46 protein-coding genes, 1 tRNA gene, 4 pseudogenes and 1 riboswitch (1 of these 52 running past the window's edge) are annotated in these 57671 nt (G+C 60.4%); of the genes and pseudogenes, 31 read left to right on the top strand and 20 right to left on the bottom strand.

What is annotated here, in order from left to right; all coding sequences use genetic code 11:
• Positions 1-361: pseudogene (locus EIEH_RS08865) on the bottom strand (sugar glycosyltransferase); it reaches 554 nt to the left of the window's first position.
• A gap of 663 nt (positions 362-1024) precedes the next feature.
• Here EIEH_RS08865 and hybO point away from each other — a divergent pair.
• From hybO to hybE, 6 genes are read left to right on the top strand one after another with little or no spacing between them, the layout of a single operon-like run.
• Complete coding sequence (gene hybO / locus EIEH_RS08860) at positions 1025-2149, top strand: hydrogenase 2 small subunit (RefSeq protein WP_015871935.1); 1125 nt, start codon at positions 1025-1027, stop codon at positions 2147-2149.
• A 3-nt stretch (positions 2150-2152) separates the two neighbouring features.
• Complete coding sequence (hybA, locus tag EIEH_RS08855; protein WP_015871934.1) at positions 2153-3136, top strand: hydrogenase 2 operon protein HybA; 984 nt, start codon at positions 2153-2155, stop codon at positions 3134-3136.
• On the top strand, positions 3129-4319 hold the full coding sequence (gene hybB / locus EIEH_RS08850; RefSeq protein ID WP_015871933.1) for a Ni/Fe-hydrogenase cytochrome b subunit: 1191 nt from the start codon (positions 3129-3131) through the stop codon (positions 4317-4319). Before hybA ends, hybB begins: the two co-directional genes overlap by 8 nt.
• On the top strand, positions 4316-6019 hold the full coding sequence (gene hybC / locus EIEH_RS08845; protein ID WP_015871932.1) for a hydrogenase 2 large subunit: 1704 nt from the start codon (positions 4316-4318) through the stop codon (positions 6017-6019). Before hybB ends, hybC begins: the two co-directional genes overlap by 4 nt.
• On the top strand, positions 6019-6513 hold the full coding sequence (locus tag EIEH_RS08840) for a HyaD/HybD family hydrogenase maturation endopeptidase (protein ID WP_015871931.1): 495 nt from the start codon (positions 6019-6021) through the stop codon (positions 6511-6513). Before hybC ends, EIEH_RS08840 begins: the two co-directional genes overlap by 1 nt.
• Positions 6503-7015, top strand: a complete 513-nt coding sequence (gene hybE / locus EIEH_RS08835; protein WP_035609304.1) for a hydrogenase-2 assembly chaperone — start codon at positions 6503-6505, stop codon at positions 7013-7015. Before EIEH_RS08840 ends, hybE begins: the two co-directional genes overlap by 11 nt.
• Before the next feature lie 58 nt (positions 7016-7073).
• On the opposite strand, the gene EIEH_RS08830 is transcribed toward hybE, so the two are convergent.
• Positions 7074-8540: a C69 family dipeptidase gene (locus tag EIEH_RS08830; protein WP_015871929.1), complete on the bottom strand. Its 1467-nt coding sequence runs from the start codon at positions 8538-8540 to the stop codon at positions 7074-7076.
• 284 nt (positions 8541-8824) lie between these two features.
• On the opposite strand from EIEH_RS08830, the gene EIEH_RS08825 reads away from it, so the two are divergent.
• The 8 genes from EIEH_RS08825 (at position 8825) to EIEH_RS08790 (ending at position 17602) form a co-directional block, all read left to right on the top strand.
• Positions 8825-9328, top strand: coding sequence for a DUF1097 domain-containing protein (locus EIEH_RS08825; protein ID WP_015871928.1), 504 nt, complete (start codon positions 8825-8827; stop codon positions 9326-9328).
• Between the two features lie 140 nt (positions 9329-9468).
• Positions 9469-10797, top strand: a complete 1329-nt coding sequence (gene menF / locus EIEH_RS08820; protein ID WP_015871927.1) for an isochorismate synthase MenF — start codon at positions 9469-9471, stop codon at positions 10795-10797.
• Positions 10798-11035: 238 nt separating this feature from the next.
• Positions 11036-12715: a 2-succinyl-5-enolpyruvyl-6-hydroxy-3-cyclohexene-1-carboxylic-acid synthase gene (gene menD / locus EIEH_RS08815; RefSeq protein ID WP_015871926.1), complete on the top strand. Its 1680-nt coding sequence runs from the start codon at positions 11036-11038 to the stop codon at positions 12713-12715.
• A complete protein-coding gene (gene menH, locus EIEH_RS08810) occupies positions 12712-13485 on the top strand; it encodes a 2-succinyl-6-hydroxy-2,4-cyclohexadiene-1-carboxylate synthase (RefSeq protein WP_015871925.1) in 774 nt (257 codons plus the stop codon). Before menD ends, menH begins: the two co-directional genes overlap by 4 nt.
• A 50-nt stretch (positions 13486-13535) precedes the next feature.
• On the top strand, positions 13536-14393 hold the full coding sequence (menB, locus tag EIEH_RS08805; protein WP_015871924.1) for a 1,4-dihydroxy-2-naphthoyl-CoA synthase: 858 nt from the start codon (positions 13536-13538) through the stop codon (positions 14391-14393).
• Positions 14393-15364, top strand: coding sequence for an o-succinylbenzoate synthase (gene menC / locus EIEH_RS08800; protein WP_015871923.1), 972 nt, complete (start codon positions 14393-14395; stop codon positions 15362-15364). The genes menB and menC overlap by 1 nt, the downstream gene beginning before the upstream one ends.
• Entirely contained in the window at positions 15352-16752 is a 1401-nt protein-coding gene (menE, locus tag EIEH_RS08795) for an o-succinylbenzoate--CoA ligase (RefSeq protein ID WP_035609301.1), read from the top strand. The genes menC and menE overlap by 13 nt, the downstream gene beginning before the upstream one ends.
• Positions 16753-17047: 295 nt before the next feature.
• A complete protein-coding gene (locus EIEH_RS08790) occupies positions 17048-17602 on the top strand; it encodes a YfaZ family outer membrane protein (protein WP_015871921.1) in 555 nt (184 codons plus the stop codon).
• 82 nt (positions 17603-17684) lie between these two features.
• On the opposite strand, the gene trpS is transcribed toward EIEH_RS08790, so the two are convergent.
• Positions 17685-18716 (bottom strand): tryptophan--tRNA ligase, encoded by a 1032-nt coding sequence (trpS, locus tag EIEH_RS08785; protein WP_015871920.1) that lies wholly within the window; start codon positions 18714-18716, stop codon positions 17685-17687.
• Positions 18717-18898: 182 nt separating this feature from the next.
• Positions 18899-20116 (bottom strand): tyrosine transporter TyrP, encoded by a 1218-nt coding sequence (gene tyrP / locus EIEH_RS08780; RefSeq protein WP_015871919.1) that lies wholly within the window; start codon positions 20114-20116, stop codon positions 18899-18901.
• A gap of 214 nt (positions 20117-20330) precedes the next feature.
• On the opposite strand from tyrP, the gene EIEH_RS08775 reads away from it, so the two are divergent.
• The gene (locus tag EIEH_RS08775; protein ID WP_015871918.1) at positions 20331-21533 is read left to right on the top strand and encodes a nicotinamide mononucleotide deamidase-related protein YfaY; all 1203 of its coding nucleotides are present in this window, start codon (positions 20331-20333) and stop codon (positions 21531-21533) included.
• 18 nt (positions 21534-21551) lie between these two features.
• On the opposite strand, the gene EIEH_RS08770 is transcribed toward EIEH_RS08775, so the two are convergent.
• A complete protein-coding gene (locus EIEH_RS08770; protein WP_015871917.1) occupies positions 21552-22460 on the bottom strand; it encodes a gluconeogenesis factor YvcK family protein in 909 nt (302 codons plus the stop codon).
• 324 nt (positions 22461-22784) lie between these two features.
• Positions 22785-22928, top strand: a riboswitch (molybdenum cofactor riboswitch).
• On the opposite strand from EIEH_RS08770, the gene moaA reads away from it, so the two are divergent.
• From moaA to EIEH_RS17645, 7 genes and pseudogenes are all read left to right on the top strand, one after another.
• The gene (gene moaA, locus EIEH_RS08765; protein WP_015871916.1) at positions 22916-23905 is read left to right on the top strand and encodes a GTP 3',8-cyclase MoaA; all 990 of its coding nucleotides are present in this window, start codon (positions 22916-22918) and stop codon (positions 23903-23905) included. It overlaps the preceding riboswitch by 13 nt.
• A 38-nt stretch (positions 23906-23943) precedes the next feature.
• Positions 23944-24429, top strand: coding sequence for a cyclic pyranopterin monophosphate synthase MoaC (moaC, locus tag EIEH_RS08760; RefSeq protein ID WP_015871915.1), 486 nt, complete (start codon positions 23944-23946; stop codon positions 24427-24429).
• Positions 24426-24668, top strand: a complete 243-nt coding sequence (gene moaD / locus EIEH_RS08755; RefSeq protein ID WP_015871914.1) for a molybdopterin synthase sulfur carrier subunit — start codon at positions 24426-24428, stop codon at positions 24666-24668. The genes moaC and moaD overlap by 4 nt, the downstream gene beginning before the upstream one ends.
• Before the next feature lies 1 nt (position 24669).
• A complete protein-coding gene (gene moaE, locus EIEH_RS08750) occupies positions 24670-25122 on the top strand; it encodes a molybdopterin synthase catalytic subunit MoaE (protein ID WP_015871913.1) in 453 nt (150 codons plus the stop codon).
• 93 nt (positions 25123-25215) lie between these two features.
• A complete protein-coding gene (locus EIEH_RS08745; protein ID WP_015871912.1) occupies positions 25216-25791 on the top strand; it encodes a flavodoxin family protein in 576 nt (191 codons plus the stop codon).
• Between the two features lie 166 nt (positions 25792-25957).
• Positions 25958-26668 (top strand): Bax inhibitor-1/YccA family protein, encoded by a 711-nt coding sequence (locus EIEH_RS08740; RefSeq protein ID WP_015871911.1) that lies wholly within the window; start codon positions 25958-25960, stop codon positions 26666-26668.
• 256 nt (positions 26669-26924) lie between these two features.
• A pseudogene (locus tag EIEH_RS17645) lies at positions 26925-27313 on the top strand (acid resistance putative oxidoreductase YdeP); the annotation flags it as partial.
• Between the two features lie 39 nt (positions 27314-27352).
• On the opposite strand, the gene yfaE reads toward EIEH_RS17645, so the two are convergent.
• The 4 genes from yfaE to ubiG all read right to left on the bottom strand — a co-directional run bounded on the left by yfaE (position 27353) and on the right by ubiG (position 32268).
• Positions 27353-27676, bottom strand: a complete 324-nt coding sequence (yfaE, locus tag EIEH_RS08735; RefSeq protein WP_081490036.1) for a class I ribonucleotide reductase maintenance protein YfaE — start codon at positions 27674-27676, stop codon at positions 27353-27355.
• Complete coding sequence (nrdB, locus tag EIEH_RS08730; protein ID WP_015871909.1) at positions 27676-28806, bottom strand: class Ia ribonucleoside-diphosphate reductase subunit beta; 1131 nt, start codon at positions 28804-28806, stop codon at positions 27676-27678. Before nrdB ends, yfaE begins: the two co-directional genes overlap by 1 nt.
• Positions 28807-28899: 93 nt before the next feature.
• Positions 28900-31182 (bottom strand): class 1a ribonucleoside-diphosphate reductase subunit alpha, encoded by a 2283-nt coding sequence (gene nrdA / locus EIEH_RS08725; RefSeq protein WP_015871908.1) that lies wholly within the window; start codon positions 31180-31182, stop codon positions 28900-28902.
• A 378-nt stretch (positions 31183-31560) separates the two neighbouring features.
• Positions 31561-32268, bottom strand: a complete 708-nt coding sequence (gene ubiG, locus EIEH_RS08720; RefSeq protein WP_015871907.1) for a bifunctional 2-polyprenyl-6-hydroxyphenol methylase/3-demethylubiquinol 3-O-methyltransferase UbiG — start codon at positions 32266-32268, stop codon at positions 31561-31563.
• Positions 32269-32510: 242 nt separating this feature from the next.
• Here ubiG and gyrA point away from each other — a divergent pair, with 242 nt between their 5' ends.
• Together gyrA and rcsC are read left to right on the top strand one after the other, a co-directional pair.
• The gene (gene gyrA / locus EIEH_RS08715; protein WP_015871906.1) at positions 32511-35147 is read left to right on the top strand and encodes a DNA topoisomerase (ATP-hydrolyzing) subunit A; all 2637 of its coding nucleotides are present in this window, start codon (positions 32511-32513) and stop codon (positions 35145-35147) included.
• A 202-nt stretch (positions 35148-35349) separates the two neighbouring features.
• Positions 35350-38220: a two-component system sensor histidine kinase RcsC gene (gene rcsC, locus EIEH_RS08710; RefSeq protein ID WP_015871905.1), complete on the top strand. Its 2871-nt coding sequence runs from the start codon at positions 35350-35352 to the stop codon at positions 38218-38220.
• Positions 38221-38251: 31 nt separating this feature from the next.
• Here the strand turns inward: rcsC and rcsB are convergent, their stop codons facing one another.
• The 7 genes and pseudogenes from rcsB to EIEH_RS08675 all read right to left on the bottom strand — a co-directional run bounded on the left by rcsB (position 38252) and on the right by EIEH_RS08675 (position 47399).
• Complete coding sequence (rcsB, locus tag EIEH_RS08705) at positions 38252-38905, bottom strand: response regulator transcription factor RcsB (protein ID WP_015871904.1); 654 nt, start codon at positions 38903-38905, stop codon at positions 38252-38254.
• A complete protein-coding gene (rcsD, locus tag EIEH_RS08700) occupies positions 38898-41600 on the bottom strand; it encodes a phosphotransferase RcsD (RefSeq protein WP_015871903.1) in 2703 nt (900 codons plus the stop codon). The genes rcsB and rcsD overlap by 8 nt, the downstream gene beginning before the upstream one ends.
• An 87-nt stretch (positions 41601-41687) precedes the next feature.
• On the bottom strand, positions 41688-42800 hold the full coding sequence (locus tag EIEH_RS08695) for an ABC transporter permease (RefSeq protein WP_015871902.1): 1113 nt from the start codon (positions 42798-42800) through the stop codon (positions 41688-41690).
• Positions 42801-42813: 13 nt separating this feature from the next.
• Positions 42814-43953 carry an ABC transporter permease gene (locus EIEH_RS08690; RefSeq protein ID WP_015871901.1) on the bottom strand — a complete coding sequence of 380 codons (1140 nt, stop codon included), beginning with the start codon at positions 43951-43953 and terminating at the stop codon, positions 42814-42816.
• Positions 43946-45682: an ATP-binding cassette domain-containing protein gene (locus EIEH_RS08685; protein ID WP_015871900.1), complete on the bottom strand. Its 1737-nt coding sequence runs from the start codon at positions 45680-45682 to the stop codon at positions 43946-43948. The genes EIEH_RS08690 and EIEH_RS08685 overlap by 8 nt, the downstream gene beginning before the upstream one ends.
• Before the next feature lie 11 nt (positions 45683-45693).
• Entirely contained in the window at positions 45694-46683 is a 990-nt protein-coding gene (gene hlyD, locus EIEH_RS08680) for a secretion protein HlyD (protein ID WP_015871899.1), read from the bottom strand.
• Positions 46680-47399, bottom strand: a pseudogene (locus EIEH_RS08675) (CerR family C-terminal domain-containing protein). The gene hlyD and the pseudogene EIEH_RS08675 overlap by 4 nt, the downstream one beginning before the upstream one ends.
• Before the next feature lie 246 nt (positions 47400-47645).
• Between EIEH_RS08675 and rhlE the strand changes: the two are divergent.
• Entirely contained in the window at positions 47646-48968 is a 1323-nt protein-coding gene (gene rhlE, locus EIEH_RS08670; protein ID WP_015871897.1) for an ATP-dependent RNA helicase RhlE, read from the top strand.
• Positions 48969-49047: 79 nt separating this feature from the next.
• On the opposite strand, the gene EIEH_RS08665 is transcribed toward rhlE, so the two are convergent.
• Complete coding sequence (locus tag EIEH_RS08665) at positions 49048-49401, bottom strand: helix-turn-helix domain-containing protein (RefSeq protein WP_015871896.1); 354 nt, start codon at positions 49399-49401, stop codon at positions 49048-49050.
• A gap of 373 nt (positions 49402-49774) precedes the next feature.
• Here EIEH_RS08665 and corR point away from each other — a divergent pair, with 373 nt between their 5' ends.
• From corR to EIEH_RS08640, 5 genes and pseudogenes are all read left to right on the top strand, one after another.
• On the top strand, positions 49775-50446 hold the full coding sequence (corR, locus tag EIEH_RS08660; RefSeq protein WP_015871894.1) for a copper stress response transcriptional regulator CorR: 672 nt from the start codon (positions 49775-49777) through the stop codon (positions 50444-50446).
• A 204-nt stretch (positions 50447-50650) separates the two neighbouring features.
• Positions 50651-51541, top strand: a complete 891-nt coding sequence (locus EIEH_RS08655) for a DHHA2 domain-containing protein (RefSeq protein ID WP_015871893.1) — start codon at positions 50651-50653, stop codon at positions 51539-51541.
• A gap of 14 nt (positions 51542-51555) precedes the next feature.
• Entirely contained in the window at positions 51556-51975 is a 420-nt protein-coding gene (locus EIEH_RS08650; RefSeq protein ID WP_015871892.1) for a universal stress protein, read from the top strand.
• A 273-nt stretch (positions 51976-52248) separates the two neighbouring features.
• Positions 52249-52864 (top strand): annotated as a pseudogene (locus EIEH_RS08645) (phosphopyruvate hydratase family protein); the annotation flags it as partial.
• A gap of 273 nt (positions 52865-53137) precedes the next feature.
• Positions 53138-54046, top strand: a complete 909-nt coding sequence (locus EIEH_RS08640) for a GGDEF domain-containing protein (protein WP_015871889.1) — start codon at positions 53138-53140, stop codon at positions 54044-54046.
• A 169-nt stretch (positions 54047-54215) separates the two neighbouring features.
• On the opposite strand, the gene EIEH_RS08635 is transcribed toward EIEH_RS08640, so the two are convergent.
• From EIEH_RS08635 to EIEH_RS08625, 3 genes are all read right to left on the bottom strand, one after another.
• A tRNA-Pro gene (locus EIEH_RS08635) sits at positions 54216-54292 on the bottom strand.
• 132 nt (positions 54293-54424) lie between these two features.
• Positions 54425-56173: an LPS biosynthesis-modulating metalloenzyme YejM gene (yejM, locus tag EIEH_RS08630; protein WP_015871888.1), complete on the bottom strand. Its 1749-nt coding sequence runs from the start codon at positions 56171-56173 to the stop codon at positions 54425-54427.
• A gap of 40 nt (positions 56174-56213) precedes the next feature.
• Complete coding sequence (locus EIEH_RS08625) at positions 56214-56441, bottom strand: YejL family protein (RefSeq protein ID WP_015871887.1); 228 nt, start codon at positions 56439-56441, stop codon at positions 56214-56216.
• A gap of 170 nt (positions 56442-56611) precedes the next feature.
• Here EIEH_RS08625 and yejK point away from each other — a divergent pair, with 170 nt between their 5' ends.
• Positions 56612-57616 carry a nucleoid-associated protein YejK gene (yejK, locus tag EIEH_RS08620; RefSeq protein ID WP_015871886.1) on the top strand — a complete coding sequence of 335 codons (1005 nt, stop codon included), beginning with the start codon at positions 56612-56614 and terminating at the stop codon, positions 57614-57616.
• Positions 57617-57671: the final 55 nt, after the last annotated feature.

The raw sequence follows: 57671 nt of genomic DNA, 5'->3' as shown, positions 1-57671 counted from the left end.
TAAACAGGGTTAATCCGCGCTGTTTAATCACCTCCAGAACGACGTCCGGACGCCGATCGATAAACCCCATATTGACGATGACGTAAAAAGTAAAGTCAACCTTGTGATGTAAAAAGTAGGCGCCGTTCACCCCGACGGCGGGCATGGCGGGGAGCTGCTCAAAACAGAGCGTATTGACCAACGGGCCGCTCGCCGTCAGCAGCACCTTACCGTGACTGCTGCGCTGCAGCTGGCTCAGCGGGACGATGGAGATCGTGTAGTCTAACATTATAATTTCACCGCTGTCGCCGCGCGTGATTTTGACGTATGGCTAAAGATTTTCGTTGTGGCGGTAGGGGCGTGGGTGGGAGTAACGGTACAGCTGTTTAAAAAATAGTTAATAAGTCATCCAATTATCTTGATATGTGGCGCGAGGTGTAGTTAACAGTCGTCATAATCACCCTATTTTTTGCGATATTTTTAGCCTGACGTCTTGTCTGCTGATGCTTTGTTTAAAACCGTGGTGCTCAGCCGCATGCCGGAAGGGGAGCCTCTCGGCGGTATTGTTTGCCGCTGTCGGAAAAAGCAGCACGGTCGTTGGGGTTTGCGGGGAGGGTGGCGACGAGTCTGCACTCCGTTATCGTCAATATTTTTACTAAAAAATAAAAGCAATGATCAACATTAATTATTGTGGGTGATATCACATATGTTTGATCCGTCGGCCTGGATCTCGGTTAATCAAAAAGCGGGGTATCGGTGGTATGGAGATCATAACCGTCGATAAATAATATACTGACTGAATAAATAGGATGGTATTTATCAAATATCCAGCAACTGACGCTATCGTATAATGGCATGAACTAATTGAGTGCTTTTTGAACAGATGGCCAAGGCTGAATCGCTCTGTTTCACATAAATATCCTTATCGCGTAAAAAAAGCCAGTCAACTTGATGAAGATCAACCACAGCGGGGGGGGCAAATCCTTAGCATTGCGCCCCTGAAAGCATTCCACCAGACGAATGCGCATAAACAGGAAACTGCAGAATGGTTGAGGATTCTTTTTTATCCGCTCACGGCATCAATCGTCGTGACTTTATGAAACTGTGCGCGGGCATGGCCGCCACACTAGGGTTAAGCTCCAATGCGGCGGCGGAAATGGCGGCAGCGATCACCAGTCCGCAGCGTCCTCCGGTTATCTGGATTGGTGCCCAGGAGTGTACCGGCTGTACCGAGGCCCTGCTGCGTTCCACGCACCCGACGCTGGAAACGCTGCTGCTGAATACCATCTCATTGGAATATCATGAGGTACTGTCATCAGCCTTCGGTCATCAGGTTGAAGAAAACCTGCACGACGCCATGGCGCGCTACAAGGGCAAATATGTCCTGGTGGTGGATGGCTCCATTCCGCTGAAAGACGGCGGCGTGTATTGTATGGTGGCCGGTGAGCCTATCGTCGATCAGATCCGTAAGGCAGCCGCCGATGCGGCTGCGGTGATCGCTATCGGCTCCTGCTCCGCCTGGGGCGGCGTTCCGGCCACCGGCGGTAACCCGACCGGCGCCGTCAGCCTGGAAGAGGCGCTGGGTCGTCCGGTGATCAATATCCCGGGCTGTCCGCCTAACCCGCATAACTTCCTGACCACCGTGGTCTACTACATCACCTATGGCAAGCTGCCGGAGCTGGACAGCAAGCACCGTCCGCTGTTCGCCTACGAGCGCCTGATCCACGAGAACTGCGAGCGTCGCCCGCACTTCGACGCTGGCCGCTTCGCCAAAGAGTTCGGTGACTATGGCCACCGTCAGGGCTGGTGTCTGTATCACCTTGGCTGTAAGGGGCCGGAAACCTACGGCAACTGCTCGACGCTGGAGTTCTGCGACATCGGCGGCGGCATCTGGCCGGTGGGTATCGGCCACCCATGCTACGGCTGTAACGAGCAGGGTGTCGGCTTTACCAAGGGGATCTTCCAGCTATCCAGCGTAGAGAATCCGACGCCGCGCGCAGAAAAACCGCTGGTGGATAACAAAGAGGGCGGGCATATTTCGCCGACGGCCACCGGCCTTATCGGCGGCGCGCTGGGGATCCTGGCCGGGGTGAGTCTGATGGCTGTGCGTGAGCTGGGTCGCCAGCAGCAGCGTAACCAGGCGGATCAACACGATTCACGGGAGGAGTAAACCGTGAACAGACGAAATTTTCTGAAGTTCGCCTCTGTCGGCGCGCTGGCGGCGGGCACAGCCGCTTCTGGCAGCGCCCAGGCTGCGGCTGAGAACAAGCCGCCGATCCCGACGGCGGTGGGGATGCTATATGACTCAACGTTGTGCGTGGGTTGCCAGGCCTGCGTTGCGGAGTGCCAGCGCCTGAACAAAAATCAGCTGAACCCGAACGGCGATCCGACCTGGTCCAACAATGACAAGCTGACTCCCTATACCAATAACATTATTCAGGTATGGCGTGATGGTAGCGGGGTCAACAAGGATCAGTTGGAAAACGGCTATGCCTATATCAAGAAGCAGTGCATGCACTGTGTCGATCCTAACTGCGTTTCCGTCTGCCCGGTATCGGCGCTGAAAAAGCACCCCGTCACCGGGATCGTCATGTACGATCCTGACGTCTGCACCGGCTGTCGCTATTGCATGGTGGCCTGCCCGTTCGACGTACCGAAGTATGATTACGATAACCCGTTCGGGGCGATTCACAAGTGTGAGCTGTGTAATCAGAAAGGGTTGGAGCGTATCGATCAGGGTAAGCTGCCGGGTTGTGTCGAGGTGTGTCCTGCCGGTGCAGTGATCTATGGTACCCGTGACGCGCTGCTGGCCGAGGCCAAGAAGCGTCTGGCAGCGCGTCCCGGTGCAGAGTATGCCTATCCGCGTCAGACCCTGCACAGTAACGACAGCTATCTGCATCCGGTCGCCCACTATCAGCCTTATGTGTATGGCGAGAAAGAGGGGGGAGGGACCCAGGTTCTGGTTCTGGCGGGCGTACCCTACGAGAAGCTGGGGATGCCGCAGTTGGATGCGCTGTCGACGGGCGCCCGTTCCGAGCATATTCAGCATACGCTGTACAAAGGCATGATCCTGCCGTTGGTGGTCCTGGCCGGTCTTTCGGTAATGACCTATCGAAACACCAAGAATCACCATGACGGAGACGATGATAATGAGTGAGCATAAAGCCAGTCCGCTCGGCGGGCGTCTGGTCAGTTGGCCCGTCGTGTTGCTGGCCCCGTTCATCCTGCTGTGCGGGATGTTTATCCTGAAACGTTTGATCTTTGGCATCGGCTCTGTCGCCGATCTGAACGGGGGATATCCCTGGGGGATCTGGATCGCCTTCGACCTGCTGATCGGCACCGGCTTTGCCTGTGGCGGCTGGGCGTTGGCCTGGGCGGTGTATGTGTTTAACCGCGGCGAGTATCATCCGTTGGTGCGCCCGGCGTTGCTGGCCAGCCTGTTCGGTTACTCCCTCGGCGGCCTTTCCATCACCATCGACGTCGGTCGTTACTGGAATCTGCCGTACTTCTACATTCCGGGGCACTTCAACACCTCCTCGGTACTGTTCGAGACGGCGGTCTGTATGACGGTGTACATCGGTGTCATGGCGCTGGAGTTCGCACCGGTGATCCTGGAGCGCTTCGGGTGGAAAGTGTCGCTGAAACGACTGAATAAAGTGATGTTCTTTATTCTGGCGTTGGGTGCGCTGCTGCCGACCATGCACCAGTCCTCTATGGGATCGCTGATGATCTCTGCCGGGAAGAAGGTGCATCCGCTGTGGCAAAGTTATGAGCTGCTGCCGTTACTGTCGGTGCTGACAGCCTTTATCATGGGCTTCGCCATCGTGGTTTTTGAAGGTTCGCTGGTGCAGGCGGGGTTGCGGGGCCGCGGTCCGGATGAGAAAACCCTGTTTGCCAAGCTGGTGCGGGTGATCCAGGTATTCCTGCTGCTGTTCCTGGTGCTGCGCTTCGGCGAACTGGCGATGCATGATAAACTGCATTACCTGTTCCAGTTCGACCGCTACTCCGTCAGCTTTTGGTGTGAGGCCATGCTGATGCTGTTCCCGCTGCTGGCATTCTGCTCTGCGCGCTGCCGTAAAGATTCACGCATTCTGTTTGTCGGCGCGCTGAGCATGTTGCTCGGCTCGGCACTGTGGCGCTTGAACTACTCGTTGCTGGCCTTTATGCCGGGTAACGGCTACGGATATTTTCCAACCTCTGAAGAGGTGCTGATTTCAATGGGCTTCGTGGCTATTGAAGTCGTTGCTTATTTGCTGCTGATCCGGTTGCTGCCGGTGTTGCCAGCGCTTGACCATTTAAAACACCAAGGTTATCAGGCCCAAGGGAAAGCTAAAGTATGAGCCAACGTATTACTATCGACCCGATTACCCGCATCGAGGGCCATCTGCGCATTGACTGCGAGATCGAAAACGGCAAAGTGACTAAAGCCTGGTCATCCGGCACTATGTGGCGTGGGATGGAAGACATCGTTAAGGGTAATGACCCACGCGATGCCTGGATGATCGTTCAGCGTATCTGCGGCGTATGTACCACCATCCACGCTATCGCCTCCGTCCGCGCGGTCGAAAGCGCCGTTGGGGCCAAGGTCCCGGTGAACGCGCAGTATATCCGTAACCTGATCCTGTCGGCGCACAGCATTCACGACCATATCGTGCACTTTTATCAGCTGTCGGCGATGGACTGGGTGGACATCACCTCCGCGCTGAAAGCCGATCCGAACAAGTGTGAGGCGATGCTGCAGGGCGTTTCCGCCTGGCAGCTGAACAGCGCCGGCGAGTTCGCCAAGGTACAGCAGAAGATCCGTAATCTGGTCGACAGCGGCCAACTGGGGATCTTTGCCAACGGCTACTGGGGCCACAAGGAGATGAAGCTCTCTCCAGAGGTGAACCTGATCGCTGTCGCCCACTACCTGCAGGCACTGGAGTGTCAGCGTGATGCCAACCGCGTCGTTGCCATCCTGGGCGGTAAGTCTCCGCATATCCAGAACCTGGCGGTCGGTGGGGTAGCCAACCCGATCAACCTGAACGCACCGAGCGTGCTCAACCTGGAGCGCCTGATGTACGTCAAGATGTTTATTGAACGTCTGGGCGACTTTATTGAGCAGGTGTACAAGGTGGATGCGGCGATCATCGCGGCCAACTACCCGGAGTGGATGACGCTGGGCCGCGGCGCTCAGCACTACCTGAGCGTGCCGGAGCTGCCGACTGACGGCGACGGTGGTAGCTTCCTGCTGCCGGGCGGCTACATTGAAAACGGCGACATGGCCAACTACCGTCCGATCAACAGCCAGCAGGATCCGTGGCTGATTGCCGGTATCGCCGAATCCAGCAAACACTCCTGGTACCAGGATGATGCCAACCTGAAGCCGTGGGAAGGGAAAACCGAGCCGAACTACACCGGCTGGCAGGAGGACGGTAAGTACTCCTGGGTGAAATCACCGACCCTGTACGGCAAGGTGGTCGAAGTCGGCCCGCTGGCCGATCTGCTGGTGAAGCTGGCGGCCAAGCATGAAGACACCGTCAAACATTACAACGAAGTCAATGGGCTGTACCAGAAGCTGACCGGCAAGACGCTGCAGGTCGAGCAGCTGCACTCCACCATGGGCCGTATCATTGGCCGCGCGGTGCGTTGCTGCGTGCTGAAAGATACCCTGATGATGCAGTGGCAGGCGCTGATCGACAATATTGGTAAGGGCGATCACGTGGCCTATATCCCGGCTGAAATTGACCCGAACAAAGAGTACCGTGGCGTTGGCTTCGAAGAGGCGCCGCGCGGTGCACTGTCGCACTGGATCGTCATCAAGGGTGGCAAGATCGCCAACTATCAGGCAGTGGTGCCATCAACCTGGAACTCCGGCCCGCGCAACGGACAGGATGAGCCGGGACCGTACGAGCAGGCGCTGGTTGGTACGCCGGTAGCAGACATCAACAAACCGCTGGAGGTGGTGCGTACCGTGCACTCCTTCGACCCCTGTATGTCCTGCGCTGTGCACGTGGTGAATACCCTGGACGGCGAAACCACCAAGGTAAAAATCCTGTAATGAATACGCTGATTCTCGGGATTGGAAACCTGCTGCTCAGCGATGAGGCTGTCGGCGTGCGTATTGTTGAGCGCCTACAGCGCGACTACCGCTTTCCGGCCAATGTCGAGCTGATGGATGGCGGTACCGCAGGAATGGAGCTGCTGGAGTACCTGGCCTGCCGCGATCACCTGATCGTGGTGGATGCCGTGTTCTGCGGTGGCGAGCCTGGCAGTATCATCACGCTGCGTGATGAGGAAGTCCCGGCGATGTTCAGCCGCAAGATTTCGCCTCATCAGCTGGGGCTGTCCGATGTACTGTCGGCACTGCGCCTGACGGACGAGTTTCCGAAGAAGCTGACGCTGGTCGGCATTGAGCCGCAGTCGCTGGAGCCGAACATTGGTTTGACGCCAGCGATCGCCAGCGCAGTGCCGGTGGCGATGGATAGGGTGTTGGCTATCCTGCGTGAGCAGGGGATCCAGGCCCTGCATCAGGGGGACATCCATGCACGTTGAGTTCCCGCACGATGAGCAGCCGGAGCAGGGCATGGTCGCCGGGCGCTTAGGGTTCGACAGCGATCCTGCCGCGCAGCTGATCGCACAGTATCAGCAGATCGCCGCGGGCGAAATGCACAGTCTGCCGTTCTATCGTGTAGGTATCCCGGTCAGTGCCGTGATGCGTCCGTTTGACGGGCAGTGGATCGGCTGCGTGCTGACGCCGTGGATGTTGAGCGTGGTGATCCTGCCGGGACCGGGGCAGGTGTGGCCGGTGCGTAAGATTGGCGATCGTCTGGCGTTGCAGCTGCCGCGCGGCAACATGACCTTTATGATCGGCGAACTGCCACAGAGCGGACAGTTACTCTCCTGTTCGCTGATGTCGCCTCTCGATCCCCATCTGGAGGCAGAGCAGGCCGAACAGCTGATGCACGATACGCTGACCATGCTGCTCTCCCTGCCGGTGGCGGAGACCCACGAGGTGGATCTTTCCCGGCGAGCGCTGTTCAGCCGTCGCGGTTAAGCGTCCATAAAAAAACACCCCGCAGCGCGGGGTGTTTTTTTATGGCCTGCGCCTGGCGTTATGCCCCTTCGAAGTGATACTTCATGTCGGTGGCATGGGTCATTTTGGTTACGACCTGACTGGTCAGCTGATCGGTCAGCTTCAGCGCGTCCTGCATGGTCTGATCCTCAAACTGTTGCAGCAGCAGCCGGGCCTTTTTCGGCTGAGACTTGTAGAGCGTCAGGTACTCTTGCTCCATGTTCTGCTGACGTTGGGCCGTCTGTTGCTCAAACGTGCTATAGGCGCGCTGAACGTCTGGCGCATAGGCGTTGTAATCCTGCATGACCAGGGTTTGCAGCGTGCGGAACTTCCAGTTGACGGAGTCATCGCTGGCCCGATCGCTCCCCTTGTCGTAGCCCGGCAAATAGTGCTCAATGCCTTGATAGTAAGGAATATAGACACTCAGTGCGGACATCCCGAAGGCGACGTATTCCACTTCGCCGATCGCTTTTGGCAGGTGAGGACGGACCTGCAGGATGTGCGACTCCTGGGTGCGGAATACTGAGATCGGACGGTAAGGCTCTTTCGGGTTGTTGTTGGCATAGGGGTCGTGCGTGGTCCCCTGATAATGGTTACGCAGCGCCAGCTCTACGTCGGCAATACTGATCTTCTTGGCCGGGGTGAGGAAGACCGGGAAGTTTTTACCGTCGGTGATGGTGGTCTTCAGCTGCGGGTTGAACATGTGCTGCAGCGTCCAGACGCGCGGATAGTTATAGGTCACATCGTTTTCGACGTCCTGAGAATAGGCCTTGTGGAAGTCGAAGGCGCCGTCTTTCGGGCGGTACAGTCCATGCTGTTCGGCAAAGCTGATCAGCGTCGGGGATCCCAGGTAGTTTGCGGTGTCTTTCGGATCATATTGACGCAGGCGGCCCTGATTGGCGGAGATCAGGTATTTGTCCGCTGGCAGGCGGGTCGCCATCCACTGGTGGCCGCTGCCGGTCTCCAGATACCACAGATCGTGCTGGTCAACAAAGGCAACGCCAAAGCCTTCACCGGCTCCCTGCTGCTCAATGATCTTGCCCAGCAGCTCAACGCCCTCACGCGCGCTGTGAATACGCGGAAGCACCACGGTCTGGATAGCGTCTTCCGTGATCCCGGTTTTCTCTACATAAGGATCGGCCTTCAGCGCCGGTTGCCCGTTGTAGAGCGTTTCGGTCGCGGTCATTCCGACGCCGGCGGAGTTGAAGCCGGCTTCACCCATTGATTTATCCTGGGTATCAAAATCGTGAATGGCGGTGTAGCGCAGCGCCTCTTTCGGCAGTGGATAGGTAAAGTCATTACCGTGGGATTTAAACACCCCGTGCTGATTATGGGCCGCCGGGTGGATGACCATATGCTTGGCGTTATTTGCTGAGTAGTCTTCGTTTCGCGCTGCGATAAAAGAACCATCGGTCGTGGCCTGATTGCCCACCAGTATCGTCGTACAGGCCATGGCCTGGCCGACGCACAGCGTGGCGATCGCTGCCGCAGGCAGAGTGGTTTTCATAAGTGACTCCAATCGTTATAGGTATTGCTTCGTAAATCGCCTTCACAGTAGATCGCGTCAGCGTCAGTTACAAACCATGTCAATAAAAAGCGCGTTACCTTCTGTAAGCGGAAATGACCACGGCGCCAGTCGGGAATGGCGGATCGAATAAACCACATAAAACTGTGATTAATATCACTCTGAAATGTAATTATCACGAAATGATTAAGTATCGGTGTGATTCCTATCAATGAATATTACCCGCTCGTCGCTACACTACGCTTTTTGTATCAGGAGAGTCTGCGATGTCCGTCCTACTTGCCATTGCCTTAACCACTGGGATCCTGTCGGCCGTGTGGGGATGGGTCGCCATCAGCCTCGGACTGTCCGCCTGGGCCGGTTTCCTGGGTTGTACCGCGTACTTTGCCTGTCCGCAGGGGGGGCTGAAAGGGCTGGGTATCTCACTGTGTACCCTGTGCAGCGGCGTGTTCTGGGCGGAGATCATCATCAACGGCAGCGCGCTGCAGCCGCATATGGCGCTGCTGGGGTATGGACTGACGGGAGCGGTGGCTTTTCTGATGTGCGTTCAGGCCAGCCAGCGTTGGCTCTCCTTTGTTCCGGGGACCTTTATCGGCTGCTGCGCCACTTTTGCCGCCGACGGTGACTGGCGTCTGGTGATACCGTCACTGTTGCTGGGGCTGCTGTTTGGCTATGGGATGAAAAATAGCGGCCTGTGGCTGGCGGCACGTCGGCGCCGCAGCGTACCGTTGCAGGAGGAAACTCGCGTTGATGGTGCAGAGGTTCGCTAGATCGGGGACATCACGCTGGTGGCTTTTTCAACGATTGTCCGCCAGTGGGAGCGATATCACCCTCATCCGCTTTTTTTCTCTTTAATCCCCCGTATAATTCACCACTCTCCTAACCGCTGTTATCCCCGACCGAGGTTGTCGTGCACCATTTTACTGCTCTGATACAACGCATTGTCCCCCAGCTACAGAAAGCGGCCCAGCAGGGTCCGGGACTGGTCAGAGTGGCGCTGCCCTTTGCGGCGGATGACAGTGATTCGATGCTGGCGTGGCTGGCGACCCAGCCGCTGTATCCGCAGTTTTACTGGCGCCACCGCAGTGATGAGGAGGAGGCCGCGGTGTGTGGGGCGCTGAAGGTGTTTCGCGATGCCGGGCAGGCGCAGGCGTTTATCCGGGGGTACAACCATCCGGATCTGCGGATCTGGGGGCTGAATGCTTTCGACCGCGTGGCATTGGATGGCTATGGTGAGGTGGAGAGCCTGCTGTTTTTACCGCGTCTGGCGCTGCTGCGCTACGGTGATAGGGCTGAGCTGGTGGTATACCTGTACAGCGAGACATCGCTGCAGGAGGATCTGCCGCGGGCGTTGAGCGATCTGGCCACGCTGCTGCCGCCGCAGCCGCTGGGGTCCCTACAGGCTCAGGTGCTGAGCGCCGCCCATCAGCCCGATCACGGCGCCTGGTGCGCGCTGCTGACCCAGGCGCTGGCAGCGATCGCCCGCAATGAATTTGCCAAGGTAGTGATGGCGCGCCGTACCACCTTAACCCTCTGTGAGCCACTGCGCGCAGCACAGTTTCTGGCCGCCAGCCGGGCAGTCAACCACCGTTGCTACCACTTTATGCTGGCGTTGGCGCCGCACCGGGCATTTTTGGGATCGTCGCCGGAGCGGCTGTACCGCCGTATTGGTCGGCAGCTGGAGACCGAGGCGCTGGCCGGTACCGTCGCCCGCGGTGAAAACGAGGTGCAGCGCCGGGCTAACGCGGCATGGCTGATGCAAGATGGCAAGAATCAGCATGAAAATCTGCTGGTGGTTGATGATATCTGCCAGCGCCTGTGCAGCGGCGCGGGTGCGCCGACGCTGGAGGTGATGGCGGCGGAGATTGTGGCGCTGCGCAAGGTACAGCATCTGCGTCGCAGCATCCATGTGATTCTCAACCGGCAGGATGATGCTGAATGCCTGCGCCGCCTGCAGCCTACAGCGGCGGTGGCTGGACTGCCTCGTGAGCCCGCACGCTATTTTATTATGCGCGATGAGCCCTTTGCGCGCGGCTGGTATGCGGGCTCTGCAGGCTACCTTGCGCTGGCGCAGGCCGAGTTTGCCGTTGCGTTGCGTTCGGCGCTGATCGAAGACGAGCGTATCCATTTGTATGCCGGTGCGGGTATCGTGGCGGGCTCGGATCCGCAGCAAGAGTGGCTGGAAATTGAGAATAAGGCGGCCGGTCTGCGTACGCTGCTGGAGGGCGAGAGCCTGTAGCATCGGAGACAAAAGCTGCGATCGGGGCGGTATATGCGCAGTACACGGATTGTGATATGGATGAGGCTGGTGTACCATATTGGTCATATTTTATATTTGATTCTCTTTTAAATCATAGTGTTACACTGTGCCTCTGCGTGGGGTGTGCTGTACACCAACGCGCGCGTCAGGAAGCCGCTGCCAGCCTGCCCGCTGCAGCTGCAGGACGTGCAATCCGCTAAGCCACTGTTGAGTCGCCATGTCATCTATTCTGTTTAACCGTCGCTGGGCCTCGGTGCTGCTTGAAGCGTTGACCCGTCACGGCGTACATCATGTCTGTATCGCTCCCGGTTCCCGCTCTACGCCGCTGACGATGGCGGCAGCATCCCATCCCCGCCTGCATAGTCATACCCATTTCGACGAGCGCGGCCTAGGGCATTTGGCGCTGGGGCTGGCCAAAGTCAGTGGTCAGCCGGTGGCGGTGATCGTCACGTCGGGAACGGCCGTTGCCAATCTCTATCCGGCGCTGATCGAGGCCGGTCTGACCGGAGAGCGGCTGATCCTGCTGACCGCCGACCGTCCGCCAGAGCTGATCGACTGCGGTGCCAACCAGGCGATCCGCCAACAGAACATGTTCGCCTCCCACCCGACGGAAACCCTCAGTCTTCCCCGGCCTACGCCAGATATCTCCGCTGCCTGGCTGGTTTCCAGCATCGATAGCGCCATGGCCCGCCTCGACCACGGCGCACTGCACATCAACTGCCCATTCGCAGATCCGCTGTACGGCGAGGATGACGATGGACAGCAGGGGTGGTCTGCGGCGCTGGGCTGCTGGTGGCAGGGCGAGACGCCCTGGCTGCAGGAGAGCTCCCCCTATACGGGCGCGCTGCGTGCAGAGGTGGATTGGGCGCAGTGGCGCCGCCGTCGCGGGGTGGTGCTGATTGGCCGCGTTGACGCCGAAGCGGGCCGACAGGCGGCCGCGTGGGGTGAGGAGCTGGGCTGGCCGGTGCTGGGGGATGTGTTGTCGCAAAGTGGCCAGCCGTTGCCCTGCGCCGATCTGTGGCTTCCCCATGCAGAGGCGCGCCGCCTGCTGGCGCAGGCCGAGATTGTCGTGCAGTTTGGCGCCAGTCTGACCGGTAAGCGTCTGCTGCAGTGGCAGGCAGCCTGCAAGCCACAGCGCTACTGGCTGATTGATCCGTTGCCGGGGCGGCTTGATCCCGCCTGTCACCGCGGCCGCCGTCTGGTGGCGCCGGTGCAGGCATGGCTACAGGCACATCCTGCGCAGCCTGCCGCCCCCTGGGCACCGCAGTTGAAGGTGCTGGCCGGGCGGGCTGCCCAGTGCGTGGAGCAAACGCTGCAGGCGTCGTTTGGTGAGGCGCAGGTGGCGCACCGGCTGGCACAGCTGCTGCCGCTGCGGGGACAGCTGTTTGTCGGTAATAGCCTGATCGTGCGCCTGGTCGATGCGCTGGGGCAGCTGCCTGCAGGCTATCCGGTATACAGTAACCGTGGCGCCAGCGGTATCGATGGACTGGTTTCAACCATTGCCGGGGTACAGCGCGGCAGCGGGCTGCCGACGCTGGCGATCCTGGGCGATCTGTCGGCGTTGTACGATATTAACGGTCTGGCGCTACTGCGTCAGGTGACTGCGCCGACGGTGGTGATCGTGGTGAATAACAACGGTGGGCAGATTTTCTCCATGCTGCCAACGCCACCGGCGGAGCGCGAGCGCTTTTACCTGATGCCGCAGAATGTGGACTTCCGCCACGCGGCGGCGCTGTTTGATTTGGACTACGCCTGCCCGGTGGACTGGGCGGCGCTGACCGACGCGGTCTCTCAGGGCTGGCGGCGTTGCGGGACGACGCTGATCGAACTGCGGGTACCCGGCACGGCGGGCGCGGAGGCGCTGCAGCAGCTGCTGGGTAAGGTGGCCGCGCTGTGATCCTGGCCTATCGCCGTCTGGCGGCTGCGTCTCCCGATGCGCCGACCCTGGTATGGCTGCACGGTTTTCTCGGCAGTCACCGTGAGTGGCTGGCGCAGGCGCAGGCATTGCCACAGTATGCGCATGTGCTGATCGATCTACCGGGGCACGGTGACTCGGCGGCGCTGACGGTGGACGACTTTGCCCGGTGCGATGCCGCGCTGCGCGATACGCTGCGCGCCGCCGGGGTAACGTCCTATGGGCTGATCGGCTATTCGCTGGGCGGTCGCCTGGCGATGTATCATGGCTGTCAGGGTGCATCCGGTCTATGGGCGCTGGCGGTCGAGGGGGGAAACCCCGGACTGGAGACGCCCGCGGAGCGCCAGGCGCGGCAGGCACATGACGGCCGCTGGGCCGACCGCCTGCGCAGCGAGCCGCTGGCGCAGGTGCTGGATGATTGGTATCGACAGCCGGTGTTTGCCGATCTGGATGAGTCGGCGCGGGCCGACCTGGTGTCGCTGCGCGCCGGCCAGCCCGGTGCGGCGCTGGCGCAGATGCTGCAGGCGACCTCGCTGGGTGTCCAGCCACCGCTGGGCGCGGCGCTGGCGACACTGACCTGTCCGTTATGTTATCTGTGCGGTGAACAGGACACCAAGTTTCGCACGCTGGCCGGGCGTTGGCGGCTGGCGGTACGTCTGATAGACGGCGCCGGCCACAACGCCCACCGCGCCAACCCGCGGGCGTTTCGCGACGCGCTGGGAACCTTTTTAACGACATCAACCCCCGGCTGACGCGCCAGACGCGCCGCCGGGTCGGCATCTTTATTAACAGGAAACGTATTATGCTGTATCCAAGCGAACAAGAGCTGTATGCCCCGATCGCATGGCAGGACTGCAGCGGCGACTTTGAGGATATCCTCTATCACAAGTCCGCCGACGGTATTGCCAAAATCACCATCAATCGCCCGCAGGTGCGCAACGCATTTCGCCCGCTGACGGTGAAAGAGATGCTGCAGGCGCTGGCCGACGCGCGCTATGACGACGGTATCGGCGTGATCGTGCTGACCGGCGCCGGTGATAAGGCGTTCTGCGCCGGCGGTGATCAGAAGATCCGCGGCGACTACGGCGGCTACCGCGATGACAGCGGCGTACATCACCTTAATGTCCTCGACTTTCAGCGTCAGATCCGTACCTGTCCGAAGCCGGTGGTGGCGATGGTGGCTGGCTATGCGGTCGGCGGGGGCCACGTCCTGCATATGATGTGCGATCTGACCATCGCAGCACAGAATGCTCAGTTCGGTCAGACCGGCCCGAAGGTCGGCTCCTTCGACGGCGGTTGGGGGGCATCTTATATGGCGCGCATCGTCGGCCAGAAAAAAGCCCGCGAGATCTGGTTCCTGTGCCGGATGTATGACGCGCAGCAGGCGCTGGATATGGGGCTGGTCAACACGGTGGTGCCGCTGGAGGATCTGGAGAAAGAGACCGTACGCTGGTGCCGTGAGATGCTGCGCAACAGTCCGATGGCGCTGCGCTGCCTGAAGGCGGCGCTCAACGCTGACTGCGATGGGCAGGCTGGCCTGCAGGAGCTGGCGGGGAATGCCACCATGCTGTTCTACATGACGGAAGAGGGGCAGGAAGGGCGCAACGCATTTAACGAAAAGCGTCAGCCGGACTTTTCCAAGTTTAAGCGGAATCCGTAATGCGTCAGGCCACGTTGTATCGCTATCGTCTGCCGGTGGACGCCGGTGTCGCGCTGCGTAACCAGCGGCTGAAAAGCCGCGATGGGCTACTGGTGCGGCTGCACGAGGACGGACGCGAAGGGTGGGGCGAGATAGCCCCGTTACCGGAGTTTAGCCATGAAACGCTGCCTGAAGCTCAGGAGGCCGCGTGCCGCCTGTTGGCGCAGTGGCAGGTGGGCGCGGCGCCGGCGGAGAGCCCGCTGCCATCGGTTGCCTTTGGCCTGAGTTGTGCGCAGGCGGAGCTTTCCGGTACGCTGCCGCAGGCAGCCAACTACCGATCGGCGACGCTGTGCAACGGCGATCCCGATGCGCTGTTTCAGGTGCTGCAGTCGATCCCCGGCGAGAAAGTGGCCAAGGTGAAGGTCGGGCTGTATGAGGCGGTGCGCGACGGAATGATCGTCAATCTACTGCTGGAGGCGCTGCCGGATCTGCATCTGCGTCTGGATGCCAACCGTAGCTGGACCCGGGCCAAGGCGGATGGTTTTGCCAAGTATGTCAATCCGGACTGGCGCGACCGTATTCTGTTTCTGGAAGAGCCGTGCAAGACCCGCGATGAGTCGCGCGCCTTTGCCCGCGACACCGGGATCGCCATCGCCTGGGATGAGAGCGTGCGCGATGCGGACTTCCGCGTCGAGGCGGAGCCGGGCGTGGCGGCCATCATCATCAAGCCGACCCTGACCGGCAGCCTGCAGCGCTGTCGGCAGCTGGTGACACAGGCGCACCAGGCGGGTTTGAGTGCAGTGATCAGCTCCAGTATTGAATCCAGCCTGGGGCTGAGTCAGCTGGCGCGCATGGCGGCCTGGCTGACGCCGGGCACGCCGCCGGGTCTGGATACCCTGATGCTGATGCAGGCGCAGCTGCTGCGGGCATGGCCGGCGTGTACGCTGCCGCTGTGGGGTGAGGATACGCTGGACGTGGTATGGCAGGGGTGAGGTGCTTTGACGACTGGCCCTGGCGTCACTGGGCGCATCAGCGTCCGGCCGATATCGCGCTGCGCAGCGACGGCGAGGAGATTGACTGGCAGACGCTGGCGCAGCGTATTGATGGGCTGGCCGACGGGCTATGCGTACAGGGCGTCGTCTCCGGTGCCGTAGTTGCTTTGCGGGCGAAAAATGGCCCCGAGGCGCTGTATGCCTATCTGGCGTTGCTGCAGCTGGGCGCCCGGGTGCTGCCGCTGAACCCACAGCTGCCCGCCGCGCTGCTCGACGTCTTGCTGCCGCGGCTCAATGTGGCCTTTATGCTGGATTTGGCGCCCGGGCCTGCGCTGAGCTGGCCCGAGGGGATTCAGACGCTGTATTTACGTTCGGGGGCGGCCGCGGCGTCTGCCCCATGGGCGTCCCGGCGCCAGGCGACGCTGACGTTGACCTCGGGGTCCAGTGGGTTGCCTAAGGCGGCGGTGCATACGGCTGCAGCGCATCTGGCCTCGGCCCGGGGCGTGATCTCCCTGATGCCACTGGCGGCGCAGGATACCTGGCTGCTGTCGCTGCCGCTGTACCATGTCTCCGGACAGGGGATCGTCTGGCGCTGGCTGCTCGCCGGTGCCCGCCTGGCGCTGCGTGCGATGCACCCGCTGGAACGGGCGCTGGACGGCTGTAGCCATGCGTCGCTGGTGCCGACCCAGCTGTGGCGTCTGCTGCAGTCGCCGCAGCCGGTGGCCCTGCGCGACGTTTTGCTGGGAGGGGCGATGATCCCGCTGGCGCTAACCCAGGCGGCGGAGGCGCGCGGTATTCGCTGTTGGTGCGGCTATGGTCTGACGGAGATGGCCTCCACGGTGTGCGCCAAGCGTGCGGATGCCCTGCCGGGCGTGGGAACGGCCCTGTCGCAGCGTGAGGTTTGCCTGGCGGCGGACGGCGAAGTCCTGCTGCGCGGCGACAGCATGGCCTGCGGTTACTGGCAGGATGGACGTCTGCACCCGCTGCTGGGTGACGACGGCTGGTTCCATACCCGCGATCGCGGGGCGTGGGCGTCCGGCGAGCTGCGCATACTGGGGCGGTTGGATAACCAGTTTTTCAGCGGGGGTGAGGGGATCCAGCCGGAGGATATCGAGCGTATTCTGCAGCAGCATCCGGCGGTTTCTCAGGCCTTTATCGTGCCGGTGGATGACGCCGAGTTTGGCCAGCGTCCGCTGGCGGTGGTGGAGTGCAGCGTGGCGCCGGCGTCGCTGGCCGCCTGGTTGGAAAGCCGGGTAGCGCGCTTTCAGCGTCCGGTGGCCTGGCTTTTGCTGCCCGAAACGCTGAAAAGTGGCGGGATTAAAATCGCTCGCCGTCAGGTGCAGCAGTGGGCCGTGCAGGCCTACCGCGCGCAGGTGGATCTGACCTGACGGTACCCGGTGTCGCCCGCTTGCCGTACGGCGACGTCGGGATAATCTTAAATAGTGCGCCCGGCCTGGCAACGGGGCGCTTTTTTTATTCTGTTTCTCCGGACTTCCCGCTATGCTAACGCCCTCGGGGCGCTCTGCGCCACGCCTCCCGTCGCCGTTCTCACGCGGAGCGGGGCGGTGAGCCGATGACCCCGCAGGGCGGGTGGATGCCGGAGGCGCATTTTTCACCGGTGGGGCGGCTGGGTGTTGGGAAAATGTTGGAGCACATTTTTTAATGTTTGATAAGGAAAATTCAATGAAGAAGTCGTTTTACTGCCTGGTAGCCGGCAGCGCGCTACTGTTGAGTGGGGCAGCACAGGCGATCAGTCTGAACGGACAGGCCGGTAAGGATTTTACCAATCTGGAGGTCGGTCTGGGGACCGGGTCGTCAGGCCTGTACTCGACCCTGAACTGGGCACACAGTGATAATGACGGTGATATCGTTGGCCTGGGACTGGGGTTGGGCGTACCTTTGGGTTCCGCCATCATCTCCGTGGGCGGTAAGGCCATGTATCTGAATCCGAAGCACAGTGGCGGCGGCAGCGATGACTATGCCGTGGCGATCGGCGGCGGCGTTAACCTGCCGCTGGGTCAAAGCTTCGCCCTGTACGGCTCTGCCTACTATGCGCCGGACTCCCTGTCCAGCGGAATTAAAGACTATACGGAGGCTACCGGTGGGGTGCGCTGGAACGTGATGCGTCCACTGAGTGTGGACGTCGGTTACCGCTATATTAATCTGGCCGGTAAAAACGGTCACCGCGATAATGCAGTCGCCGATGGTCCCTACGTTGGGGTCGGTCTCAGTTTCTGACGACCGGTACGGCGGCGTTTACGCGCCGCCTGTTTCTCCCGCGCTCCTTTATTTCGTCCCTTCCCTGTTTTCCCATCCTGGCTCAGTACATCAGCGGCAGCCCCAGCCCCCGTTTGACCGCCACCAGCGTTTGCTGACTGACCTCGCGCGCCCGTTCGCTTCCTGCCTGCAGGATCTGCAGCAGCTGGGCTCGATCCGCCAACAGCTCGGCGCGCCGCTGACGGATCGGCGCCAGCAGGGTCTGCAGACACTCCTCCAGCTCGCGTTTACACTGGCTGTCGCCGAGGCCACCGCGGCGGTAGTGCGCCTTCATCTCGGCCACCCGTTCGGCGCAGGGATGAAAGGCGTCGAGATAGGTGAAGACGACGTTGCCCTCGACCCGTCCCGGATCGCTGACCCGCAGATGGGCGGGATCGGTGTACATGGCGTGAACCGCCGCCCGGATCTGCGCGGGATCGGCGCTGAGCGGCAGGGTATTCCCCAGGGATTTGGACATCTTGGCGTTGCCGTCGATGCCCGGTAGCCGCCCTACCTGGCTGAGGATCGCCTGGCAGGGACGCAGCACTGGCTGTGGCAAAAGGGTGTTCATGCGCTGGACGATCTCGTTGGTTTGCTCAAGCATCGGCAGCTGATCATCGCCGACTGGGATGCGATCGGCGCCGAACGCGGTGATATCGGCGGCCTGACTTATCGGGTAGAGCAGAAAACCGGCCGGCAGCGAGTTGGCAAAGCCTTTCTGGGCAATCTCGGCCTTTACCGTGGGGTTCCGCGCCACGCGCGCCACGCTGACGATATTCATATACAGCATCGTCAGCTCTGCCAGCGCGGGCAGCGCCGACTGCAGGCACAGCGTAGCCCGTTGGGGATCGATACCGACTGCCAGATAGTCTGCCATCACCTGTAGAATGTTGTCCGCCACCTTTTGCGGTTGACTGCCGTTGTCAGTGAGTCCCTGTAGATCGGCGATCATCACATACAGCGGGAATCGTTGCTGCAGCGTAAGGCGCTGGCGCAGGGAACCGACGTAGTGGCCGAGGTGCAGTGGGCCGGTGGGACGATCGCCGCTCAGGCAGATGTGCTGTTCAGCGTCGTTGGGGGAAGAAAGGTGTGGCATGGTTGCTCTCCGTTAATCGATAGCTGCGCCGGAGTGCGTCCATTGGAAATACCAAGTCGCCTTCCGGCGGCTTGGTTACTGAAATCAGAAGAACACAGTATCGGGCCGCCGCAGTAAACGGCGCCACCAGCGAAAGGGGATCAGGCGGGACAGTGTAATTTTCATCGTTTCACCATACTGCCTTATCCCACCTCTGGCAAGAGCCCCGCCGCGATTGACAGCTGTATGGCGATCACTGCGACACCGCACAGCAGCACCAGCCACAGCAGCGGGCGGCCGCCGGCGACCCGGTAGCCGTTGGGCAGTCCGCCGTGGCGACGGCGGGTTTGCCATACCAGCAGCGCCGGCAGCAGCAGCGCCAGCACCGCCAGCGCGATGGCGGCGTAGCCCAGCGCCATGACGAATCCCTGCGGATAGAACAGGGCAAAGGCCAGGGGCGGAATAAAGGTCAGAATGCCGGTCTGCAAGCGCCCGGAGGCGTTACGGCGGCGTTGGAACAGATCGCCCAGATAGTCAAATAGCCCCAGTGACACGCCAAGAAACGAGGTCGCCAGCGCCAGGTCGGCGAACAGATGCACCGCCAGCTCGACATGAGGCGCTGCCACCACGGCACGTACCGCCTGCAGCAGCCCGTTCAGTCCGGCATGGGTCGCTAGCAGGCCGAGAAAGGTGTGGTTGCTGATGGTGCCCAGGGTGGCCAGCTGCCAGAAAATATAGGCCAGCAGCGGAATGGCACTGCCGGTAATGAAGATGAGCCGCAGGCGGCGCATATCACCTTTCATGTAGCTGACGATGCTCGGCACGCTGCCGTGGAACCCAAAAGAGGTAAAGATGACCGGAATAGCCGACAGCGCCAGCCCTTTTTCCAGCGGCATGCTGAGCAGGTTGGTATGCTGAATGTGGGGCATCATCAGCGTCAGCATCACCACCAGCAGCACGATTTTGGCGCTGAACAGCAGGCGGTTGAACAGATCGACCGAATGGGTACCGACGCTGACGATAGTGCCACCGGCCAGCGTGAACAGCAGCACCCCCACTGCCGGTGAAACCGACAGTGACAGCCACTGTCCCAGGCTGGCGGCCAACAGCTCACCGGCACCGCTGATATAGGCCGCGGTGAGCGCGTACATGAGGAACAGCATGCTGATACCGGCCAGCCATTGGCCGGGGCGCCCCAGATAGCGGCGGGCCAGGGTGCCCAGCCCTTCATCGGCCGGGGCATGCTGGTAGACTTCGACCATCAGCAGAGCCGTGTAGCACATCAGCGCCCACAGCCCGATCAGCATCACCAGCGTGGTACTAAAGCCGACGCCGGCGGCGGCCAGCGGCATCGCCAGCATCCCTGCGCCAATGGTGGTTCCTGCCACGATAAAAACACTGCCAATTGTACGATTTCTCACGCTTTCCTCTGCTTTACTGCTCCAGGGAGTTATTTTGTGGCAGCGTACGGGAAAATACCACTATCGTCAAACTGTCGTTACATCATATGTAATTATTTATTTACATTTGAATGGGGGCCATCGATGCCGGATCACCAGCGACGGTGCTGGGGGAGGTCTTGTGCATCGGTCTGACACTTTCTAAAGTGGGAGAAGACCTGAAACGGAGTGAAATATGTTACGAGTTGAGATGTTGAGCAGCGGTGATGAGGTACTGCATGGCCATATCCTGGATAGCAACGCGGCCTGGCTGGGGCGCTGGTTGTTTGAGCACGGTGTGCCGCTGTGCGGCCGCGCGACGGTGGGCGATGAGATTGCGGCGCTGTGCACGGCGATAGAGGGCGCCGCTCGCCGCGCTGACGTGCTGATCGTCAACGGCGGCCTGGGGCCGACCAGTGACGATCTCAGTACGCAGGCGGCAGCTCAGGTGCTGGGTGTGGCGCTGGAGGAGAGCAGCGCCTGGATGGCGCGGATGCAGGCGTGGTTCGCCCGGCGCGGACGAAGTATGCCTCTCAGCAACCGCAAGCAGGCCTGGCTGCCGAGCGGGGCTGAGGTGCTGGATAACCCGATCGGCACCGCCTGCGGCTTTGCCGTTACGCTGCATGAGTGTGTTATTTTCTTTACACCCGGCGTGCCCAGCGAGTTTATGCTGATGGTCGAGCAGCAGATCCTGCCGCGCCTGCGGCAGCGCTTTCGTTTGCCGCCGCCGCCGCTGTGCCTGCGATTGAGCACCTTTGGCCGCTCCGAGAGCGCTCTGGCTGAACAGCTGGAGACGCTGGTGCTACCGTCCGACTGCACGCTGGGCTACCGCTCCGCGTCACCGATCATCGAGCTGAAGCTGACCGGTCCCGCCGGGCAGGCGGCGGCGATGGAGGTGGCCTGGGCCCGGATCCGCACCGCGGTGGCGGAAAACCTGCTGTTTGACGGATGCGACGGCGTCGCCGTGCGAGCCGCTGCCGCGTTGCGGCATGCGGGCGTCAGGCTGGCGCTGAGCGAACAGTTCAGCGCCGGACTGATCCACTGTTGGCTGCGGGCGGCGGATGCGCCGCTGGTGAACGGTGAGCTGCTGGCGCATGAGGGGCATCCGACGCTGGAGCAGGTGATGGGCCGGGCGCGGATGCTCTCCGCCAGCCGTGCGGGAGCGCTGACGCTGGCCAGCGGTGAACTGCTGGAGGATACTCTGACGCTGGCGCTGCATACCCCGCAGGGGAGCTTTGGCCAGACGCTGTGTTTTCCCTCCGCCCGCCATAGTCAGGCGCTGCGCCGGGAGGCGTGCGCGACGCTGGCGCTGGATATGCTGTGCCGCTATCTGGACGGGCGATCGCCCTTTGGTCGCTATGAGTGGCCGCGCTGTGTGGAACGGCGGGAGGAGGTCTAGAGCGCATAGGGATGCCGCCTAGCCGAGCCGCTGCAGCACCTGCTCAATCGCTGCGCGTAGCCGTACCCGATCGTGGCGGTAGGTTATATCATCGGCGGCCAGCATCTCCTGTACGATGGTGACGTCCGCACTGAGGCGGCCGATCTCGGTTTGCGGGCCGACGATCGCGGCGTCGATGTGGCGCCCGCCCATGACATTGCTCAGTCGATGCAGCTTTTCTGGCAGCCGCAGTGCGCCGGCCGGGCTATGTTCACGGGCCAGGTTACCGATATAGATCAGTGGCGCCGCGCTGCGCCGCAGCGCCTGGCTGAGCTCGTCGACCAGCAGGATGGGCATCAGGCTGGTGAAGTAGCTGCCAGGGCCCAGCAGGATAAGGTCGGCGCGGCCGATGGCCTCTATCGCCTCGCGGGTTGCGCGAACGGTGGGGGAGAGCATCAGCTGGCGCGGTATCTGCTGCAGCCTATCGATATCGACCTCTCCATGGATACGGCTGCCATCCTCGGCGATGGCGCAGAGGTCGGTCGGCTGTTCGGACATGGGGATCAGCTGGGCGTCCACCTTCAGCAGGCTGCGGATCAGGTTGATTGCCTCCAGCGGCCGCACGCTCAGGTGATCCAGCGCCTTGAGCATCAGGTTGCCCAGATTGTGTCCCGCCAGCTCGCCGCTGCCGTTAAAGCGGTACTCAAACATGGCCGAGGCGACGCTGGGTTCGGTGATCAGCTGATTCAGGCAGTTGCGCAGATCGCCCCAGGCGATGCCGCCCTCGGCGCGCCGGATGCGTCCGGTCGAGCCACCGTTATCGGTCGTGGTAACGATGCCGGTCAGCCGTGGGCCAAGGGGGCAGAGTGCCGACATGACGCGGCCCAGCCCATGGCCGCCGCCGAGGGCGACCACACAGTCCAAATCAGCTAAGGTGCGGTTTCGCATAGGGTTCCTTTTCGGGCGCAGTGGGATGCATACGATAGCGGATCGGCGCTAAAAAGGCGAAGCCGTGCGGCGGTTGCGTGATATGTATCAATTGCAACCGGTGTAATTTTGGTTACTATGATAAATAACCTACTGAGATATAAGCGTTATAATTTTTATTATATAACGATTGGCCGCTGCAGATGGCCGCGTTGAGCGCATGCGCTGCACCGGCCCGTTGACTGCCGCGTCTTGTTTGCCCTGGAGTGCGCCTGCGCTGTCCAGGGTAAAAAAGAGGTTCCAGCAACAGCCCGGTATGGCCTGCGGCAGCGTGCTGCCCGCCCGGGTATTTTTGAACTCCGAGCCCTGATGCCTAAGTGTGCGCTCCCCGCGCAGATAAGGTTTCTTGGCCGTGGCTTCGCGCCACCAGGGCGTCAGGTAGAAATGCCGGCGCCTCCCGACTTGGAAAGGTGTTTATGGTGTCCCAGTTAACCGACGCATTTGCGCGCACGTTCTATTATCTGCGCCTGTCAGTCACCGATGTGTGCAACTTTCGTTGTACCTACTGTTTGCCGGGCGGCTATCGCCCGGATAGCCACGGTGCCAAGCGCTTCTTATCGTGCGATGAGATCCGCCGTATCAGCCATGCCTTTGCCGCGCTGGGCACCGAAAAGGTGCGTCTGACGGGCGGCGAACCCACCCTACGCCGTGACTTTTGCGATATCGTCGCCGCTGTGCGTGAGAATTCTGCCATCCGTACGCTGGCGGTGACCACCAACGGTTACCGCATGGCACGCGACGTCGGCGCCTGGCGTGATGCCGGGCTGACGGCGATCAACGTCAGCGTGGACAGCCTGGATGCCCGCCAGTTTCACGCCATTACTGGCGAGGATCGCTTCGCTCAGGTGATGGCAGGGATCGATGCGGCCTTTGACGCCGGCTTCGGGCGAATCAAGGTCAATACCGTGCTGATGCGTGGCGTCAATGACGGCAGCCTGCAGGCCTTTTTGCACTGGATCCGCCGCCGGCCGATTCAGATGCGCTTTATCGAGCTGATGGAGACCGGCGACGGCAGCGAGCTGTTCCGCCGCCATCACGTGTCCGGCGCGACGATCCGCACCCAGCTGCTGGCGGCGGGCTGGCAGCGTCGGCTGCCGGGGCGCAGCGACGGTCCGGCGCAGGTCTTCTGGCATCCGGATTATCTGGGCGAAGTCGGTCTGATCATGCCCTATGAGAAGAACTTTTGCGCCAGCTGCAACCGTCTGCGGGTGTCCGCCGTGGGTAATCTGCACCTGTGCCTGTTTGGCGAGCAGGGGATCGCTTTGCGCGATCTGCTGCAGGAGGATGCGCAGCAGGCGGCGTTGCAGGTGCGTATCGCTGCGGCTCTGCGTCATAAGCGGGAGGGCCATTTCCTGCATCAGGGCGACAGTGGCCATACCCAGAATCTTTCTTTCATCGGCGGCTAGTCCGCCGGGTAGACCCACCTTTTATACAGCGAAGAATGATGAGCCAGTTAACCCATATTAATGCGGCCGGTGAGGCGCACATGGTTGACGTTTCCGCCAAGGCGGAGACGGTACGTGAAGCGCGCGCCGAGGCCTATGTCACCATGCGTCAGGATACCCTGGCGATGATCATCGACGGTAAACACCCTAAGGGGGACGTATTTGCCACCGCCCGTATTGCCGGTATCCAGGCCGCCAAGAGCACCTGGCAGCTAATCCCGCTATGTCACCCGCTGTTGCTGAGCAAGGTCGAGGTGACGCTGAGCGTCGAGCCGGTCCACAGTCGGGTACGGATCGAAACCTGCTGCCGTCTGTGCGGTAAGACCGGGGTGGAGATGGAGGCGCTGAGCGCCGCCTCGGTGGCCGCGTTGACCATCTATGACATGTGCAAAGCGGTGCAGAAAGACATGGTGATCGGGCCGGTGCGTCTGCTGGCCAAAAGCGGCGGCAAGTCCGGGGATTTTCACGCGGGGGAGGTACAATGATCCAGGTGCACTTTTTTGCTCAGGTGCGCGAGCTGACCGGCTGCGCCGAGTTGGCCTGTGAGCCCTGTCGGGATGTCGAGACGCTGCGCGCCACGCTGGCGCAGCGCGGCGATAAATGGGCGCTGGCGCTGGAGCCGGGCAAGCTGTTGGCCGCTGTGAATCAGACCATGGCGCCCTTCGACCACCCGCTGCAGGACGGTGACGAGGTAGCCTTTTTCCCACCGGTGACCGGAGGCTGAGATGCAGGATACCCAGATTGTCGTCAGTGCCGCCCCCTTTTCCGTCGCCGAACAGTATCAGTGGCTGGCGCAGCGGGATGAGGACGGGGCGGTAGTGACCTTCAGCGGCAAGGTGCGCAACCATAACCTGGGCGATGACGTCAGCGCGCTGACCCTGGAGCACTATCCGGGTATGACGGAGAAGGCGCTGGCGGAGATCGTCGCGCTGGCGCGCCGCCGCTGGCCGCTGGGGCGCATCGCGGTGTATCACCGCGTCGGGCCGATGTTTCCCGGTGAGGAGATCGTGTTTGTCGGGGTGACCAGCGCGCACCGCGGCATGGCCTTTGAGGCGGCGGAGTTCATCATGGACTACCTGAAGACCCGCGCTCCTTTCTGGAAGCGGGAGACCTCGGAGGGGGCCGATCGCTGGGTCGATGCCCGCGACAGCGATCGCCAGGCGGCCGAGCGCTGGTAGCGCCGATACGCAGCGAATGCCGCTGACGTGGATTTCCCGCCGGAGCTGGCCTATAACTGTGGTGATTATCCGTGGATAAAAGGAGTCGGGATCATGGCAGTCATCGTTATTGTGTATCACAGCGGCTATGGACACACCGCGCGTGCGGCGGAGGCCGTGGCACAGGGGGCCCGGGCCGGCGCTCAGGTCAGCCTGCTGCCCATCGACAGCGAGGGCAATCTCCCTGCCCAGGGCTGGGAGCAGCTGGCGGGGGCCGATGCTATCATCATGGGCTCGCCGACCTATATGGGCGGTCCCTCCTGGCAGTTCAAAAAATTCGCCGACGCCTCCTCCAAGCCCTGGTTCAGCCAGAGCTGGAAGGATAAGCTGTTTGCCGGCTTCACCAATTCGGCCAGTATGAACGGCGATAAGCTCTCCACCCTCGATTATCTGTTTCACCTGTCTCAGCAGCACGGCGGACTGTGGGTGGGGATGGGGATGCTGCCGTCCAACGGTAAGGCGGCCCAGCGTAATGATGTGAACTACATCGCCGGGTTTTCCGGGCTGATGACCGTGTCGCCCTCCGATGCCACCCCGGATGAGGCTCCGCTGTCGGGTGATCTGGAGACGGCGCGCCGCTTCGGCGCCCGGGTCGCCGCAGTGGCCCTGCGCTGGCGTACACCGGCGTAAGCCTTGCTGTACGCCGTCAACGCCGCGATGCGCCGACGTGTGACATAATTGTTTGAGCGAGATCGCATTTTTTTATGTTAGGCTTAAGTGAGTGACATCGCACTCATCCGCCCGCGGTGTCTATGGCCCGCGGGCATGTTTTTTCCGTATTATGAAGGGTCATTCCATGGATCGTTATCCACGTACAAACGACACCCTGGTTGCGCGCGCAGGCAGCGGTATTCAGGCCTATATGGCCCAAGTGTATGGCTGGATGTGCTGCGGTCTGCTGCTGACGGCGCTGGTTGCCTGGTATGCCGCGCGGACACCGGCTGTGCTTAACCTGATCTTTGCCAATAAGATGGTCTTTTTCGGGCTAATCATCGTTCAGCTGGGGGTGGTGTTCGTCCTGTCCGGGATGGTCAACCGTCTGAGCGGTGCCGCCGCAACCTCGCTGTTCATGCTCTACTCCCTGTTGACCGGACTGACGCTGTCGAGCATTTTTGTTGTCTATACCTATAGCTCCATCGCCAGTACCTTTGTGGTGAGCGCCGGGATGTTCGGCGCCATGAGCCTGTATGGCTATACCACCAAGCGCGATCTGAGCGGCATGGGGTCGATGCTGTTTATGGCACTGATCGGTCTGGTGCTGGCTTCGGTGGTCAACATCTGGCTGAAGAGCAGCGCGCTGACCTGGATCGTGACCTACGCCGGAGTGCTGATTTTCGTCGGGCTGACCGCCTATGATACCCAGAAGCTGAGAGTGATGGGCGAGCAACTCTCCGCTGACGATCGCGACGGTTTCCGCCGCTATGCGATCATGGGTGCGCTGACGCTCTATCTGGACTTTATCAACCTGTTCCTGATGCTGCTGCGTATCTTCGGCGATCGCCGCTAGTCTGCTATAGCTGCGTTGAATTCAGTGAATCATACCGGCCCTTTGTGGCCGGTACTGCTCCATGTTACATGATGTTCCCCAAGTCCTGACTGACATTCTGACCAGGTTCTATTTATAGCCTTTCTTTATCCCCGTACCGAACCTTCTGCGAGCTGGCTTCCCTTTACCGGCTATTCCCCGCGAGTACGGTAGCAACAATTTTCCCGACGGCTCCAATCCAATATGTGCCATGAGCTGACCCACATCGGATCGGCCGGGTAAGGGAAGCTTTATTCCCCGTGCGGGGCGGCTGGAGGATCCCGAACCGGCCTTTAACCGCGAGCTGGTGCTGGTGAAGGTGCCCCAGTCACGATCAGTACAACACCACGCTGTATGGCATGGACGATCGCTATCGCGGGGTGTTTGGTCAGCGTGAAGTGGTGTTTATCAGCGCGGCGCAGGCTCAGCGCTGTGGGGGGACGATGGGGTGCGGGTCAACCTGATCGCCCTGACGTCGGGCGGCAAGCGCAGCAGGTGGTGATGTACCTGATGGCCGATCGCTCGCGGGTGACCTACTTTCCGGAGTCAAACCATATGCTGATGCTGGACAAGCATGATCCGACCAGCGCTATTCCCGCCCATAAGAGCATTCCGGTGGTGCTGGAGCGGGCGGGGGTAAGGAGGACGCGCGGTGAGTCGGGCGCCCTAGAGATCGATCTCGATGTCCTGCTGCACGATGCAGCAGCAGGGCAGGATCTCGTCCGGCTGCAGGAAGGCCAGCGGTGCCTGACGGTAGCTGACCTGTCCACGCAGCAGGCGGCAGCGGCAGGCGCCGCAGAAGCCGGAGCGACACTGGTATTCGACCACCACCTGTTGCTGCTCCAGGCTCGCCAACAGGGAGGCCCCATCATCAAGGTGTTCGAGCTGGTGTCCGCTGCGTGCCAGGTGGATACGGTAACGCACCGGTGCACACCCCTTACTCTCGCTCACCGCCGTGGAAGCGGCGGCGTCTACGGGGTGTCTAGCCATCAGAGCTGGAAGTCGCTCAGATCGTCGGCGTTGACCTCGGCGTCGATCTGACCGACCAGATAGGAGCTCACCTCGACCTCCTGCGGGGCAACCTGTACGTTGTCGGAGACCAGCCAGGCGTTGATCCAGGGGATCGGGTTGGAGCGGGTCTCAAACGGCAGCGGCAGCCCGACGGCCTGCATGCGGATATTGGTGATGTACTCCACGTACTGGCACAGAATATCCCGGTTGAGGCCGATCATCGAGCCGTCGCGGAACAGGTAGCCTGCCCACTCCTTCTCCTGCTGGGCAGCCTGTACGAACAGGTCGTAGCACTGGCTGGCGCATTCGGTGGCGATCTCGGCCATTTCAGGGTCGTCCTGCCCGGCGCGCATCAGGTTCAGGATGTGCTGGGTACCGGTCAGGTGCAGGGCCTCGTCACGGGCGATCAGGCGGATGATCTTGGCGTTTCCCTCCATCAGCTCACGCTCGGCAAAGGCAAACGAGCAGGCGAAGCTGACATAGAAGCGGATCGCCTCCAGTGCGTTCACGCTCATCAGACACAGGTAGAGTTTTTTCTTCAGCTCACGCAGGCTGACGGTCACCGGCTTGCCGTTGATCTGGTGCGTCCCTTCCCCCAGCAGATGGTAGTAGCCGGTGGTTTCGATCAGATCGTCATAATAGGCGGAGATGTCGCGCGCGCGCTTGAGGATCTCCTCATTGCTGACGATATCATCGAACACCAGCGACGGGTCGGTGACGATATTGCGGATGATATGAGTATAGGAGCGAGAGTGGATGGTCTCGGAGAAGGACCAGGTCTCGACCCAGGTCTCCAGCTCCGGAATGGAGATCAGCGGCAGCAGGGCGACGTTGGGACTGCGGCCCTGAATGGAGTCCAGCAGCGTCTGGTATTTCAGGTTACTGATAAAAATATGCTTTTCATGGTCAGGCAGCGCCTGATAGTCGATGCGATCGCGCGAGACATCCACCTCTTCCGGGCGCCAGAAGAAGGAGAGCTGCTTTTCGATCAACTTTTCAAAGATTTCATGTTTCTGCTGATCATAGCGGGCGACGTTAACCGGCTGACCAAAGAACATCGGTTCGAGCAGTTGGTCGTTTTTTTTCTGAGAGAAGATGGTATAGGCCATGACCCTAATCCTGTTGTGCCCCGCTGGCGCGGGGCGTCAAAAATAACGCGCGGATGCGGCGTCCCACGTCGGGGACACCGTGCAGCGGGGAGGTTAAATCTTGCAGGCGCCGCTTTCGCAGCCGTCGTCCTGCGCGCTCCCCAGATCTTCCTGCATATCCTCCGCACCGTCGCGGGTGTTTTGATAATAGAGGGTTTTCACCCCCAGTTTATACGCCGTCAGCAGATCTTTTAACAGCTGCTTCATCGGTACTTTCCCGGATGGGAAGCGTGACGGATCGTAGTTGGTATTGGCTGAGATCGATTGATCGATAAACTTCTGCATCAGGCCGACCAGCTGCAGATAGCCATCGTTACCCGGCATGGCCCACAGCAGCTCGTAGGCATCCTTCAGGCGCTCATACTCCGGCACCACCTGGCGCAGAATGCCGTCCTTGGAGGCCTTGATACTGATATAGCCGCGCGGCGGCTCGATGCCGTTGGTGGCGTTGGAGATTTGCGATGAGGTCTCCGACGGCATCAGGGCTGACAGGGTCGAGTTACGCAGCCCGTCGCGGACGATCTCGGTACGCAGGGTTTCCCAGTCATAGTGCAACGGCTCGCTACAGATAGCGTCGAGATCTTTCTTATAGCTGTCGATGGGCAGGATCCCCTGCGCATAGGTGGTCTCGTTGAACCACGGGCAGGCGCCCTGCTCCTGTGCCAGGCGGTGGGAGGCCTTCAGCAGGTAGTACTGGATCGCCTCAAAGGTGCGATGGGTCAGCGCATTGGCGCTGCCATCGGAGTAACGTACCCCATTTTTCGCCAGGTAGTAGGCAAAGTTGATCACCCCGATACCCAAGGTGCGGCGTCCCATGGCGCCGCGCTTAGCGGCCGGGATCGGGTAGTCCTGGTAGTCGAGCAGGGCATCCAGCGCGCGGACCGCCAGGGTAGCCAGCTCCTCCAGGTCGTCCAGTGAGTCGATGGCACCCAGGTTGAAGGCCGACAGGGTACACAGGGCTATCTCGCCGGTTTCATCATTGACATCTTCCAGCGGTTTGGTTGGCAGCGCGATCTCCAGACACAGGTTGGACTGGCGTACCGGCGCGACGTGTGCATCAAACGGGCTGTGGGTATTGCAGTGATCGACGTTCTGGATGTAGATACGCCCGGTCGAAGCGCGCTCCTGCATCATCAGCGAGAACAGATCTACGGCCTTAATCTTGCGCTGGCGGATACTGTTGTCCTGCTCGTACTGCACATAAAGGCGCTCAAACTGGCTCTGATCGGCAAAGAAGGCGTCGTATAGCCCCGGAACGTCGGAGGGGCTGAACAGGGTGATTTCACCGCTCTGGATCAGACGCTGGTACATCAGGCGGTTGAGCTGTACGCCGTAGTCTATGTGGCGAACCCGGTTATCCTCTACCCCGCGGTTATTCTTCAGCACCAGCAGGCTCTCTACCTCCAGGTGCCACAGCGGGTAAAACAGGGTTGCCGCACCGCCGCGTACACCGCCCTGAGAGCAGGATTTGACCGCGGTCTGGAAGTGTTTGTAGAACGGGATACAGCCGGTATGGAACGCCTCTCCTCCGCGGATCGGGCTGCCCAACGCACGCAGGCGCCCAGCGTTGATACCGATGCCGGCGCGCTGGGAGACATACTTCACAATGGCGCTGGAGGTGGCGTTGATTGAATCCAGGCTGTCGCCGCACTCGATCAGCACACAGGAGCTGAACTGACGCGTCGGAGTACGCACACCGGACATGATGGGCGTCGGCAGAGAGATCTTAAAGGTTGATACCGCGTCGTAGAAGCGCTTGATATAGTCCAGCCGGGTCTCGCGCGGGTAGTGGGAGAACAGGCAGGCGGCGACCAGGATATAGAGGAACTGGGCGCTCTCATAGATCTCACCGCTGACGCGGTTCTGTACCAGGTATTTGCCCTCCAGCTGCTTTACCGCGGCATAGGAGAAGTTCATATCGCGCCAGTGGTCGATAAAGCTATCCATCTGCTCGAACTCGTCGCGGCTGAAGTCGGTCAGCAGGTGAGTGTCATATTTGCCCATCTCTATCAGGCGTACGACATGGTCATACAGTTTGGGCGGCTCGAACTGACCATAGGCTTTTTTGCGCAGGTGGAAGATCGCCAGGCGCGCGGCCATGTATTGGTAGTCCGGGGTTTCACGGGAGATCAGATCGGCGGCAGCTTTGATGATGGTCTCATGGATGTCCGCCGTGCGGATGCCGTCATAAAACTGGATGTGGGAACGCAGCTCAACCTGGGAGACGGAGACGTTTTGCAGCCCTTCCGCCGCCCAGTCGAGAACCCGGTGGATTTTGTCGAGATTGATGCGTTCTTTGCTTCCGTCGCGTTTGGTGACGAGCAGACTCTGATTCATAGGATACGTTCCTGTCCGTGTGAGCCCCGCTGGACGTGCGTTAACGCCGCTGACGCTAGTAGCGTAGACGCGATGATAACACAATATATAGGGGGTGAATGACGATATGGCAACAAGATAGTGTTGTTGCCTGCATTTTGCAAGTGAACAAAATAGCGTGTGCTTGTGGATAAGTTGGGGGTGAAATGTTATGTAGCGGACGGTAGGCAGCGTCCGCTCTGGTATTGTCCGTGAGGGGATAACATGAGGGTCCCTTTTAAAAAAATTGATCGTTTGCCGTTTTATTATTCGTTACTGAAACAGGCAGATCTTGATCTGGCTCGTGATGGGTTAAAACGTCACCGCCGCGGGTAAAAATGCGGCGGTGACGACGGTGCGCTACTCCGCCTCGCGGCAGGCGTGCAGCAGATAATTGACGTCGACCCCCCGGCCCAGGGTGAAGCGATCGCGCAGCGGGTTATAGTGCATGCCGCAGAGGTGGCGTACCGTCAGTGGGGCGCTGTCCAGCCAGGCCATCAGTTCGGCGGGGCGGATAAACTTGCGCGGGTCATGGGTGCCTTTGGGCACCATTTTCAGCAGGTACTCTGCGCCCAGCACCATCAGCAGCCAGGCCTTGGGGTTTCGGTTGATGGTCGAAAAGAAAATCTGTCCGCCGGGTTTGACCAACCGGGCGCAGGCCAATACCACGGAGCGGGGGTCCGGCACATGTTCCAGCATCTCCATGCAGGTGATCACGTCATACAGTGCGTCGGTGTGCCCGGCGTGCTGTTCGACCGTTTCCTGCAAATAGTTTACCGTGACGCCGCTCTCCAGGGCGTGGAGGCGCGCCACCTGTAGTGGCTCCGCGCCCATATCCAGCCCGGTGACCTCGGCGCCGGCCTGCGCCATGCTTTCCGCCAGAATACCGCCGCCGCAGCCGACGTCGAGTACCCGCTTGGCGAACAGCCCGTCGGCGCGCTGCAGGATATAGTCCAGGCGCAGGGGATTGATGCGGTGCAGCGGTTTGAATTCGCCCTCGGGATCCCACCAGCGTGAGGCGACGGCTTCAAACTTGGCAATTTCCTGCAAATCAACGTTTTGTGACACCTCTGACTCCTTTAATCCAGCGCGGCGGCGCGCGCAAAAAAAGACCCTCTGCAGCGATTATACCTGTTGTTCCGCGATGGCAAAGGGGCTGTCTGCGCTCACGCTACGATGGCGCTGCGCATTTCGCACAACCCCGGCCTTTGTGGTATCATTATCGTCTTCGTCATCGTGTATGCGCCTGGTTCTACTCGATGTATTTAGGGTAGCGGCAGATGAATAATTAGTAGAGGGATAGCAGCTCCATGAGCGACCTTGCCAGAGAGATTACGCCGGTCAATATCGAAGAAGAGTTGAAAAACTCATATCTGGATTACGCCATGTCCGTTATCGTCGGTCGTGCGCTGCCGGATGTTCGGGATGGCCTGAAGCCGGTACACCGTCGCGTCCTGTTTGCGATGAACGTACTGGGCAATGACTGGAACAAACCATACAAAAAATCGGCCCGCGTGGTCGGTGACGTTATCGGTAAATATCACCCACACGGTGACAGCGCGGTTTATGACACTATCGTGCGTATGGCGCAGCCCTTCTCCCTGCGTTATATGCTGGTCGACGGCCAGGGTAACTTTGGCTCCATCGACGGCGACTCCGCGGCGGCGATGCGTTACACCGAAGTGCGCATGGCGAAGATTGCTCATGAGCTGTTGGCCGATCTGGACAAAGAGACGGTGGACTATGTGCCCAACTACGACGGCACCGAACAGATCCCCGACGTCCTGCCGACCAAGGTGCCCAACCTGCTGGTCAACGGCTCTGCCGGTATCGCGGTGGGGATGGCGACCAACATTCCTCCCCATAACCTGACTGAGGTGATCAACGGCTGCCTGGCCTATATCGATGATGAGAACATCACCATCGAAGGGCTGATGGAGCATATTCCGGGGCCAGATTTCCCGACGGCGGCGATCATCAACGGGCGCCGCGGCATTGAAGAGGCCTATCGCACCGGGCGCGGCAAGATCTACGTGCGTGCGCGCGCCGAGATCGAGGTCGACGATAAAAATAGCCGCGAAACCATCGTGGTGCATGAGATCCCCTATCAGGTCAACAAGGCGCGTCTGATCGAGAAAATCGCCGAGCTGGTGAAGGAGAAGCGCGTCGAGGGCATCAGTGCCCTGCGCGATGAGTCTGATAAGGATGGGATGCGCATCGTTATCGAAGTCAAGCGCGACGCGGTGGGTGAGGTGGTGCTGAATAACCTCTACTCGCAGACCCAGATGCAGGTCTCTTTCGGGATTAATATGGTGGCGCTGCACCAGGGACAGCCGAAGCTGCTGACCCTGAAGGAGTGTCTGGAAGCCTTTGTGCGCCACCGCCGTGAGGTGGTGACCCGCCGCACCATCTTTGAACTGCGCAAGGCGCGCGGGCGTGCCCACATCTTGGAAGGCCTGGCCATTGCGCTGGTCAACATCGATCCGATCATTGAGTTGATCCGCCGTGCGCCGACGCCCGCCGAGGCCAAGGCCGCGCTGGTTTCCCAGGCCTGGGCGCTGGGCAACGTAGCGGCGATGCTGGCGCGCGCCGGCGACGATGCCGCGCGTCCGGAGTGGCTGGAGCCGCAGTATGGCATCCGCGACGGCCATTATCACCTGACGGAGCAGCAGGCGCAGGCGATCCTGGATCTGCGTCTGCAGAAACTGACCGGCCTGGAGCACGAGAAGCTGCTGGATGAGTACAAGGCGCTGCTGGAGCAGATCGCCGCGCTGATCTTCATTCTACAAAGCCCGGAGCGCCTGATGGAGGTGATCCGCGAAGAGCTGATCGCCATCCGCGAGCAGTTTGGCGATGCGCGCCGCACCGAGATCACCGCCAACACGGCGGATATCAATATCGAAGATCTGATCGAGCAGGAAGACGTGGTGGTGACCCTGTCGCATCAGGGCTACGTGAAGTACCAGCCGCTGAGCGACTATGAGGCCCAGCGTCGCGGCGGTAAGGGCAAGTCTGCCGCACGGATTAAAGAAGAGGACTTTATCGATCGGCTGCTGGTGGCCAATACCCACGACACCATCCTGTGCTTCTCCAGCCGGGGGCGCATGTACTGGATGAAGGTATATCAGCTGCCGGAAGCCAGTCGCGGTGCCCGCGGTCGTCCGATCATCAACCTGTTGCCACTGGAAGCCGACGAACGTATCACCGCTATCCTGCCGGTGCGTGAGTATGCTGAAGGGGTCAATGTGTTTATGGCTACCGCCAGCGGCACGGTGAAGAAGACGGCGCTGGCCGAGTTCAGCCGTCCGCGTGCCGCCGGGATTATCGCGGTGAACCTTAACGACGGTGATGAGCTGATCGGGGTCGATCTGACCGATGGCAACGACGAGGTGATGCTGTTCTCCGCCGCCGGTAAAGTGGTGCGCTTCAAGGAGGATGCCGTGCGTGCCATGGGGCGCACCGCGACCGGGGTGCGAGGCATCAAGCTGGCCGGGGACGATCGCGTGGTATCGCTGATCGTACCGCACGGTGAGGGGGCTATCCTGACCGTGACCCAGAACGGCTACGGCAAACGCAGCAGCGTGGCCGAGTACCCGACCAAGTCACGTGCGACTCAGGGGGTTATCTCTATCAAGGTGACTGAGCGTAACGGCAGCGTCGTCGGCGCGGTGCAGGTCGAGGACAGCGATCAGATCATGATGATCACCGATGCCGGTACCCTGGTGCGTACCCGCGTTTCTGAGGTCAGCATCGTCGGGCGCAATACGCAGGGGGTTATCCTAATCCGTACCGCCGAGGACGAGCACGTGGTGGGGCTGCAGCGGGTCGTTGAACCGGTTGACGACGAAGATCTGGACAGCATCGACGGCAGCGCCGCGGAGGGTGACGATGAGATCGTGCCGGAAGTGGAGAGCGATGACGATGCCGCCGAGGATGACGCTGAATAAGCGTTGATACAGGTGTCAAAAGGGTCGGTCACTCCGGCCCTTTTTTATGCCGGAGGCCCGTCCGGATAGAGATTGACGCTGTTACGTCTGGCTCCCCCTGACTCGCGTTGATACACCGTTGTGCCGCCAGGTCATTGCGCCGGGCGGGGTTTGTCGCTACCTTAACGCCATTCTCTCTGTTACTACGGTCACGGGCGCCACGTTGAAATACTTCGTCTCCTTTCGTACCACGCTCAAGGTTTCCCGCTATCTGTTCCGTACGCTGGCGCTGATGCTGTGGATCTTGGGCGCCCTGCTGACCACCTTCTACATTCTGAATAAGTTTCATGAGAAAGAGTCCGATATCCGTCAGGATTTTAACCTGAACTTCGATCAGGCCCAGTCGATCATCCGTCACGCTAACGCCACCATGCGTGATATTCGCTATATCGCTGAGAATCGGCTGGCCTGGTCGGGCAGCGAGGGCAGCATTCCGCCCTACAGCGGCAGGGCGCTGGACATCAGCGGCGAGCTGCCGCCGCTGCTGCCGATCTTTCCCGAGTCCGACTGCCGGCGCATCAGCGCGGGCTACCGCACCTCTCTGCAGGCGCTCAGCGGGTTTATCCGTTACTGGAAGGAGAACTTTGTCGCCGCCTACGATCTCAACCGGATCTTCGTTATCGGCGGCAGCAGCCAATGCCTGGCCGATTTTAGCATTCGTAACGTGCCCCTGGACGGCGGCAACACCCTGCGCCTGCTGCAGCAGCGGATGATGCGTTTTCAGGGCAGCAACGATAAGGACCCATCGCTGTTCTGGGTGATCCCGGGCGCGCAGGGTGACGCCGGCTCGCTGTACATTGCCTCGCCGATATACAGTGGAAACCAGCTGGAGGCGGTGCTGGGCACCGAGCAGACGCTGCGTCTGGAGGAGTTGACCAATCCGTCGATGTTGCCGATCGGGGTCACGCTGCTCAGCGACAGCGGCGATACGCTGCTGAGCTATGCCGAAAACGGCGGGCCGCTGCCAATATTGAGCGGTCTGCCGGACGATGAGAACTACTTCGGCTATAACAGTGGCTACGATACGCTGCTGCTGAAGAAAAAGCTGCAGCCGAGCGACCTGTCCATCGTCTACTCGTTGCCGTCGCGGGTACTGCTGGAACGCTTTAATCTGCTGCTGATCAACGCCATCGTGCTGAATCTGATCAGCGGGATCGTCCTGTTCGTCCTGACTTGGCTGTTTGAGCGCAAGATGTTCCTGCCGGCGGAGAATAACGCGTTGCGGCTGGAGGAGCATGAGCAGTTTAACCGCAAGATCGTGGCGTCGGCGCCGGTGGGCATTTCGATCCTGCGGGCACGCGACGGCAGCAACATCCTCAGCAACGAACTGGCCCACAACTATATCAGTCAGTTTACGCCGGAGGATCGTCAGCGTATCACCCGGATTATCTGCGAAGAGCCGATCAGCGTACTGGATGTGATCACCGTGCAGAACCAGAATTTGCAGATAAGCTTTGTCCGTTCGCGCTATCGCAATGAGGATGTGGCGATTTGCGCCATGGTCGACGTCAGCGCCAGGGTGAAGATGGAGGAGTCGCTGCAGGAGATGGCTGCTGCCGCCGAGCAGGCCAGCCAGTCCAAGTCGATGTTTCTGGCGACCGTCAGCCATGAGCTGCGCACCCCACTGTACGGCATTATCGGTAATCTGGATCTGCTGCGCACCAAGACACTGCCGGAGGAGGTGCAGCGTCTGCTGGGGGCAATGAGCAACTCCTCTGGGCTGCTGCTGAAGATCATCAACGATATCCTCGACTTCTCCAAAATAGAGTCAGAGCAGCTGAAGATCGAGCCAGGTCGCTTTGTCCCGCGCGAGGTGATCCCGCATATCATCGGCAACTATCTTCCGCTGGTGGTACGCAAGCGCCTGACGCTGTACTGTTTTATTGAGCCGGAGGTCCCGGAGGCCCTCTCCGGCGATATCATGCGCATTCAGCAGGTGCTCTCGAATCTGTTGAGCAACGCGATTAAATTTACCGATACCGGCTGTATTATTCTGCAGGCACGGGTGAATGACTTCTATCTGGAGTTCCGGGTGCGTGATACGGGGCTCGGGATCCCGCCGCGCGACGTGCTGCGCCTGTTCGATCCCTTCTTTCAGGTGGGCAGCGGCGTTCAGCGCCATTTTCACGGCACCGGGCTGGGGCTGGCCATCTGCGAGAAGCTGGTCAGCCTGATGGATGGCGATATCGCAGTGGAGTCATCTCCGGGGCTGGGTAGCATCTTTACCATCCGTCTGCCGATGTATCAGGCCAGGGCAGCACAGCCGCTGCAGCCGATATTGCAGCAGCGTACCCTGTGGCTGGATATCCATAACGCCCGTCTGGAGCGTTATCTGCAGACGCTGTTGAGCGCCGCCGGTGCGCGGGTGTGTCTCTGCCCGCCGATAGTGCCGTCGACGGCGCAGGATGTGCTGATCTGCGATCATCCACCGCAGACGGGGCTGGCGTTCGCCGCCCGGGTGCGGCTGTGCGCCGACTACCTCGGCCACGCCTGCCGCCGCGCCTCGGGGGAATGGCTGTTGAATACCGCTGCACCGCTGGAACTGCTGCAGGTACTGAACCGCATTTTTGCGCCGGAGAGCGTCGCGGAGTGCAGCCTGGAAAGCGCCATCGCGGCGCCGACGGATCGCCAGCAGGACTTCAGCGATATTGCGCTCCTGATCGTGGACGATCATCCGATCAACCGACGTCTTCTGGCCGATCAGCTGATCTCACTGGGCTTTAGCCAGGTCGCGGTGGCCTGTGATGGGGTGGATGCACTGGGAGCGCTGCAGCAGCAAGCGGCGGATATCGTGCTGACGGACGTGAATATGCCCAATATGGATGGCTACCAGCTGACCGAACGACTGCGTCAGCAGGGGCGCACCCTGCCGATCGTGGGGGTGACGGCCAACGCCCTGGCCGAGGAGCGCCAGCGTTGCATTGAGGTGGGGATGGACAGCTGCCTGTCCAAGCCGGTGATGCGGGAGGATTTGCTGGCCTCCCTCAGCGGCTATGCGCAGCAGATCCGCCGGCGCCGGGAGAAAGAGGCATAAAAAAACTCACCGACGGGGGCGGGGCCTGTGATTATGCCTTATCATCATGCGGCATGATATTGACCGATGACAGGTAGTTGAGCAGGGCGATATCGTTGTCGACCCCCAGCTTCAGCATTGCTGACTTCTTCTGGCTGCTGATGGTTTTGATGCTGCGGTTGAGCTTTTTGGCGATCTCGGTGACCAGAAATCCCTCGGCGAACAGGCGCAAAACCTCGCTCTCTTTCGGCGAGAGGCGCTTATCGCCGTAGCCGCTGGCATTGATCTTCTCCAGCAGCCTGGAGACGCTCTCCGGGGTGAACTTTTTACCTTTCTGCAGGGCGGCCAGCGCCTTAGGCAGGTCGGTGGGCGCCCCCTGTTTCAGCACGATCCCCTCGATATCCAGCTCCAGCACGGCGCTGAGGATCGCCGGGTTGTTATTCATGGTCAGTACGATGATAGACAGCTCGGGAAAGTGGCGCTTAATGTATTTGATCAGCGTAATGCCGTCGCCGTACTTGTCACCGGGCATGGAGAGATCGGTGATCAGTACGTTGACGTCCAGTTTGGGCAGGCTATTGATCAGCGCTGTGGAATCCTCAAACTCTCCGACCACGTTAACCCACTCGATCTGTTCTAGCGACTTTCGGATGCCGAACAGGACAATGGGATGGTCATCAGCAATGATTACATTCAGGTTATTCATATTGTTGGTTACCTAGTTGCAGCAGTTGGCTGACAAAAGCGTCAATGTGACTGATCAGGACGTTAACGTGTTCCGCATCGTTGCGTTTAATGGCCTCTTCCAACTGTTCGCACAGCCCTTTACCGGCGGGAAACGCCAGCATGGCAAAGACCCCCTTGAGACGATGTGCGGTGAGGGCCAGCGATGGCCAATCCTGTTGATCCGACTCAGTATACAGTTTCTGTACATCTGCGGGTACTGTGTCCAAAAATAGAGAATAATAATCCTTTGATTTAAAAGGATTGTTATCAATCTTGAGAGGCGTATTTTCAGCATATTCGCACTGCGCTGGCGGTTCTGTCACCGCCATTTGCCGTTCGATCAGCAGCAGGATGGCATCGATCAGCGCATCGGTCAGGTTAAAATTGGCCCGGATCCGCTGCGGTGCGTACTCCTCAAAGCCGTCGATATCCGCCGCCAGCAGCAGGGTATCGGTCTGGGCCTGTGCCGGATCGTCGGTCAGCGTCAGATCGCTGTGGTTTTCTGCGCCGTCGTTCTCTGCGTCGGCGGTCAGCAGGGTGGCGCCAAACCCCTCCAGGCGCTGGGCAACCCGGGAGCGGATCTCCTCTGAGGTAATCCGCAGACGGATGGTGATGCCGTCCAGCAGTTTTTCATCGTCCTGATCGGCCAGGGGCAGCGCCTGCATCTGGCAGCTAAAACGGTAGTGGGTACCAATATCATGCCTGCTGTCGATGGTCAGCTCGCCTCCCAGGCGCCGACACAGCTGGGCGCACAGATAGTAGGTCAGGCTGGAGCCACGCGCGAAGCGATCGCGCTGGGCTGGCGCCAGCGCCGGATAGCGCAGGTTGTGGCGCTCGGCGCTGGAGACGCCTGCGCCGGTGTCGCTGAGGGTGATCTGCAGCAGGCCGGGGCGCTGAGCATCGGGAGCGATGGTGAGGCCGATCTTGCCATAGGCGGTGGTGATGATGGCGTAGTGCAACAGCATCTCCAGCACCCGTTCAAGGGTGGCGATATCGCCGTTGAACTGCTGGGCGGGATCGGTTTCAACCCGTCCCAGCAGCATCAGCCCCTTGCGCCGCATGGCCGGCAGGCTGCGCAGCAGCAGGGCATCGATGCGCTCATGCAGGCGGAAGGTTCCCTGCGGCGGCGCCCAGTCCTGGCTTTCGACGGCGGTCAGCAGGGTGATCTCATCGATCAGGCGCTGGGCGTGCTGGCTCTCCAGCCACAGATCGTCCAACGGCGACTGACCGCCGGCGTCGCGGTCGCGGCGCAGGCTCTCGCAGATCTGCATTATCCGCGCCAGCGGATCGCGCAGCTCCCGGCCCAGGTTGTCCGTCATGGTCTTGCGCGCTGTCAGGTTCTTCTCATACTCCGCCTGTGTCAGCTTGAGCTTTTGGCTCATCAGCATTTCGCTATCCAGATTGCGGATCAGGAACAGCGCAGAGTAGGGTGTCTGCTGGCTGCGCACCATCTGCACTTCGTACATGGCGTTATTGACGCTGACCTGCACCTTCCCCTGGTGGCGATCGGCCATGGCGGCGATTTTGTTCAGGCTTAGGTGGGGCAACAGATGGTCGGCCAGCTTGTTGCTGGCGACCAGGGTGTCGCTGTCAAAGCGGTAAATCAGCAGCCCCATTGGCAGGTGGGTGATGATCTCCTGGTTCATCTCCTGCTGGGCATTCAGCTGGGCCGCCATGCGTTTGCCCGGGCGGACATACTGATGGCGGATGATGTAGAAGCCGATAGCGGAGAGGATCAGCAGCGCCAGATTGATCAGCAGCACCCAGAAGTTATTGCGCGCCAGATCCAGCGTGAGAGTCATGGTCGGGATATGAAATTGGATTTTCAGCGGCGTGTTGTAGATGGGCGCATTGACGGTGACCCACGGCCAGCCCAGCTGGGTAAAGGCGCGCGGCAGCTCGTCGTGGCCGCCCCATTCGCTGGTGCTGTCCTGATCCTCCTGCAGTTGGAAGCGCGTCGCCGGCAGATTGTCCGGCAGCATATCGCCCACCGGCAGGTCGAAGGCGATGACGGTGGCCAGATGGCCCGGATTATTGAAGGTGGTGCGCAGGGTAAAGTAGTAGGCGTTGAGAAAACGGAACTTGCGCAGTCCGGAGAAGCCTTCGCGCAGGTCGAGGGCGTTGGACTGCTGCAGCATTTCGGCCTTGCGGGTCTCCACCAGATTACCCAGGTAACCATCTTTATAGCGCGCCGAGAGATCCTTCATCGGCATGGTCGAAATCAGGATCAGACTGTTGTCCTGGCCGTTGAGGTAGTAGAGCGAGTAGGCGTCGGTGCTGGCGCTCCACAGGACGTCAAGATAGCGCGACAGGCTTTGCGCCAGAGCGGAGGTGGCGTTATCGTGCTGGCCGAAGATCAGCGCATCGGTCTTATGGCGGACCTTGTCCAGCAGATAGATGTCCGGGCGCAGACGCAGTTCACGCGGCGTCTGCACTGCGTCGGTGGTGCTTTCTGCCGGAATGTTTTCATAAATCTGGTAGGTAATGAAGCGGTAGGTCTCCACCCGCTGCTGTATCTGTCTGGCCACCGAGGCCAGCATATTTTGTTTGGCGCCGATATAGGCGTTCACATAGTTATAGCCATACAGCAGGTTGCCCAGCAACAGCAGCAACAGGAACAGCAGGTAGCTGCGGGTAATGCCGGAAAGGGACATAGTGTGTGAAGTCGGCTCCATAGCGTGCGGGCGATCCTGTCAGTCAAGAAAAACGCTGTGCGCAGTATAGCAAGGGGGGCGGATGCTGACATCTGCCCCGCGCCGTCCTCAGGCTATCTTACGCCGGAACATGGCATAGGCGGCGCCACCGGTGGTGACGGTGATCACCAGCAGCGGCCACAGGCTGTGCCAGATCACGCTAAAGCCGACGTTTTTTAGGTACAGCTGCTTGGTGATGTCGGTAAAGTGACGGATCGGGTTAATCCAGGTCACGTGCTGCAGCCAGAGTGGCATATTCTCCACCGGGGAGACGTAGCCCGACAGCAGGATGGCCGGCATCATGAAGACGAAGACGCCGATAAACGCCTGCTGCTGGGTTGAACAGAGCGAGGAGATAAACAGCCCAAAGCCGACCAGCGACAGGCCATATACCAACAGGGTAAAGTAAAACAGCCACAGGGAGCCGGCAAAGGGGATGTGATAGCCAAAGATCCCGATCAGCAGCACCAGGGTTGCCTGGAAGGTGGCGACGATCATTGCCGGCACCGCTTTGCCGATGAAGATTTGTCCGGTGTTCAGCGGCGAGACCAGCAGCTGCTCCAGGGTTCCCTGCTCCCGCTCGCGCGCCACCGACAGCGAGGTGACGATCATCACGCCGATGGTGGCGATCAGGGCGATCAGTGAGGGTACGACGAACCATTTGTAGTCCAGGTTGGGGTTATACCAGTTGCGGACGATCAGCGCGCTGTTGACCAAGGGGGGCTGGCTGCGCGTGCGCATCAGTGCCTGCTGGTAGTCGCTGACGATCTGCTGTACGTAGTTGGCGGCGATCTGGGCGCTGTTGGAGCTGCGGCCATCGAGGATCAGCTGCAGCGTGGTCGGTTGTCCGCTCAGCAGATCGCGGCTGAAGTTGGCAGGAAAGCGTACCAGCAGCAGCGCGCGTTGGTCATTGATGGTCGGCGCAATCGCCTGCGGGCTGTGCAGCAGGATCACCTGGGAGAAGGCGCTGGCCTTGGCCAGCCGCTGGGTCAGCTCGACGGAGAGTGGGCCGCTGTCTTCGCTGTATACCGCGATGGTGGCGTTGGTGACGTTGAGGGTGGCGGCAAAGGGAAACAGCAGCACCTGCATCAGTACCGGAACCACCAGAATGGTCCGGGTCTGCGGGTCGCGCAACAGGGACTGCAGCTCTTTGACGATCAGGGTCAGCAGACGGTGCAGCATGCTCTTCTCCTCCTCAGTCCAGCCGCCGCCGGGTTTTCAGGGCCGTCAGGCCGATGAAAATCAGCGCTGATGCCAGCATAAAGGTCAGGTTAACCATCAGTACGCTGGTGATATTACCCGCCAAAAACAGGGACTGCAGGGTACTGACGAAGTAGCGTGCCGGAATGACGTAGGTCACCGCGCGCACGATGGCCGGCATGCTGTCGATTTCAAACACAAAGCCGGAGAGCATCACCGCCGGCAGGAAGGCCGCATTAAGGGCGATCATCGCCGCGTTGAACTGGTTGCGCGTGACGGTGGAGATCAGCAGTCCCATCCCCAGGGTGCTGGCCATAAACAGGCTGGTCATGGCGAACAGGATCGGCAGCGAGCCACGAAACGGCACGCCCATGATGAAGACTGCCACCACCATGCACAGCCCCATCGCCAGCATGCCCAGCACATAATAGGGCAGCAGCTTGGAGAGCAGAAGCTCGGTGCGGGTGACCTGGGTGGAGAGCAGGGCCTCCATGGTACCGCGCTCCCATTCGCGGGCGATCACCAGCGAGGTCAGGATAGCGCCGATCACGGTCATGATAATGGTGATCGCGCCGGGAATGATAAAGTGCTGGCTGATGGCGGCGGGGTTAAACCAGTAGCGCATCTGTATGTCGATGGGCGGCAGGTAAGGCTGACCGCTTGTCAGGGCGTGCTGTTGCAGCCAGATCTGCCAGACCCCTTCGGTGTAGCCGCGGACAAAGTTGGCGGTGTTGGGCTCGCTGCCGTCGGTGATCACCTGGATCGGTGCGACATCCTGAGTGCGCAGCAGGCGCGTGGCGAAGTCGACCGGGATAACCACCATGCCGCGGATTTGCCCGGCCTGTAGCATGGCGGTCAGCTGCCGCCGATCGTCGCTGACGGTGGCGTCGATATAGGGTGAGCCGGTAAAGGTATCGGCCAGGTCGCGCGCCTGTGGGGTCTGCTGTTCCAGCAGAATGCCGATGCGTAGGCGGCTGGAGTCCAAATTGATGCCGTAGCCAAAGATAAACAGCAGCAGCAGCGGGATCACCACCGCGATCAGCAGGCTGCTGGGGTCGCGCACGATCTGGGTGCTCTCTTTTCGGCACAGGGCGCGCAGACGGCGCCAGGAGACGTAGGTGGCGCTGTCAGCCATGGGCATGCTCCCGGTCGTAGGCCTGCACCAGCCCGATGAAGGCCTGCTCCATGGTCGGGTTGGGGTTCTCGTCGCAGGCGATGCGCGCCTTGAGGTCGTCCGGCGATCCGCTGGCGATGATCTGCCCGTGGTAGACCAGCGCGATGCGGTCGCAGTACTCCGCCTCGTCCATAAAATGGGTGGTGACCATCACGGTTACCCCTTTATCCACCATACCGTTGATATGCAGCCAAAATTCGCGCCGGGTCAGCGGATCGACGCCGGAGGTCGGCTCATCCAGAAACAGGATATCCGGCTCATGCATCAGGGCGCAGGCGAGTGCCAGGCGCTGTCTGAAACCCAGCGGCAGCGCATCCGGCGTCTGGCTCAGGATCGGCGTGAAGTTGAACGCCCGGGTCATGTCGGCGATTTTGGCGCGCTGGCGCCTGCCGCGCAGGCCGTAGACCCCGGAGAAGAAGGTCAGGTTCTGCGCGACGGTCAGATTGCCGTACAGTGAAAATTTTTGGGCCATATAGCCCAGGTGCTGGCGCGCCCGTCCGGAGCCCGTCTTCAGATCCATATCGAGCACCAGCGCGTGGCCGCTGGTGGGTACCAGCAGGCCGCACATCATCTTGAAGGTGGTAGATTTACCTGCACCGTTGGGGCCGAGCAGTCCGAAGATCTCACTGCGCCTGACCTGAAAGTCGACGTGGTCGGTGGCAGCGAAGCTGCCGAACTTCTTGGTCAGCGCCTGCGCCTCGATCACCGTCTGCGCGGGATCGGCGTTGACCTGCGGCATGATGTCGGCCAGCGCCGAGGTCTGGTGCGGCCCGCCGCCCAGCAGATCGATAAAGGCATCCTCAAAGCGCGGCTCGGCCTCCTGCAGCTCGGCCTGAGCGAGGCCGAGCGCCGCGGGGATCTGCCGGTGGTCGCAGCCCTCCAGCAGGATCAGGCGTAGATACTTTCCCTGGATCACGCCGTCGCTGACCATCGGCAGGGTGATGGCCCGTTGCAGCAGACGGCGGTGGGAGACACCGGGCGCGCGCAGCAGGAGCGTACGCCCGGCCATGCGCTGGGTCAGCTGCTGTGGTGCGCCACTGTACAGCAGGCGTCCTTCGTTGAGCAGCAGCACTTCCCGGCACTGTTCGGCTTCGTCCAGATAGGAGGTGCTCCACAGGATCAGCATCCCGTCGTCGGCCAGGCTGTGTACCATCTGCCACAGCTCTCGGCGCGAGATGGGATCGACCCCGACGCCCGGTTCGTCCAGCAGCAGCACCTGCGGCGATCCTATCAGGGTACAGGCCAGTCCCAGCTTCTGCTTCATGCCGCCGGAGAGCTTGCCGGCCAGGCGATCCGTGAAGGGGGCCAGCGAGGTAAACGCCAGCATCCGCTCAAAGGTACGCTGACGCTCAGCGCCGACGACGCCGCGCAGGGAGGCGTACAGGTTCAGATTTTCCATCACCGTTAAATCTTCATACAGGCCAAACTTTTGCGGCATATAGCCCAGAATGGCGTGCAGCTGGCGATCCTGACGGAGGGGATCGAGCCCGACGACGCTGACGCGCCCGGCACTGGGCTTCAGCAGCCCGGCCAGGATGCGCATCAGCGTGGTTTTTCCGGCGCCATCCGGCCCGACCAGACCCATCACGGCGCCGCTGGCAATGCGGATCGTCAGGTTGGCCACTGCCGGGCGATCCAGCCCGTCAAAGCGTTTTTCCAGCCCTTCCAGCGCAATATAGCGGCTCTCCATGGTCGACTCCGCTAGCGCTGCGCCGGGGCAAAGCGCAGGGTGATCGGCATTCCCTGGCGCAGTGCATCGTCGGCATCGTTGACGATCACGCGCAGGCGATAGACCAGCGCGGTGCGCAGCTCCGGGGTTTCAACGGTTTTGGGTGTAAACTCGGCGGTCGGGGAGACGAATCCGATGGTGCCATGGTAGGGCTGGCGGCGGCCGTCGATGTACAGGTCGATTGGGGTGCCGGGAATGGCCTGGTTCAGGTGGGTCTCGTCGACATAGGCGCGCACCCAGACCGGACGTGTCAGGGCGACGCTGAATACCGTATTCCCGGCGGCCAGCATGGTGCCCGGCTCGACGGCGCGGGTCATTACCGTACCGGCGGAAGGAGCGAGCAGCGCGGTGTCGTGTAGGTTCAGCTCTGCCTGAGCCTGGGCGGCTTGGGCCTGCTGCAGCTGGGCCTGGGCCTGTTCTATCTGCTGCGGGCGGTTACCGGCCTGGTACTGGGCCAGCTTGTCGCGCGCCTGCTGTAGCTGGGCACTCGCCTGGTTGCGGTTGGTGCGTGCATTGTCCAGTTCGTTGGCCGATACGGCGCGGCTGGCCCACAGCCCCTGCTGACGATCGAGGAAGCTCTGGGCATAGCGATAGTTGGCGTCAGCCTGGGCGACAGCCGCCTGGGCCTGGGCTATCTCTTCGCTGCGGTAGCCGGCCTGCAGCAGCGCGAGGTTGGCCTGTGCGGCGGCGGTGTTGGCGCGCGCTTCATTCAGGGCATTGACATAGGGGGCGTCATCCAGCCGGCCCAGCAACATCCCCGGCTTAACTGCGGCTCCCTCATCGACGCTGAGGGAGGCCAGACGGCCGCTGACACGGAACCCGAGATCAACGGTGCGGATGTCGACGTTGCCATATAGCGTCAGCGGCTGATCCTGCTGGCTGCGGTAGTAGTCATATCCCGCGCAGGCCAGGGCAATCAGTACGACACCGATGACCACGCCTGTGATACGCCTTTTATTCATGATGGTTTCCTCACGTTCCCGACGACGCCGCGTTGACGCAGCCCGTTCATCAGCAGCTCGGTATGCATCTGCACGACCTCATGGATCGCCTGCGCCTGGGCCGGACCTATCTGGGGCCAGCCGGTGCGGTTCAGTATGGTTTCACGCGCCATGCGAAATGCCAGAACCTGGCCGATCAGCGCATGGGTGTGCAGCGCCGCCGCCGGCTGCGTCGCGTCTAGCCCGGCATAGCCGGCCACCAGACGGGTCATCAGGGTGTGCAGCGGCTAAATAAACTGATCGTGCAGAATGGGCGAGGCGGCGCTGGGCAGCATCTGCTCCCGTGAGATAATCTGGCTCAGGTGCAGGGTCTGCGGCTGGGTCATCAGATGACACAGGTGAGCGATGGCGCGCTGGATCAGCGCCAGATAGGCCTGCGGCGTTGCGTCTGACCGACTCAGAAAGCGTTCGCACTCCGTGCGCAGGGGGTGGAAGCTGGCGTTGAGGGTATCGGCAATCCACTGGGCGACGGCCAGATAGAGCCCCTGCTTGGAGTGAAAGTAGTAGGTGATGGCAGCGATGTTCTGCCCAGAGGCCAGCGCGATATCGCGGGTGGTGGCCCCCTCCAGTCCCCGTTGCGCAAACAGGGTCAGCCCGGCATCGATCAGGGACTGACGCGCCTGTTTGCCGCGGGGCGTTGTGCTGGCCATCACCGAATTGATGCAGGGCGTTGTCATCGCGACCTCGTTAAAAGTCAATCATATGATTGATTAACTTTAGGCGTTTTTTTCGCCGCTGTAAAGCGGGTGACGGGAGCGTAATGGGGGGCAGACAGCGCGGGTACATGCTGTTACACTGTACGCTAATTATGTACCTGCAGTTTGTGCCTGTCCTCGTGGTAATTCTTGCTTTGCCTCGTCTGATACGCCTGTCCGGAAACTGCATCCCTGTAGCACAGGGAGCGGGCAGGTCTGGAGTTTTTCATGTCTTTTGATTCCCTTGGCCTGTGTGCCGAACTGTTACGCGCTGTGGAAGAGCAGGGCTATCGTGAGCCCACCCCGATCCAACAGCAGGCCATTCCCGTGGTGCTGCAGCGTCGCGATCTGATGGCCAGCGCCCAGACCGGCACCGGTAAGACAGCCGGCTTTACCCTGCCGTTGCTGCAGCTGCTGCACCAGAACCCGAAAAGTGGTAAAGGACGTCGCCCGGTACGGGCGCTGATCCTGACGCCAACCCGCGAGCTGGCGGCGCAGATCGGTGAAAACGTACGCGAGTACAGCCGCCATCTGCCGTTGCGGTCACTGGTGGTGTTCGGTGGCGTGAGCATTAACCCGCAGATGATGAAGCTGCGTGGCGGCGTGGATGTGCTGGTGGCGACGCCGGGGCGCCTGCTGGATCTGGCCCATCAGAATGCGGTGGATCTGTCTCAGGTCGAGATCCTGGTGCTGGATGAAGCCGACCGGATGCTGGATATGGGCTTTATCCACGATATCCGCCGCGTGCTGGCCCGTCTGCCGGCCAAACGGCAAAACCTGCTGTTTTCCGCCACCTTCTCCGATGAGATCAAGGCGCTGGCAGCCTCACTGCTGCATAACCCGGCCGAGGTGGAAGTGGCGCGCCGCAATACCGCGTCAGAGCTGGTGACCCAACACGTGCATCTGGTGGATAAGAAGCGTAAGCGTGAGCTGCTCTCTTTTCTGATCGGCACCCGGGATTGGCGTCAGGTGCTGGTTTTCACCCGAACCAAGTACGGTGCCAACCACCTGGCGGAGCAGCTGAATAAAGACGGCATCAGCGCGGCGGCGATCCACGGCAACAAAAGCCAGGGGGCGCGTACCCGCGCGCTGGCGGACTTTAAGAGCGGTGATATTCGGGTGCTGGTGGCGACGGATATCGCCGCGCGCGGCCTGGATATCGATCAGCTGCCCTATGTGGTGAACTATGAGCTGCCCAACGTGCCGGAGGACTACGTGCACCGTATCGGCCGCACCGGGCGGGCCCAGGCAACCGGTGAGGCGCTGTCGCTGGTCTGCGTGGATGAGCATAAGCTGCTGCGCGATATTGAACGTCTGCTGAAGCGTCCGATTCCGCGCATGGCCATTGCGGGCTATGAGCCGGATCCGAGTATTAAGGCCGAGCCAATTCAGAATGGCCGCCAGGGTGGACGCCAGAACAGCGGTCGTACGGAACGTTCGGGGCAGGGGCGCCGCGCAGAGGGACAGCGCAGCACCGCGCCGCGTCAGGGGCAAAACCGCCGCCCGCGCCGTCCGGCTGAGCAGGGTAAGGGGCGTACCGAGGGGCGCTGAGCCATACGGCGACTCAGGATAACCCGTCGCGGAGACAGTAGAGAGACTGTGTCTGCGACGGGCCGATCGGCGCCGCCGCTCAGGCGGCGCGATCCAAGGGGTTCCCCGCTGTCATCTCTTTCTTCCATACGCCCGGTGTCACGTCAAAGCGCCGCTTGAAAGAGCGGGTGAAGGAGCGTTGGGAGTCAAAGCCCATCGACAGGGCAATGTCGAGAATCGATCCCTGGCAGACTTTTAGCCGACGGGCTGACTCATCCAGCTTTTTATTGCGGATATACTCCCCCAACCGAACTCCGGTGTGTGCTTTAAACATGCGCTGCAGGTGCCATTTGGAGTAACCGGCGCGCGCCGCCACGTCGTCAAGGGATGAGATGGCGGCAACGTTGCTGTCGATCCAGGTGCGTAGTGCGCTGATAAAATCGGTATTGTACATGGCAATCACCTTACTTTTTTGTGCGATGGTCGGTGACACGGCGCGCGTGGGAGTCGCCTGGGAACATGAATGCGTTGACGTGTCATCACGGTTACGATCGCGTTGACGCATAGCATACGGCGGCGTCGTTTATCTATTATTTTAACGATCGTTAATTTAATGGTAATTCCGTCGCCAAAGCGGCGTCAATGTTTTTTATTAACGTTTATTAATAAAATTGTTAACCCTATGTTTGTTAAAAAAGATATTGATGCTCTCAGGGGCGTCAATTTTCCTTAGCACGGTTTCACTCCCGGTGCGCCGTGGTTTGCATATTCAGGGGCTGAGGGCTACCTTTAGCGTGAGATCCAGTCAGTGAGGTGTAGGAAAGGGAATGGCAATTGAACACACATCCTGTAAGCGCGCCGGACGTGGCCGTCCAAAGGTGTTTGACAGGGAAGTGGCGCTGCGTAAGGCGCTGGAGCTGTTTTGGCGTCAGGGCTATGAGGCCACCTCTCTTGTGGATCTGGTGGAGGCTACCGGTGCCAAGGCGCCGACGCTGTATGCCGAGTTTGAGAACAAAGAGGGGTTGTTCCGTGCCGTGGTGGAGTATTACACGGCCTGTAACGAGGACAAGTACGATCGTCTGCTGTTTAACGTGACGCTGCCGCTGGCTGATACGATTCACAACTACCTGAGTGTGACGGCGAACTGTTTTACCAGCGGCGATACGCCCAGCGGCTGCTTTATCATCTGTGCTTCTATGGTGCAGACCCGCTGTTCGGATCAGGTCAGCCAGGTGCTGAAGAGCCGTCAGTCGGTGCAGGAGGCGATGCTGGCCCGTTTTCTCCAGCTGCGCCAGGCGCAGGGGGAGCTGCCGACGCACAGTGACGCACAGGGCTTGGCACGCTACCTGTGCTGCGTGATCCAGGGAATGTCGGTGCGCGCACGCGAAGGGGCTGACTGCGCCGATCTGCAGGCGGTTGTGGCCGCTACCATGGAGATATGGCCTGCACTGTGCAACGCCTGCCGGCTGCCGGAGTCCGCCAGCGGACACGCTTTGTAATACTCCCTCCCTTGTCATCGTCCGGAAAAACTGGTTAGCTAATCCCGTGTGATAGTCTGTCACCCCTATTCCAACCGCCGTAATCTGATTACGAATGGTTATGCCTGATGACAACCGTTCCACGGGAACGGCGGCATCAGCGTTGCTTTTTTTTCTTCGCTTGTGCTGAACTCCCCGTGGCTGCTCGATTGTGACGGAGGAGAGATGATCTACGTTTTTGGCCATAAATACCCCGACAGTGACAGTATCTGCAGTGCGCTGGTAACTGCCCAGTGGCTGACGGCGCGCGGTCTGCCCGCGACGGCCTGGCGCCTGGGAGAGATAAACCATGAGACGGCCTATATTTTGCGGCAGGCTGAGTGTGATGCGCCGGCGCTGCTGACGGCGCCGCTGAATGGGCGGGATGTTTGGCTGGTCGATTTCAGCGATGCCGAACAGGGCCCCGAGGGGCTGGCGGAGTGCTGTCTGCTGGGGTTGATCGACCACCATCGGTTAGGTTCATTGACCAGCGCCGAGCCGATCGATGCCTGGATCCGCCGGGTAGGCAGTACGGCAACCCTGCTGTGGCAGATCATGACCCATGAGTATGCCATGGTGCCAGATCGGCACCAGTCCACGCTGCTGCTGGGCGCCATTCTGAGCGATACCGTCGGCATGATTTCGGCTACCGTGACCGAGGCGGATCGTCGGGCGGTCGCCGCGCTGAGCCCACTGTGCGGCATCGACTATGAGGCTTTTCTGGATGGTCTGTTGGCGGCAAAGACCTGCCTGGATGGCTATACCCCCGAGGGACTGCTGGAAAAAGATCTCAAGCGCTTTGTCATCGGCGCCTACACCCTGGAGGTGGCGCAGCTGGAGGTCGCCTCGCCCACGCAACTTTCCGATCAGCTGGCACCACTGCTGGCCTGCATGCGACAGCGCTGCCGCGAGCAGGCGCTGGACTACGTGATGCTGGCGGTCAGCGATATCCGTCGCCGTCATACCGACCTTTATCGCGTTGCCCGCGACGGTACGTCGCTTCCCGTACAGGCGCTGCCCGGCATGCTGAGCCGGAAGAAAGAGATCCTTCCCTGGATCGGCGCCCATCTGATGTGAAATGAGGTTTCCCGATGAAAATATATCACCATGTTCTGGTTCTGATTCATGGCCGCCACGACGGTGAGCTGTTGCTGCCACATGCCTGCCAGGTTGCCCGGCAAAACGATGCCCGGCTGACGTTGGGGCATATCCGTGGCGATCTGGCTGCGCTGCGCGGTATGCTGGATGTCAATCTGACGCGTATGGAGCAGCAAAGCCTTAATGATGCCCGTCAGGTGCTGATGTCGCTGGTGCACCAGCAGGACTACCCGATCGATGCCGAGCAGATCGTTTCCATGGATGCGCTGGACGATTTGCGTGAGTTCGTTACCCGTCAGCAGGTCGACTTATTGATGCTGGGTCACCATAACCGCGCGCTGGCTAAGTTTGTCTCTACTTCGTTCGATTTTATCAATGACCTTGAGACCGACGTTCTGGTTAAACATATTTAAGGGCAGGAGTGCAGCATGAGCTTTTGAATCGAGAGTATCATGGCCAGGGAGATCCTGGACTCACGCGGAAACCCGAGGGTAGCAGTGGATGTGACGGTGTTGGGTGGTGCGTGGGCTCTCACATCGTCAGTACCGGATCGCGCGAGGCAGTAGCGTTACGCGACGGTGATCCGGGGCGCTTTGGCGGCTGTGGCGTATAGCGGGCGATCGCGCACGTTAACGTCCCGATCCGCAACCCCCCTTGAGGGGATTGACATGTGTGAGCAGGCGGCGCTGGACGTCCAGGCCATTGAGCGCATCGGCTACTGCCCGGGCGAGGATATTGTGATCTGCAGGCTCCGGCGTCCAGTGAGTTCTATCAGGATGGGTGATACTCTCTGCCAAGCGAAGGGTGTCGGCTCGATGCATAGGAGATGACTGACTATTTATGCAGCGCTGCTGGATGTGTTTCCCATTGTGCTGCTGAAGGATGGGCTGGCGGAAAACGACTGGGAGGGGGGCACCTGAATGCCCGCCAGGGACAGCGGATTGAGCGGGTGGGTGACGATCTGTTTGTCACCAACGTACGCTATATCCAGCGCGGTATTGATGAGGCGCGGCCAATGCGGCGTTGATTAAGCTGAATCAGATCGGCAGCCTGAGTGAGACCATCGCCGCAGTACAGTTGTGTCATAGCCATGGCTGGGGTGCCTTTATCTTCCACCGCAGTGGTGAAACTGTGGATAGCTTTATCGTCGACATGACTGTTGGACTGCGTGCTGACCACTTGAAAACCGGTGCATCGTACCGTGGTGAGCGGATCGAAAAATACAATCAGCTGATGTGCATTGAAGATGCGCTGGGGACCGCGGCGCAGTTTGCCGGTAAACGCGCCTTTGCCCATCTCTAATCGCGCTTCTCTGCAGCGGCGTGGCGTCAGTCACGCCGCCTTGGGGCGCATTCCCCTTTTTCCCATGTTTTACCATTTCCCACGGCTTCCCACCCACCTTGGTCGTACCGCTGCACGCAGATGAAAAGAAGTTGTCAATTGGTATAGTTAGCATAATAGATTTTGAGATAATATATATAATAATTTCAATAAATTAAAACTGTATCTTACGATTACTCCACCATGAGGCAGCTGGGGATGAGAGGTCTTTTCGGCGATAGGCGCCAGCGTTCTATGGCACAATACAGCGATCCGATGCTGCCGCGGCGTGGCTTTACCTGGTTGCGGGCGCTGTATTTGCTGTCGCTTGGGCCACTGTTGCTGCTGCTGGCCATGTTGCACCTGCTGTATTTACCGCACTATCCGGCACGGCGCTTTAATGGTTTTGCCTTTTCACTGGAACTGGTGGAGTACCTGACCGTTTTGCTGATGCTGGTGGCGGTACAGTTTTCTGCGCTGGATCGTCGCTCCTACTGGGTTTTGAACAGCGGTCTGACCCTATGGATACTGAGCGGGGTGCTGGATCTGCTGGATGAGGTAGTGCAGCAGCCGGTATGGCTCGGTAATCTGGAGGATGTACTGCGTGCTATCGGCATGGTGATGTGCGCCTGGGGCGGTATCTGTACTCTGCGTTATCTTGCCCGGGTACGGGGACGACTGCGCTATCTGGCGCTGTTTGACGACCTGACCGGGTTACCCAACCGGCGCCATTTTTACTCAAGCCTGATGTCTCAGCCACTGCCACGTCACTTCTCGCTGTTTATTATCGATCTTGACCACTTTAAACAGATTAACGATGAGTTTGGACATGCCGTTGGCGATCGGGTGCTGTGCCAGTTTGGCCGCCTGTTGCACAGTGAGTTCGTCTCCCCGGCCTTTCCGGCCCGCATCGGCGGCGAGGAGTTTGCCGTGGTTCTGGAGAGCGAGGATCGGGCATGGCTGGAGACCCGCGCGGCACGCTTGCTGCAGCAGGCCAGTATGGTGCGGATTACCGAACAGCGCGGGCTGACCGTAAGCATTGGCGTGGGGATCTATGCGGCCGGTGAAACGCTGGCGCATTTTGTGGCGCGGGTGGACGGCGGGTTGTATCAGGCTAAGGGTGCCGGGCGTAACAACTATCGCTGGAGCCCGCCGCCTCAGTGAGGGTGTGGCGATGCTAAGCGCCGATCGCGGTTCGCAATCATACATCTGGACTATGGGTATCCGGATAGACGGCGTTGGGTGAGGGAGTCCGATAGATCCGGCAGCAGGCGCCTACGGAAGCGCAGATGTAAAAAAACCAACCGCAGAGGTTGGTTTTTTTAGGGAATTTTGGTCGGCACGAGAGGATTTGAACCTCCGACCCCTGACACCCCATGACAGTGCGCTACCAGGCTGCGCTACGTGCCGAACTGGTTGTGTATACTACCTTTTTTTCTGACATTTGCAAGCCGTGATCGCACCGTTTGCCGTTGTTTTAGGCAATCGGCCGCCTTTTGTTGTGGTATCGCGCGGTAGTGCGATATTTCCCTGTGCGGCGCCCTAGTTGGCAATAAAGCGCTTCACGTCGGTCAATACCTGTAGCAGCAGCGGTAGCTGCAGCCGCTCGCCCGTCAGCTCTCGATTGTCGCGATCGTAGGCGCGGTAGGTGCCGTTACGGTTGAGCACGATGGTTTGCTGCGGCGTGACGATCACCAGATCGCTGCCGTTGCCCAGCGTCAGCCAGTCGTGACTGCGCGCGGCGGCAAACAGATCCTCGCCCTGGGTGTAGTTGGCGGCCCGGCTGTCGACGTGCAGCAGACGCTGCATCAGCGTGGCCATGATATCTTCATGGTTGGTCATCTTGGCGATGGATTGCGGCGAGGTGCCCGGCCAGTGGATGATCAGCGGCACCTGCAACCGGGCTCGGCTGTAGTCGGCGTCGGCGTGATCCTCGCCGTCCAGCGCCACGCCGTGACTGCCGGTGATCACCACTACCGTGTTTTTCAGCACCTGACGCGCGCGGAGGGCGTCGATCATTGCGGCGATCTGTCCATCCAGCTGCCGAGCCGAGCGCTGATAGCGGCTGGCTGACAGCGCTCCGCCGTCGGCCTCGCCGTTCAGATTGACGTAGGCAAACCACGGGTGGGTGGATGTTTGGGTATCCAGCCAGTTTTCCCACTGATGCACCGTGGCGGCATCGCTCTGTTTCTGCGGTGCGGGCAAGGTAAAATCACTGAACAGCGCCTGACGATAGAGTGGGGCTTTGAAGCCATCCGATGAGAACAGGCCGAACTGATAGTGTTGATGCGTTAGCGCGTCGATCAGCGCCGACGGCTTACGTCCGGCCAGGATACTGTCCAGATAGCTGGGCGAGATGCCGTAAAACAGACCGAACAGCCCGCTGTCGATGGCGTTGCCGGTGCTGTAATGGTGGGTAAAGTTCAGGTTTTTGGCACTGAAGGCGGCCAGCTCCGGCATGGTTTGCGGCAGCGCATCGGCCCGCAGGCCGTCGGCGACCACCACCAGCAGGTTCAGCCCGGCGCCTTTGTCGCTGTAGCTCAGCTCACCCAGCGGGTACTCAATGGCTAATGCCTCAGGATTGCCGGTACGGATCAGCCGCTCCTGATAGGCCTGTGCATTTAACAGTCCGTGTTTTTCCAGGAAGCGCCGCGCCGTCATCGGGTAGGAGAGCGGCAGATTGGCGCGCTGCATAGTGATGGGGCGGTAGAAGTTGGCATCCGCCCAGATATAGATCAGGTGCGAGGCCAGGAATGAGACGATAAATACCAGTGCCAGCGGCTTGCCAAAGGTTTGCCGGTTGAGGCTACGCAGTTTTTGCCAGCTCCAGGTACCGAACAACATCTCGATCAGAAACAGCACCGGCACGCAGATGAACATCAGCTGCCAGTCGCGGGAGAGCTCCCCCTGCGCGGGGTTAATGACCAGCTCCCAGACCAGCGGGTTAAGGTGCAGGTGGAAGCGGGTGAATACCTCGGAGTCGATCAGCAGCAGGGTCAGTCCGGCGGTGGCCAGTGCCGCGGAAAGAAAGCGCAGCAGACGCTGCGACATTACAATAAAGGTTAACGGAAACAGCGTAAGAAGATAGGCGGCAAACCCCAGGAAGCTGAAGTGACCTAGCCAGCTGACGATGGCATAGATACGCCCGGCCAGGGTCGCTGGCCAGTCGGCAATAAACAGATAACGACTGCCCAGCAGCAGCGCCAGCAGAATATTAAACAGGGCGAACCAGTGCCCCCAGCTGATCATCTGGGAGACCTTTTCACGATAGCGCTGACGGTTCGTTACCATAAACTCTGTCTGTTTCCGTCGAATCTCTGTACCCGAAGGGTCAGTGGGCTTTATCTTCCCGAATGGAGGCCTGAAGCGCGTCGGCAAAGGAGCGTGCGATCATGCTGCGCTGCGTCGGCGCGACGCTGGTATTAATCAGGTTAGTTACCATATTGCCCAGCACCATCAGGGAGAGATCGGTGGGCGCATGCTGCGATTCTAATACGTTAACCAGTTCAGAGAGCAATTGTTCAACGCGCTGATCGCTGTAACGGGATGATTGTGGCATAAAAGTGACCGTCGATGACTTACAAAGTTCACCATATTACCCGATAGGCGCGTGGTTTTCTGCTCTTTTATGCAGGGGGAGGTGCGGCGGTGGACAAAGGCGCTTGCGGGTGCCCGGTAACGGTGCTTGAATACGCGCCTGTATCAGGCTGAGGACAACAGGAGCAAACGATGAGTCTGGATCTGGAGAACATCGCGCTACATCAATTGGTTAAACGCGATGAGCAACAGTTGGATGTGGTGCTGCGCGACTCGTTGCTGGAAAAGAGCGCCGCCGTTGATGAGATGATGGCGGAGCTACACCGGGTCTACAGCGCCAAAAGCAAGGCGTATGGCACCTTTAACCCGGAGAGCGAGCTGGCGCAGGCGCTGACTCACTACCGCAAGGGAGAGGATAGCTTCCTGGCGTTTAGCCGTGCGGCGACCGGTCGCCTGCGCGATGAACTGGCCAAATATCCGTTTGCCGAGGGTGGGATCGTGCTGTTCTGCCAGTATCGCTATCTGGCAGTGGATTACCTGCTGGTCGCAGTACTCAATAATTGCAGCAGCATGCGGGTGAACGAACGACTGGATCTGAGCACCACCCATTATCTGGACATTATGCATGCCGACATCGTCGCGCGTATCGATATGACCGAATGGGAGACCAACCCACAGTCCCAGCGTTACCTCTCGTATCTGAAAGGCCGGGTGGGGCGCAAGGTGGCCGATTTCTTTATGGACTTTTTAGGCGCTCAGGCGGGGCTGGATACCAAGGTGCAGAATCGCGGCCTGCTGCAGGCGGTGAGCGATTACTGTAGTGAAGGCCAGTTGGATAAAAACGAGCGTCAGGCCTGCCGTAAACAGGTGTATGACTATTGTAATGAACAACTGCAGGCGGGGGAGGATATTGCGCTGGAGGCGCTGTCGCGGGAGATCCCCAGCGTCGGGGATATGGACTTTCAGCAGTTCACCGCCGAGCGTGGCTACGCGCTGGAGGAGAGCTTCCCCGCGGATCGCAGTACGCTGCGTCAGCTGACCAAGTTTGCCGGCAGTGGCGGTGGCCTGACGATTAACTTTGACGCCCTGCTGCTGGGGGAGCGTATCTTTTGGGATGCGCAGACCGATACCCTGACGATCAAGGGGACGCCGCCTAACCTGCGCGATCAGCTGCAGCGCAACGGCGGCGCGCGTTAACGGCGAAGGGCGCGTACAACGCGCCTTTTTCCCGCGCGAACCATAAAAAAANAAC

The organism is Edwardsiella ictaluri ATCC 33202 (genome assembly GCF_000264785.1).
GTDB lineage: Bacteria > Pseudomonadota > Gammaproteobacteria > Enterobacterales > Enterobacteriaceae > Edwardsiella > Edwardsiella ictaluri.
The sequence above is the reverse complement of the archived record's forward strand: the minus strand, read 5'-3'. Positions and strand labels throughout refer to the sequence as shown.

Excerpts from the sequence above, each read along its gene's own strand:
- hybO (WP_015871935.1), top strand. The coding sequence starts at position 1,025 with ATGGTTGAGGATTCTTTTTTATCCGCTCACGGCATCAATCGTCGTGAC.
- hybB (WP_015871933.1), top strand. The coding sequence starts at position 3,129 with ATGAGTGAGCATAAAGCCAGTCCGCTCGGCGGGCGTCTGGTCAGTTGG.
- hybC (WP_015871932.1), top strand. The coding sequence starts at position 4,316 with ATGAGCCAACGTATTACTATCGACCCGATTACCCGCATCGAGGGCCAT.
- EIEH_RS08840 (WP_015871931.1), top strand. The coding sequence starts at position 6,019 with ATGAATACGCTGATTCTCGGGATTGGAAACCTGCTGCTCAGCGATGAG.
- hybE (WP_035609304.1), top strand. The coding sequence starts at position 6,503 with ATGCACGTTGAGTTCCCGCACGATGAGCAGCCGGAGCAGGGCATGGTC.
- EIEH_RS08830 (WP_015871929.1), bottom strand. The coding sequence starts at position 8,540 with ATGAAAACCACTCTGCCTGCGGCAGCGATCGCCACGCTGTGCGTCGGC.
- EIEH_RS08825 (WP_015871928.1), top strand. The coding sequence starts at position 8,825 with ATGTCCGTCCTACTTGCCATTGCCTTAACCACTGGGATCCTGTCGGCC.
- menD (WP_015871926.1), top strand. The coding sequence starts at position 11,036 with ATGTCATCTATTCTGTTTAACCGTCGCTGGGCCTCGGTGCTGCTTGAA.
- menB (WP_015871924.1), top strand. The coding sequence starts at position 13,536 with ATGCTGTATCCAAGCGAACAAGAGCTGTATGCCCCGATCGCATGGCAG.
- menC (WP_015871923.1), top strand. The coding sequence starts at position 14,393 with ATGCGTCAGGCCACGTTGTATCGCTATCGTCTGCCGGTGGACGCCGGT.
- menE (WP_035609301.1), top strand. The coding sequence starts at position 15,352 with ATGGCAGGGGTGAGGTGCTTTGACGACTGGCCCTGGCGTCACTGGGCG.
- EIEH_RS08790 (WP_015871921.1), top strand. The coding sequence starts at position 17,048 with ATGAAGAAGTCGTTTTACTGCCTGGTAGCCGGCAGCGCGCTACTGTTG.
- trpS (WP_015871920.1), bottom strand. The coding sequence starts at position 18,716 with ATGCCACACCTTTCTTCCCCCAACGACGCTGAACAGCACATCTGCCTG.
- EIEH_RS08775 (WP_015871918.1), top strand. The coding sequence starts at position 20,331 with ATGTTACGAGTTGAGATGTTGAGCAGCGGTGATGAGGTACTGCATGGC.
- EIEH_RS08770 (WP_015871917.1), bottom strand. The coding sequence starts at position 22,460 with ATGCGAAACCGCACCTTAGCTGATTTGGACTGTGTGGTCGCCCTCGGC.
- moaA (WP_015871916.1), top strand. The coding sequence starts at position 22,916 with ATGGTGTCCCAGTTAACCGACGCATTTGCGCGCACGTTCTATTATCTG.
- moaC (WP_015871915.1), top strand. The coding sequence starts at position 23,944 with ATGAGCCAGTTAACCCATATTAATGCGGCCGGTGAGGCGCACATGGTT.
- moaD (WP_015871914.1), top strand. The coding sequence starts at position 24,426 with ATGATCCAGGTGCACTTTTTTGCTCAGGTGCGCGAGCTGACCGGCTGC.
- moaE (WP_015871913.1), top strand. The coding sequence starts at position 24,670 with ATGCAGGATACCCAGATTGTCGTCAGTGCCGCCCCCTTTTCCGTCGCC.
- EIEH_RS08745 (WP_015871912.1), top strand. The coding sequence starts at position 25,216 with ATGGCAGTCATCGTTATTGTGTATCACAGCGGCTATGGACACACCGCG.
- EIEH_RS08740 (WP_015871911.1), top strand. The coding sequence starts at position 25,958 with ATGGATCGTTATCCACGTACAAACGACACCCTGGTTGCGCGCGCAGGC.
- yfaE (WP_081490036.1), bottom strand. The coding sequence starts at position 27,676 with ATGGCTAGACACCCCGTAGACGCCGCCGCTTCCACGGCGGTGAGCGAG.
- nrdB (WP_015871909.1), bottom strand. The coding sequence starts at position 28,806 with ATGGCCTATACCATCTTCTCTCAGAAAAAAAACGACCAACTGCTCGAA.
- nrdA (WP_015871908.1), bottom strand. The coding sequence starts at position 31,182 with ATGAATCAGAGTCTGCTCGTCACCAAACGCGACGGAAGCAAAGAACGC.
- gyrA (WP_015871906.1), top strand. The coding sequence starts at position 32,511 with ATGAGCGACCTTGCCAGAGAGATTACGCCGGTCAATATCGAAGAAGAG.
- rcsB (WP_015871904.1), bottom strand. The coding sequence starts at position 38,905 with ATGAATAACCTGAATGTAATCATTGCTGATGACCATCCCATTGTCCTG.
- rcsD (WP_015871903.1), bottom strand. The coding sequence starts at position 41,600 with ATGGAGCCGACTTCACACACTATGTCCCTTTCCGGCATTACCCGCAGC.
- EIEH_RS08695 (WP_015871902.1), bottom strand. The coding sequence starts at position 42,800 with ATGCTGCACCGTCTGCTGACCCTGATCGTCAAAGAGCTGCAGTCCCTG.
- EIEH_RS08690 (WP_015871901.1), bottom strand. The coding sequence starts at position 43,953 with ATGGCTGACAGCGCCACCTACGTCTCCTGGCGCCGTCTGCGCGCCCTG.
- EIEH_RS08685 (WP_015871900.1), bottom strand. The coding sequence starts at position 45,682 with ATGGAGAGCCGCTATATTGCGCTGGAAGGGCTGGAAAAACGCTTTGAC.
- hlyD (WP_015871899.1), bottom strand. The coding sequence starts at position 46,683 with ATGAATAAAAGGCGTATCACAGGCGTGGTCATCGGTGTCGTACTGATT.
- rhlE (WP_015871897.1), top strand. The coding sequence starts at position 47,646 with ATGTCTTTTGATTCCCTTGGCCTGTGTGCCGAACTGTTACGCGCTGTG.
- EIEH_RS08665 (WP_015871896.1), bottom strand. The coding sequence starts at position 49,401 with ATGTACAATACCGATTTTATCAGCGCACTACGCACCTGGATCGACAGC.
- corR (WP_015871894.1), top strand. The coding sequence starts at position 49,775 with ATGGCAATTGAACACACATCCTGTAAGCGCGCCGGACGTGGCCGTCCA.
- EIEH_RS08655 (WP_015871893.1), top strand. The coding sequence starts at position 50,651 with ATGATCTACGTTTTTGGCCATAAATACCCCGACAGTGACAGTATCTGC.
- EIEH_RS08650 (WP_015871892.1), top strand. The coding sequence starts at position 51,556 with ATGAAAATATATCACCATGTTCTGGTTCTGATTCATGGCCGCCACGAC.
- EIEH_RS08640 (WP_015871889.1), top strand. The coding sequence starts at position 53,138 with ATGGCACAATACAGCGATCCGATGCTGCCGCGGCGTGGCTTTACCTGG.
- yejM (WP_015871888.1), bottom strand. The coding sequence starts at position 56,173 with ATGGTAACGAACCGTCAGCGCTATCGTGAAAAGGTCTCCCAGATGATC.
- EIEH_RS08625 (WP_015871887.1), bottom strand. The coding sequence starts at position 56,441 with ATGCCACAATCATCCCGTTACAGCGATCAGCGCGTTGAACAATTGCTC.
- yejK (WP_015871886.1), top strand. The coding sequence starts at position 56,612 with ATGAGTCTGGATCTGGAGAACATCGCGCTACATCAATTGGTTAAACGC.